Annotated in this window: 71 protein-coding genes, 2 rRNA genes and 2 other annotated features (1 of these 75 cut by a window edge); all 73 genes read left to right on the forward strand. The window is 44.9% G+C overall.

Going from position 1 to position 56,533, the window contains the following annotated elements; translation table 11 throughout:
* Positions 1-122, forward strand: a 23S ribosomal RNA gene (locus DYE48_RS17020); the annotation flags it as partial.
* Positions 123-213: 91 nt separating this feature from the next.
* Positions 214-327, forward strand: a 5S ribosomal RNA gene (rrf, locus tag DYE48_RS17025).
* A gap of 84 nt (positions 328-411) precedes the next feature.
* The gene (locus DYE48_RS17030; RefSeq protein WP_089654462.1) at positions 412-1,104 is read left to right on the forward strand and encodes an MgtC/SapB family protein; all 693 of its coding nucleotides are present in this window, start codon (positions 412-414) and stop codon (positions 1,102-1,104) included.
* A gap of 166 nt (positions 1,105-1,270) precedes the next feature.
* The gene (locus DYE48_RS17035; protein ID WP_089654461.1) at positions 1,271-1,735 is read left to right on the forward strand and encodes a CtsR family transcriptional regulator; all 465 of its coding nucleotides are present in this window, start codon (positions 1,271-1,273) and stop codon (positions 1,733-1,735) included.
* 20 nt (positions 1,736-1,755) lie between these two features.
* The gene (gene mcsA / locus DYE48_RS17040; protein ID WP_115824696.1) at positions 1,756-2,304 is read left to right on the forward strand and encodes a protein-arginine kinase activator protein McsA; all 549 of its coding nucleotides are present in this window, start codon (positions 1,756-1,758) and stop codon (positions 2,302-2,304) included.
* Entirely contained in the window at positions 2,304-3,374 is a 1,071-nt protein-coding gene (mcsB, locus tag DYE48_RS17045) for a protein-arginine kinase McsB (RefSeq protein WP_089654459.1), read from the forward strand. Before mcsA ends, mcsB begins: the two co-directional genes overlap by 1 nt.
* A gap of 18 nt (positions 3,375-3,392) precedes the next feature.
* Positions 3,393-5,852, forward strand: coding sequence for an ATP-dependent protease ATP-binding subunit ClpC (gene clpC / locus DYE48_RS17050; RefSeq protein ID WP_089654458.1), 2,460 nt, complete (start codon positions 3,393-3,395; stop codon positions 5,850-5,852).
* 259 nt (positions 5,853-6,111) lie between these two features.
* A complete protein-coding gene (gene radA, locus DYE48_RS17055; protein ID WP_089654457.1) occupies positions 6,112-7,491 on the forward strand; it encodes a DNA repair protein RadA in 1,380 nt (459 codons plus the stop codon).
* Entirely contained in the window at positions 7,492-8,565 is a 1,074-nt protein-coding gene (gene disA, locus DYE48_RS17060; protein WP_089654456.1) for a DNA integrity scanning diadenylate cyclase DisA, read from the forward strand.
* Between the two features lie 155 nt (positions 8,566-8,720).
* On the forward strand, positions 8,721-9,815 hold the full coding sequence (locus tag DYE48_RS17065; protein WP_089654455.1) for a PIN/TRAM domain-containing protein: 1,095 nt from the start codon (positions 8,721-8,723) through the stop codon (positions 9,813-9,815).
* 98 nt (positions 9,816-9,913) lie between these two features.
* Complete coding sequence (locus DYE48_RS17070; RefSeq protein WP_115824697.1) at positions 9,914-11,104, forward strand: bifunctional 2-C-methyl-D-erythritol 4-phosphate cytidylyltransferase/2-C-methyl-D-erythritol 2,4-cyclodiphosphate synthase; 1,191 nt, start codon at positions 9,914-9,916, stop codon at positions 11,102-11,104.
* Between the two features lie 57 nt (positions 11,105-11,161).
* Complete coding sequence (gene gltX / locus DYE48_RS17075) at positions 11,162-12,631, forward strand: glutamate--tRNA ligase (RefSeq protein ID WP_115824698.1); 1,470 nt, start codon at positions 11,162-11,164, stop codon at positions 12,629-12,631.
* Positions 12,632-12,675: 44 nt separating this feature from the next.
* Positions 12,676-12,894 (forward strand) — a binding site (T-box leader).
* Positions 12,895-12,972: 78 nt separating this feature from the next.
* A complete protein-coding gene (gene cysE / locus DYE48_RS17080) occupies positions 12,973-13,629 on the forward strand; it encodes a serine O-acetyltransferase (RefSeq protein WP_115824719.1) in 657 nt (218 codons plus the stop codon).
* Positions 13,619-15,019, forward strand: coding sequence for a cysteine--tRNA ligase (gene cysS / locus DYE48_RS17085; protein WP_115824699.1), 1,401 nt, complete (start codon positions 13,619-13,621; stop codon positions 15,017-15,019). Before cysE ends, cysS begins: the two co-directional genes overlap by 11 nt.
* Positions 15,020-15,023: 4 nt before the next feature.
* A complete protein-coding gene (locus DYE48_RS17090) occupies positions 15,024-15,428 on the forward strand; it encodes a Mini-ribonuclease 3 (RefSeq protein WP_115824700.1) in 405 nt (134 codons plus the stop codon).
* Positions 15,428-16,171 (forward strand): 23S rRNA (guanosine(2251)-2'-O)-methyltransferase RlmB, encoded by a 744-nt coding sequence (gene rlmB, locus DYE48_RS17095; RefSeq protein ID WP_115824701.1) that lies wholly within the window; start codon positions 15,428-15,430, stop codon positions 16,169-16,171. The genes DYE48_RS17090 and rlmB overlap by 1 nt, the downstream gene beginning before the upstream one ends.
* Positions 16,172-16,174: 3 nt before the next feature.
* Positions 16,175-16,684, forward strand: coding sequence for an NYN domain-containing protein (locus tag DYE48_RS17100; protein WP_115824702.1), 510 nt, complete (start codon positions 16,175-16,177; stop codon positions 16,682-16,684).
* Between the two features lie 81 nt (positions 16,685-16,765).
* Positions 16,766-17,422, forward strand: a complete 657-nt coding sequence (sigH, locus tag DYE48_RS17105; RefSeq protein ID WP_089654448.1) for an RNA polymerase sporulation sigma factor SigH — start codon at positions 16,766-16,768, stop codon at positions 17,420-17,422.
* A 79-nt stretch (positions 17,423-17,501) separates the two neighbouring features.
* Positions 17,502-17,651, forward strand: coding sequence for a 50S ribosomal protein L33 (gene rpmG, locus DYE48_RS17110; RefSeq protein ID WP_074736204.1), 150 nt, complete (start codon positions 17,502-17,504; stop codon positions 17,649-17,651).
* A gap of 40 nt (positions 17,652-17,691) precedes the next feature.
* The gene (gene secE / locus DYE48_RS17115; RefSeq protein ID WP_089654447.1) at positions 17,692-17,868 is read left to right on the forward strand and encodes a preprotein translocase subunit SecE; all 177 of its coding nucleotides are present in this window, start codon (positions 17,692-17,694) and stop codon (positions 17,866-17,868) included.
* A gap of 129 nt (positions 17,869-17,997) precedes the next feature.
* Positions 17,998-18,534 carry a transcription termination/antitermination protein NusG gene (nusG, locus tag DYE48_RS17120; protein ID WP_089654446.1) on the forward strand — a complete coding sequence of 179 codons (537 nt, stop codon included), beginning with the start codon at positions 17,998-18,000 and terminating at the stop codon, positions 18,532-18,534.
* Positions 18,535-18,686: 152 nt separating this feature from the next.
* Positions 18,687-19,112: a 50S ribosomal protein L11 gene (gene rplK, locus DYE48_RS17125; protein WP_035511717.1), complete on the forward strand. Its 426-nt coding sequence runs from the start codon at positions 18,687-18,689 to the stop codon at positions 19,110-19,112.
* A 117-nt stretch (positions 19,113-19,229) separates the two neighbouring features.
* Positions 19,230-19,925: a 50S ribosomal protein L1 gene (rplA, locus tag DYE48_RS17130; protein ID WP_089654445.1), complete on the forward strand. Its 696-nt coding sequence runs from the start codon at positions 19,230-19,232 to the stop codon at positions 19,923-19,925.
* Between the two features lie 51 nt (positions 19,926-19,976).
* Positions 19,977-20,123 (forward strand) — a sequence feature (ribosomal protein L10 leader region).
* A 42-nt stretch (positions 20,124-20,165) separates the two neighbouring features.
* Entirely contained in the window at positions 20,166-20,666 is a 501-nt protein-coding gene (gene rplJ, locus DYE48_RS17135) for a 50S ribosomal protein L10 (protein WP_089654444.1), read from the forward strand.
* A gap of 50 nt (positions 20,667-20,716) precedes the next feature.
* Positions 20,717-21,082 (forward strand): 50S ribosomal protein L7/L12, encoded by a 366-nt coding sequence (gene rplL / locus DYE48_RS17140; protein ID WP_089654443.1) that lies wholly within the window; start codon positions 20,717-20,719, stop codon positions 21,080-21,082.
* A gap of 153 nt (positions 21,083-21,235) precedes the next feature.
* Complete coding sequence (locus DYE48_RS17145) at positions 21,236-21,841, forward strand: class I SAM-dependent methyltransferase (RefSeq protein WP_115824703.1); 606 nt, start codon at positions 21,236-21,238, stop codon at positions 21,839-21,841.
* Positions 21,842-22,152: 311 nt separating this feature from the next.
* Positions 22,153-25,680, forward strand: a complete 3,528-nt coding sequence (gene rpoB, locus DYE48_RS17150; protein ID WP_115824704.1) for a DNA-directed RNA polymerase subunit beta — start codon at positions 22,153-22,155, stop codon at positions 25,678-25,680.
* Between the two features lie 69 nt (positions 25,681-25,749).
* Positions 25,750-29,361: a DNA-directed RNA polymerase subunit beta' gene (gene rpoC, locus DYE48_RS17155; RefSeq protein ID WP_115824705.1), complete on the forward strand. Its 3,612-nt coding sequence runs from the start codon at positions 25,750-25,752 to the stop codon at positions 29,359-29,361.
* A gap of 143 nt (positions 29,362-29,504) precedes the next feature.
* Positions 29,505-29,756: a 50S ribosomal protein L7ae-like protein gene (locus tag DYE48_RS17160; protein WP_089654440.1), complete on the forward strand. Its 252-nt coding sequence runs from the start codon at positions 29,505-29,507 to the stop codon at positions 29,754-29,756.
* 94 nt (positions 29,757-29,850) lie between these two features.
* Positions 29,851-30,270 carry a 30S ribosomal protein S12 gene (gene rpsL / locus DYE48_RS17165; protein ID WP_089654439.1) on the forward strand — a complete coding sequence of 140 codons (420 nt, stop codon included), beginning with the start codon at positions 29,851-29,853 and terminating at the stop codon, positions 30,268-30,270.
* A gap of 52 nt (positions 30,271-30,322) precedes the next feature.
* Positions 30,323-30,793 (forward strand): 30S ribosomal protein S7, encoded by a 471-nt coding sequence (rpsG, locus tag DYE48_RS17170; protein ID WP_089654438.1) that lies wholly within the window; start codon positions 30,323-30,325, stop codon positions 30,791-30,793.
* Between the two features lie 42 nt (positions 30,794-30,835).
* Positions 30,836-32,914, forward strand: a complete 2,079-nt coding sequence (fusA, locus tag DYE48_RS17175) for an elongation factor G (protein WP_115824706.1) — start codon at positions 30,836-30,838, stop codon at positions 32,912-32,914.
* Positions 32,915-33,042: 128 nt separating this feature from the next.
* A complete protein-coding gene (gene tuf / locus DYE48_RS17180) occupies positions 33,043-34,233 on the forward strand; it encodes an elongation factor Tu (RefSeq protein WP_089654436.1) in 1,191 nt (396 codons plus the stop codon).
* A 752-nt stretch (positions 34,234-34,985) separates the two neighbouring features.
* Positions 34,986-35,294 (forward strand): 30S ribosomal protein S10, encoded by a 309-nt coding sequence (rpsJ, locus tag DYE48_RS17190; protein ID WP_089654435.1) that lies wholly within the window; start codon positions 34,986-34,988, stop codon positions 35,292-35,294.
* Between the two features lie 32 nt (positions 35,295-35,326).
* On the forward strand, positions 35,327-35,962 hold the full coding sequence (gene rplC / locus DYE48_RS17195) for a 50S ribosomal protein L3 (RefSeq protein WP_089654434.1): 636 nt from the start codon (positions 35,327-35,329) through the stop codon (positions 35,960-35,962).
* 21 nt (positions 35,963-35,983) lie between these two features.
* Entirely contained in the window at positions 35,984-36,607 is a 624-nt protein-coding gene (gene rplD, locus DYE48_RS17200) for a 50S ribosomal protein L4 (protein ID WP_089654433.1), read from the forward strand.
* The gene (gene rplW / locus DYE48_RS17205; RefSeq protein WP_089654432.1) at positions 36,607-36,894 is read left to right on the forward strand and encodes a 50S ribosomal protein L23; all 288 of its coding nucleotides are present in this window, start codon (positions 36,607-36,609) and stop codon (positions 36,892-36,894) included. The genes rplD and rplW overlap by 1 nt, the downstream gene beginning before the upstream one ends.
* 36 nt (positions 36,895-36,930) lie before the next feature.
* Positions 36,931-37,764: a 50S ribosomal protein L2 gene (gene rplB, locus DYE48_RS17210; RefSeq protein ID WP_089654431.1), complete on the forward strand. Its 834-nt coding sequence runs from the start codon at positions 36,931-36,933 to the stop codon at positions 37,762-37,764.
* A gap of 57 nt (positions 37,765-37,821) precedes the next feature.
* Positions 37,822-38,100 carry a 30S ribosomal protein S19 gene (gene rpsS / locus DYE48_RS17215; protein ID WP_035511685.1) on the forward strand — a complete coding sequence of 93 codons (279 nt, stop codon included), beginning with the start codon at positions 37,822-37,824 and terminating at the stop codon, positions 38,098-38,100.
* Between the two features lie 20 nt (positions 38,101-38,120).
* Positions 38,121-38,462 carry a 50S ribosomal protein L22 gene (rplV, locus tag DYE48_RS17220; RefSeq protein ID WP_035511684.1) on the forward strand — a complete coding sequence of 114 codons (342 nt, stop codon included), beginning with the start codon at positions 38,121-38,123 and terminating at the stop codon, positions 38,460-38,462.
* A gap of 3 nt (positions 38,463-38,465) precedes the next feature.
* The gene (gene rpsC / locus DYE48_RS17225; RefSeq protein ID WP_035511682.1) at positions 38,466-39,107 is read left to right on the forward strand and encodes a 30S ribosomal protein S3; all 642 of its coding nucleotides are present in this window, start codon (positions 38,466-38,468) and stop codon (positions 39,105-39,107) included.
* 18 nt (positions 39,108-39,125) lie between these two features.
* Positions 39,126-39,560, forward strand: a complete 435-nt coding sequence (gene rplP / locus DYE48_RS17230) for a 50S ribosomal protein L16 (protein ID WP_027953416.1) — start codon at positions 39,126-39,128, stop codon at positions 39,558-39,560.
* The gene (rpmC, locus tag DYE48_RS17235) at positions 39,550-39,750 is read left to right on the forward strand and encodes a 50S ribosomal protein L29 (RefSeq protein WP_008636054.1); all 201 of its coding nucleotides are present in this window, start codon (positions 39,550-39,552) and stop codon (positions 39,748-39,750) included. The genes rplP and rpmC overlap by 11 nt, the downstream gene beginning before the upstream one ends.
* 24 nt (positions 39,751-39,774) lie before the next feature.
* Positions 39,775-40,038, forward strand: a complete 264-nt coding sequence (gene rpsQ, locus DYE48_RS17240) for a 30S ribosomal protein S17 (RefSeq protein WP_035511679.1) — start codon at positions 39,775-39,777, stop codon at positions 40,036-40,038.
* A 42-nt stretch (positions 40,039-40,080) separates the two neighbouring features.
* Positions 40,081-40,449 carry a 50S ribosomal protein L14 gene (gene rplN / locus DYE48_RS17245; protein WP_035511677.1) on the forward strand — a complete coding sequence of 123 codons (369 nt, stop codon included), beginning with the start codon at positions 40,081-40,083 and terminating at the stop codon, positions 40,447-40,449.
* Between the two features lie 40 nt (positions 40,450-40,489).
* Positions 40,490-40,801, forward strand: a complete 312-nt coding sequence (gene rplX / locus DYE48_RS17250) for a 50S ribosomal protein L24 (RefSeq protein WP_075038175.1) — start codon at positions 40,490-40,492, stop codon at positions 40,799-40,801.
* Positions 40,802-40,827: 26 nt separating this feature from the next.
* Positions 40,828-41,367, forward strand: a complete 540-nt coding sequence (gene rplE / locus DYE48_RS17255) for a 50S ribosomal protein L5 (RefSeq protein WP_115824707.1) — start codon at positions 40,828-40,830, stop codon at positions 41,365-41,367.
* Positions 41,368-41,393: 26 nt separating this feature from the next.
* On the forward strand, positions 41,394-41,579 hold the full coding sequence (locus DYE48_RS17260; protein ID WP_035511674.1) for a type Z 30S ribosomal protein S14: 186 nt from the start codon (positions 41,394-41,396) through the stop codon (positions 41,577-41,579).
* Positions 41,580-41,609: 30 nt separating this feature from the next.
* Positions 41,610-42,008, forward strand: coding sequence for a 30S ribosomal protein S8 (gene rpsH, locus DYE48_RS17265; protein WP_089654429.1), 399 nt, complete (start codon positions 41,610-41,612; stop codon positions 42,006-42,008).
* 30 nt (positions 42,009-42,038) lie between these two features.
* Complete coding sequence (rplF, locus tag DYE48_RS17270) at positions 42,039-42,575, forward strand: 50S ribosomal protein L6 (protein ID WP_089654428.1); 537 nt, start codon at positions 42,039-42,041, stop codon at positions 42,573-42,575.
* 35 nt (positions 42,576-42,610) lie between these two features.
* On the forward strand, positions 42,611-42,973 hold the full coding sequence (gene rplR, locus DYE48_RS17275; RefSeq protein WP_074736217.1) for a 50S ribosomal protein L18: 363 nt from the start codon (positions 42,611-42,613) through the stop codon (positions 42,971-42,973).
* A gap of 20 nt (positions 42,974-42,993) precedes the next feature.
* Positions 42,994-43,494, forward strand: coding sequence for a 30S ribosomal protein S5 (rpsE, locus tag DYE48_RS17280; RefSeq protein WP_089654427.1), 501 nt, complete (start codon positions 42,994-42,996; stop codon positions 43,492-43,494).
* Positions 43,495-43,512: 18 nt separating this feature from the next.
* A complete protein-coding gene (gene rpmD, locus DYE48_RS17285; RefSeq protein WP_089654426.1) occupies positions 43,513-43,695 on the forward strand; it encodes a 50S ribosomal protein L30 in 183 nt (60 codons plus the stop codon).
* A 30-nt stretch (positions 43,696-43,725) separates the two neighbouring features.
* Positions 43,726-44,166, forward strand: coding sequence for a 50S ribosomal protein L15 (rplO, locus tag DYE48_RS17290; RefSeq protein WP_089654425.1), 441 nt, complete (start codon positions 43,726-43,728; stop codon positions 44,164-44,166).
* Complete coding sequence (secY, locus tag DYE48_RS17295) at positions 44,166-45,458, forward strand: preprotein translocase subunit SecY (protein WP_089654424.1); 1,293 nt, start codon at positions 44,166-44,168, stop codon at positions 45,456-45,458. The genes rplO and secY overlap by 1 nt, the downstream gene beginning before the upstream one ends.
* A gap of 43 nt (positions 45,459-45,501) precedes the next feature.
* On the forward strand, positions 45,502-46,155 hold the full coding sequence (locus DYE48_RS17300; protein ID WP_115824708.1) for an adenylate kinase: 654 nt from the start codon (positions 45,502-45,504) through the stop codon (positions 46,153-46,155).
* Entirely contained in the window at positions 46,152-46,898 is a 747-nt protein-coding gene (gene map, locus DYE48_RS17305) for a type I methionyl aminopeptidase (protein WP_115824709.1), read from the forward strand. Before DYE48_RS17300 ends, map begins: the two co-directional genes overlap by 4 nt.
* Positions 46,899-46,914: 16 nt before the next feature.
* Complete coding sequence (locus tag DYE48_RS17310) at positions 46,915-47,250, forward strand: KOW domain-containing RNA-binding protein (RefSeq protein ID WP_035511657.1); 336 nt, start codon at positions 46,915-46,917, stop codon at positions 47,248-47,250.
* Entirely contained in the window at positions 47,228-47,446 is a 219-nt protein-coding gene (gene infA / locus DYE48_RS17315; RefSeq protein ID WP_008636026.1) for a translation initiation factor IF-1, read from the forward strand. The genes DYE48_RS17310 and infA overlap by 23 nt, the downstream gene beginning before the upstream one ends.
* Positions 47,447-47,474: 28 nt before the next feature.
* A complete protein-coding gene (gene rpmJ, locus DYE48_RS17320) occupies positions 47,475-47,588 on the forward strand; it encodes a 50S ribosomal protein L36 (protein ID WP_002509257.1) in 114 nt (37 codons plus the stop codon).
* A 24-nt stretch (positions 47,589-47,612) separates the two neighbouring features.
* Entirely contained in the window at positions 47,613-47,978 is a 366-nt protein-coding gene (rpsM, locus tag DYE48_RS17325; RefSeq protein WP_089654421.1) for a 30S ribosomal protein S13, read from the forward strand.
* Between the two features lie 30 nt (positions 47,979-48,008).
* Positions 48,009-48,404, forward strand: coding sequence for a 30S ribosomal protein S11 (gene rpsK / locus DYE48_RS17330; protein ID WP_089654420.1), 396 nt, complete (start codon positions 48,009-48,011; stop codon positions 48,402-48,404).
* A gap of 179 nt (positions 48,405-48,583) precedes the next feature.
* Positions 48,584-49,528, forward strand: coding sequence for a DNA-directed RNA polymerase subunit alpha (locus DYE48_RS17335; protein WP_089654419.1), 945 nt, complete (start codon positions 48,584-48,586; stop codon positions 49,526-49,528).
* 45 nt (positions 49,529-49,573) lie between these two features.
* Positions 49,574-49,933: a 50S ribosomal protein L17 gene (rplQ, locus tag DYE48_RS17340; protein WP_115824710.1), complete on the forward strand. Its 360-nt coding sequence runs from the start codon at positions 49,574-49,576 to the stop codon at positions 49,931-49,933.
* A gap of 189 nt (positions 49,934-50,122) precedes the next feature.
* Positions 50,123-50,962 carry an energy-coupling factor ABC transporter ATP-binding protein gene (locus DYE48_RS17345; protein WP_089654417.1) on the forward strand — a complete coding sequence of 280 codons (840 nt, stop codon included), beginning with the start codon at positions 50,123-50,125 and terminating at the stop codon, positions 50,960-50,962.
* Positions 50,938-51,810, forward strand: coding sequence for an energy-coupling factor ABC transporter ATP-binding protein (locus DYE48_RS17350; protein WP_115824711.1), 873 nt, complete (start codon positions 50,938-50,940; stop codon positions 51,808-51,810). Before DYE48_RS17345 ends, DYE48_RS17350 begins: the two co-directional genes overlap by 25 nt.
* Positions 51,803-52,600, forward strand: a complete 798-nt coding sequence (locus DYE48_RS17355) for an energy-coupling factor transporter transmembrane component T family protein (RefSeq protein ID WP_115824712.1) — start codon at positions 51,803-51,805, stop codon at positions 52,598-52,600. The genes DYE48_RS17350 and DYE48_RS17355 overlap by 8 nt, the downstream gene beginning before the upstream one ends.
* 16 nt (positions 52,601-52,616) lie before the next feature.
* On the forward strand, positions 52,617-53,357 hold the full coding sequence (truA, locus tag DYE48_RS17360) for a tRNA pseudouridine(38-40) synthase TruA (protein ID WP_115824713.1): 741 nt from the start codon (positions 52,617-52,619) through the stop codon (positions 53,355-53,357).
* A 214-nt stretch (positions 53,358-53,571) separates the two neighbouring features.
* Positions 53,572-54,009, forward strand: coding sequence for a 50S ribosomal protein L13 (rplM, locus tag DYE48_RS17365; protein ID WP_075038156.1), 438 nt, complete (start codon positions 53,572-53,574; stop codon positions 54,007-54,009).
* 18 nt (positions 54,010-54,027) lie between these two features.
* On the forward strand, positions 54,028-54,420 hold the full coding sequence (gene rpsI / locus DYE48_RS17370) for a 30S ribosomal protein S9 (protein WP_115824714.1): 393 nt from the start codon (positions 54,028-54,030) through the stop codon (positions 54,418-54,420).
* 256 nt (positions 54,421-54,676) lie between these two features.
* Positions 54,677-55,525: a VOC family protein gene (locus DYE48_RS17375; protein WP_115824715.1), complete on the forward strand. Its 849-nt coding sequence runs from the start codon at positions 54,677-54,679 to the stop codon at positions 55,523-55,525.
* A 109-nt stretch (positions 55,526-55,634) separates the two neighbouring features.
* Positions 55,635-56,360: an N-acetylmuramoyl-L-alanine amidase CwlD gene (gene cwlD / locus DYE48_RS17380; protein ID WP_115824716.1), complete on the forward strand. Its 726-nt coding sequence runs from the start codon at positions 55,635-55,637 to the stop codon at positions 56,358-56,360.
* 81 nt (positions 56,361-56,441) lie between these two features.
* Positions 56,442-56,533 carry the start of an Mrp/NBP35 family ATP-binding protein gene (locus tag DYE48_RS17385; RefSeq protein ID WP_089654411.1) on the forward strand. 961 nt of this gene lie beyond the right edge of the window, so the window shows 92 of its 1,053 coding nt (coding positions 1-92); the start codon lies at positions 56,442-56,444; its stop codon lies beyond the right edge, outside the window.

The following is a 56,533-nucleotide window of genomic DNA, read 5'->3' on the forward strand; positions in this document are numbered from 1 at the left end:
TGAGATTTCCCTTTGCTTTAAGCAAATAAGATCCCTCAGAGACGATGAGGTTGATAGGTCCGAGGTGGAAGCGTGGTGACACGTGGAGCTGACGGATACTAATGGATCGATGACTTATCTATCTGATAAAAATCATTCGTGAAAAAAGCGTACCTTTTCAAACAAGATGTTTCCTTATCCAGTTTTGAGGGTTCACCTCAAACTTTATATTGATGTGGTGGTGAAGGCGAAGAGGTCACACCTGTTCCCATGCCGAACACAGCAGTTAAGCTCTTCAGCGCCGATGGTAGTCGGGTTTACCCCCGTGAGAGTAGGACGCCGCCACATCATTTGGAAAACCAGAAGATCCTTCTTCTGGTTTTTTTCTATATCTACTTCCTTAAACATAGATATAAAGAAAGGAGGGATAGCTTGAACTGGTCATATTTCTTTCATGATGACATTCTTTTGTTTGTATTCCGGTTATTTTTTGCACTCATTCTTTCAGGGGTGATTGGATTTGAAAGGGAAGTCAAGAATCATTCGGCTGGCTTCCGTACCCATATTCTTGTGGGGGTCGGGGCTTGTATGATGATGCTTCTTTCTTTATATGGATTTGAAACGTTCATTGATCAATATGAACAAGTCCGTTTCGACCCGGCTCGTATCCCTTCCTATGTAATTAGTGGCATTGGATTTTTAGGGGCGGGGACAATTATCGTCAACGGAATGACCATTAGAGGATTAACTACAGCAGCATCCATTTGGACGGTGGCTGGCATTGGTCTCGTCGTTGGTGCAGGGATGTATGATGTGGCGACGGTCACAACAATCTTCGTGCTTATGAGTTTAGTCTTCCTAAATAAGATAGAGAAAGAAAAGTTTAACGGGAATCGAAAAAACATTTATCAAGTAACCGTTGGTAAGGATGCCCCGGTTAATAAAGTGTTAACTGAATTCGAACAAATGAAGCTGGATGTCAGGAAAATAGATATTGTTGCCTTGGATCAAGACCAAAAAAAGGTTGTTGTTGAACTGAATAAAGGACAAAAGTATGATCGAGCCCTTCTTTTAGAACGTCTGTCTTTGATGGATGGTGTAGAAGAATGTGGACATCGGTATTAAAGGGCTGCACAGTTGAATCTGTGCAGTCTTTTTGTTTTATTTCATGATGAAAAGGGGAAACATAGAAGATGTAATTCTTCTAAACAAACAAGTTGCATGACAAAAGAAAATGAGTATAATAAAATTAAAGTCAAAGATAGTCAAAGTCAAAAGAGGGGGAGGGAGCATGCGGAATATCTCTGATGTTATTGAAGAATATCTCAAGGAGATCTTAGATGAAAATCGGCACCAGGCGATTGAAATCAAGCGTAGTGAACTTGCCGAGAAATTTGATTGTGTACCTTCTCAGATCAATTATGTGATTAAGACACGTTTTACAGTGGAAAAAGGATATATAGTGGAAAGTAAAAGAGGAGGCGGCGGGTATATTCGTATCAGCCGAATCCAACACCGTAAAGGGTCAGAGATGATTGAAGAGGTGATGGAGCTCATCAATCCCCATGTTTCTCAATCGAAAGCCATTGATGTTCTTGAAAGGCTGGTAGACTATGAGATCATCACTGATCGGGAAAGCAAACTGATGGCAAGTGTCATCGATCGCGACGTCCTAGCTTTTTCTTTACCTCTTCGTGATGAAGTTCGCGCGCGAATCATGACAGCCATGCTATTCACCCTTAAATACAAATGTTGAGTGAGAAGGGAGAGATTCAGATGGAGTGTCAGAAATGTCATCAGCGTCCTGCAACCGTCCATTTGACGCAGGTGATTAATGGTCAAAAATCAGAAGTCCATGTATGTGAAAAATGTGCGAAGGAAAATGGGTACATGAATTACGGGGAAGAGAACTTCACCTTGAATGATCTCCTTTCAGGTCTGTTCCATTCCGAGGGACCTTCTCCTTTAAAAGGGCAGAGCGCTCACTCTTATACTCAAAAGCCGAAACTGAAATGTCCCAACTGTGGGCTCAGCTATGAGGAGTTTGCAAGGATAGGGAAGTTTGGTTGTGCGGACTGCTATAAAACGTTCGATGAGCGCCTGAATCCCATCCTGCGCCGTGTTCACAGTGGGAATACCAGACATGATGGCAAGATTCCGAAACGTGAAGGTGGCAACTTGCACCTGAAAAAAGAGATGGAAGAATATAAAACTAATCTTCGACAATTAATTGAGCAGGAAGAATTCGAAGAGGCAGCGAAAGTTAGAGATAAGATAAGATCACTAGAAAGTCAACTGCATCATAGGGAGGATGGTGATGAGTAATGTCTTTACAGCAATTCATGAATGAAGCAATTAGTCCATGGATGAAGCAAGAAGGTCCGGACAGCGATATTGTACTCAGCAGCCGTATACGACTTGCTCGTAATTTCTCACAACATCCTTTTCCTATCATTGCTTCCGAAGAGACTTTGAACAAAGTATTGGAATTCTTCCAACAAGAGTTCCAAAAGAAGTCCTTCAGAGATTATAAAGATTTTGAGCTGGTCCAGATGAAAGATTTACAGCCAATTGAAAAGAGAGTGTTGGTAGAAAAACATTTGATCAGTCCACACTTGGCTGAAAAAGCGGAGAAGTCGGCTTCTCTCATTTCACAAAATGAGCAAGTATCAATCATGATTAATGAAGAGGATCATATTCGCATACAGTTATATTTCCCTGGTTTTCAGTTGGATCAGGCACTAGAACAAGCCAGTCAATTGGATGATTGGCTCGAAGAAAAAGTGGATTATGCTTTTGATGAGAAGCGTGGTTATTTGACCGCCTGTCCGACCAATGTAGGTACGGGGATGAGAGCTTCAGTTATGATGCACTTGCCCGCCCTATCCATGACGAACCAGATCAACCGGATGACACCGGCCATTAACCAGCTGGGTCTTGTGGTGAGAGGCATTTACGGGGAAGGTAGTGAAGCTCTGGGGAACATTTTTCAGATATCCAACCAGATTACCCTTGGTAAATCGGAAGAGGATATTGTGGAGGACCTTCACAGTGTCGTTAAGCAACTGATAGAACAGGAGAGAAAAGCAAGAGAAGCATTGATGACTCGTTCAAGCGTTCAGTTGGAAGACCGTATCTTTCGTTCCTATGGTGTTTTGACCAATAGTCGAATCATAGAATCTAAGGAGGCGGCGAAATGCCTTTCTGACCTGAGACTTGGCATTGATCTAGGATTCATCGATCATATCCCACGCACGATTTTAAATGAATTGATGGTTCTTACACAGCCCGGATTCTTGCAACAATACGCTAAGACTCCTTTATCCCCTGATGAAAGGGATGTAAGAAGAGCATCTTTAATTCGCGAACGACTTCAATTAGAAAATGAAGAATAATGTTAGGAGGGAATGTCCATGATGTTTGGGCGATTTACAGAAAGAGCACAAAAAGTATTGGCGCTGGCTCAGGAAGAAGCTGTTCGTTTAGGTCATAATAACATTGGCACGGAGCATATCCTTTTAGGCTTAGTTAGTGAAGGGGAAGGCATAGCTGCCAAAGCTCTGACCGCATTAGGCCTTGAGTCTTCAAAAATCCAACAAGAAGTAGAGAAATTAATCGGTAAGGGAGAGAAAGTTTCCCAAACGATTCATTATACGCCTCGTGCGAAAAAAGTCATCGAGCTTTCTATGGATGAAGCTCGTAAACTGGGACACTCTTACGTAGGAACAGAACATATTCTTCTTGGATTGATCCGTGAAGGAGAAGGAGTGGCTGCCCGTGTACTGAATAACCTGGGTGTGAGCTTGAATAAGGCTCGTCAGCAAGTTTTACAATTGCTTGGGAACAATGAGTCCACAGGAGGTCAAAACCGTCGTGGTGGCGGATCAGGTGCTCAGGCGGCGAATGCGAATACACCGACTCTTGATTCACTAGCACGTGACCTTACGGCGATTGCGAAAGAGGGCAACATTGACCCTGTCATCGGTCGAAGTAAAGAAATCGAGCGTGTCATCCAAGTATTGAGCCGTCGTACGAAAAATAACCCGGTTCTTGTCGGTGAGCCTGGTGTTGGTAAAACAGCCATCGCAGAAGGTCTGGCTCAGCAGATTATGAACAATGAAGTACCAGAGATTCTTCGCGATAAGCGAGTGATGACACTTGATATGGGTACCGTCGTTGCCGGCACCAAATATCGTGGTGAATTTGAAGATCGTTTGAAAAAAGTGATGGAAGAAATTCGTCAGGCGGGGAACATCATCCTGTTTATTGACGAGCTTCACACGTTGATCGGTGCTGGTGGCGCAGAAGGTGCCATTGATGCATCCAACATTCTTAAGCCGTCCCTTGCCCGAGGTGAGTTGCAATGTATCGGTGCCACGACACTCGATGAGTACCGTAAATATATTGAAAAGGATGCCGCTCTTGAGCGTAGGTTCCAGCCTATTCAGGTGGATGAACCGAACCTTGATGAATCCATCCAAATCTTGCAAGGTCTTCGTGACCGTTATGAGGCCCACCACCGTGTGACGATTACGGATGATTCCATTGAATCTGCGGTCCGTTTCTCTGATCGTTACATCACAGACCGCTTCCTACCGGATAAAGCGATTGACTTAATTGATGAAGCTGCATCCAAAGTCCGCCTGCGCTCCTACACAGCTCCACCGAACTTGAAAGAGTTAGAGCAAAAGCTTGAGGAAGTGCGAAAAGAGAAGGATGCTGCTGTACAGAGTCAGGAATTTGAAAAAGCTGCCTCCTTAAGAGACAGTGAACAGCGCTTGAGAGATGAGTTGGAACAAACGAAAGATGAGTGGAAAGAAAAGCAAGGGCAGGAGGATTCCGAAGTTACAGTGGAAGACATTGCTTCTGTCGTATCCACTTGGACGGGAGTGCCTGTATCCAAGATGACCAAAGATGAGAGTGAACGTCTCCTTCATCTCGAAGATACGCTTCACAACCGGGTCATCGGACAGGAAGAAGCAGTCAAAGCGATTTCCAAAGCAATCCGCCGTGCTCGTGCCGGACTTAAAGATCCGAAACGTCCAATCGGTTCGTTCATCTTCCTGGGACCAACAGGTGTCGGTAAAACAGAACTGGCCCGTGCCTTAGCAGAGAGCATGTTCGGAGAAGAAGATGCGATGATTCGAATCGACATGTCCGAGTATATGGAAAAACACAGTACGTCTCGACTTGTCGGGTCACCTCCAGGTTACGTCGGCTATGATGAAGGCGGGCAATTAACAGAGAAAGTACGCAATAAGCCTTACTCTGTTGTCCTCCTTGATGAAATTGAAAAGGCGCACCCGGAAGTATTCAACATTCTACTCCAAGTGCTTGAAGATGGTCGTCTGACTGATTCCAAAGGACGTGTGGTGGATTTCCGTAACACCGTGTTGATTATGACATCAAACGTTGGAGCTCAAGAATTGAAGCAAAACAAATATGTCGGTTTCTCCATGGGCGATGCGGATCAGGATTACAAAGACATGAAGTCTAAAGTTACGGATGCCTTGAAGAAAGCGTTCCGTCCAGAATTCCTGAACCGTATCGATGAAACGATCGTGTTCCATTCCCTAGAGAGAAAGCACATGAAAGATATCGTAACATTGATGGTCGAAGAGCTGCGTAAACGTCTGAAAGAACAAGAGATCGACTTTGTCTTGTCCGATGACGCTATTCAGCATATTGCAGAATCAGGGTTCGATCCTGAATACGGGGCCCGTCCATTGCGCCGCTCCATTCAGAAGAACGTTGAGGATCTGCTTTCAGAAGAACTCTTGAAAGAGAACATTGCAAAAGGGCAAAGTGTGAAAATTGATCTCGATGACGATAAGAACTTTGTCGTCTCCACGCAGCAAGAGTCTACAAATTAAATAGATGTATAGAAGTTATGAAGGCTTGACTACAGATGATTGAAGGAACGCGAAGAAAGGGCTGCTCCCTTTCTTCTATTTCATAGAAATCCATCATAAAGTGAACAGGGCCTAAGAAAAATCGGAAGGGTTTGCCTTCCGATTTTTTTCTTCTTCCGCTATGATTTTACTAAGAATGATTTAATACAATTGATAAGATTGTGAAACTCATTCACAATCTTTTACGTATAGAATAATAAGAATAAGGAGCGCGATGATCTTGGCAAAAAGGAAAACGAAGTTTGTTTGCCAGGAATGTGGGTATGAGACACCTAAATGGATGGGAAAATGTCCGGGGTGTAATCAATGGAACACGCTGGTCGAAGAAATGACGGCTGCTCCGGCGAATTCCAGACATGTGTTTCAGACAAGCTCCACTTCCGCAACAACGAAACCAGAAAAAATAACACAAATCAAATCACAAAAAGAACCGCGTATGCCGACGGATATGCCTGAATTCAACCGGGTTTTAGGTGGAGGAATCGTGGCGGGGTCTTTAGTTTTGATCGGCGGAGATCCGGGAATCGGTAAATCCACTCTTTTACTCCAAGTCTCTGCGCAGATCGCCAAAAAAGATTTTCCTGTCCTCTACATATCCGGAGAGGAGTCATCGAGACAAACGAAGCTTCGGGCCGAACGTTTGGATATTACATCCGATGAACTCTATGTTCTATCGGAAACGAACTTACAGGATGTCATCAACCAAATTGAAAACATTGAACCAAGGTTTGTGGTCATAGACTCGATCCAGACGATTTTCAAAGAAGACGTCACCTCTGCTCCAGGGAGTGTTTCTCAAGTTCGTGAGTGTACGAGTCATTTGATGAGAATTGCTAAAAGCAAAGGTATTCCTATTTTCATCGTTGGGCATGTTACTAAAGAAGGTTCGATTGCCGGCCCACGTCTGCTTGAACATATGGTGGATGCAGTTCTTTATTTTGAAGGGGAGAGGCATCACACATTTAGAATTCTAAGAAGTGTGAAGAACCGTTTCGGAAGCACTCATGAAATGGGAATCTTCGAAATGAAGGAGAAAGGTCTGGAAGAGGTTCTGAACCCTTCAGAGATTTTCCTCGAAGAACGCTCGCAAGGGGCTGCAGGTTCGATCGTAGTGGCTTCCATGGAAGGGACAAGGCCGGTACTTGTAGAAATACAAGCCCTGATTTCACCTACGGCTTACGGCAACCCGAGACGGATGGCTACAGGCCTTGATAACAGCCGGGTACCGCTTTTAATGGCGGTCTTGGAAAAGAGAGCAGGGCTCCTGCTTCAGAACCAGGATGCTTACGTAAAAGTCGCTGGTGGAGTGAAATTGGATGAGCCGGCGATTGACTTAGCGGTTGCGATCAGCATTGCCTCAAGTTTCAGGGATCAGTCTTCGAATGGAGATGATGTCGTCGTTGGGGAAGTTGGCTTAACGGGTGAGATACGAAGAGTGGCCAGAATTGAGCAAAGAGTCCAGGAAGCGGCGAAGTTAGGCTTTAAAAGGGTTATCATTCCGAAGAAGAACATGGATGGCTGGACGCCTCCTTCTCAAATCGAAGTGATCGGTGTCAGTACCGTTCAGGAGGCGATGAAGGTTACACTGGGGGATTCATAAATGGAATGGCATGAAATCAAAGAAAATGGCATCGGAGAAATTCTTCAGCTAGTGGCACCTGGGACCCCTTTAAGAGACGGGATTGATAATGTCCTACGTGCAAAGACAGGCGGGTTGATTGTGCTCGGATATGGCGACCACATGCGGGAACTTGTCGATGGTGGTTTCCATATCCAGTCTGATTTCACCCCCGCCCACCTTTACGAACTGGCGAAAATGGATGGGGCATTAATTTTGAATGATGAAGGGACGCGGATTCTTTATGCTAATGCGCAGTTGATGCCGGACCCGGACATCCTATCCACGGAAACGGGGATGAGGCACCGGACGGCAGAGCGTGTGGCTAAACAAACGGGCGCGCTCGTCATTGCTATATCTCAACGCCGAAACGTGATCACGTTGTATAAAGGCTCTCTCCGTTACTCACTGAAAGATATTGGTGTCATTTTGACGAAGGCCAATCAGGCGATTCAAACGTTGGAAAAGTATAAAAATGTCCTCGACCAAAGCGTAACGAATCTTGGCGCGATGGAGTTTGAAAACATGGTTTCCTTTTCCGAAGTCGTTCAGGTCGTCCACCGGATTGAAATGGTGCTACGGACGAAAACAGAGATTTTGAACTATGTGAATGAGCTTGGAACAGAGGGACGTTTGATTCAGCTGCAATTGACAGAATTAGTTTCGAATATCGAAGATGAAGCAACCTTGCTTTTGCGCGATTACAGTAAGCGTCCTGATTATGAACCATATTATATTTTGAGAAAAATGCAGGAAATCACCAATACGGAACTTCTCTCAGATGAGCAAGTATTGAAACTCTTGGGGTATTCACCGAATACGAAGTTGGCAGACCCTATCGTACCAAGAGGGTACCGGATTTTAAGCCGGATCCCTAGACTTCCCGTGCTCATTATTGAACACTTGGTCGAAAGATTCGGTACGTTGGAAGAATTGATCCAGGCTTCTCCGAAAGAGCTTGTTAAAGTCGATGGTGTCGGTGAGATTCGTGCGATGAAAATTAGAGATGGTCTTGACCGCATACAGGAACAATTGTTCGTAGACCGACATATATAAGAACATTGACTTATTTGTGAACAATGTGATATGATAATTTGTTTAACTCATTGACTTAATTTGGAAGTTGTGCTAAGTTAAAAACCATCATTCCTTTTTTATATGGTTAATGGTTGTTAGGTTTGGTCATACTGTGTTTGAGGAGGTGAATACAAGTGCTTAAACGTATCGTACAGTTGTTTATTGTCATAACCGGCGGAACTATCGGTTACCTCTATTTCCCAGAGCTGTTTACAACCATGGGTCTGACTTGGCAGAATTGGATTCAATCTGTCTTAGGGGCCGTACTAGGAGCACTTATATTATTTTTATTTACTTTTTGGATTGTGGATTATATTGTCGATTTTTTAAGGTGGGTCGAGGATACCCTCGTCCGGGCGCCGGTAGCGGATCTGCTGTTCGGTAGTCTCGGTTTGATTGTCGGGCTGATCATCGCCTACTTGATCAACATCCCTGTACAAGATATCCAGATTCAAGTGGTTAACCAGGTCGTCCCGATCTTTTTAACATTCTTATTAGGCTACTTCGGTTTTCAGGTCGGTTTTAAGCGTAAGGATGAATTCTTGAACTTGGTTTCAAAGAAAGACAGGAAGCCAGAGGAAGAGCGTCAGGGAGATTCAACTGCGGATCCTGCTCTGATTCCGAAACGAAAAATTTTGGATACAAGTGTCATCATTGATGGCCGCATCGCGGATATTTGTGATACACATTTCCTTGAAGGAACGATTGTGATTCCGCAATTCGTATTGGAAGAATTGCAGCACATCGCTGATTCATCCGATGGTCTGAAAAGAAATCGTGGTCGTCGTGGGTTGGATGTCTTGAACCGTCTTCAAAAAGACCTCCCGGTGAATGTTGAAATTTACGAAGGGGATTTCGAAGACATTCAGGAAGTGGACAGTAAGCTTGTGAAGCTTGCGAAGGTAATGAACGGAATTGTTGTAACGAACGATTTCAACTTGAATAAAGTTTGTGAGTTTCAGAATGTCCAAGTCTTGAACATTAATGATCTTGCGAATGCTGTTAAACCGGTCGTGCTTCCAGGAGAAGAGATGACGATTCAAGTCATCAAAGACGGGAAAGAGCAGAATCAAGGGGTCGCCTACTTGGATGACGGCACAATGATCGTAGTCGAAGAAGGAAAAGACTTTATCGGAAAGACGATTGAAGTCGTAGTCACAAGCGTGTTGCAGACATCAGCCGGCCGTATGATCTTTGCAAAGCCGAAATCACTTGAAAAAGCCTTGTAAAAACGGTATAAACAAATAGAGAATGACAAAAGTGATAACATGCGTGTTATCGCTTTTGTTGTTTTATGAACGTCTAAACAAACGTAGGATGGATACGCATGAAAAAATATACAGCCATTATACTTGCGGCAGGACAGGGTAAACGGATGCTCGCCGGTCGTAATAAGCAGTTTTTGAAAATCGGTGACCAGCCACTGATCTGTCACACCCTTTCCGTTTTTGATCAAGATGAGTGGTGTGAAGAGTTGATCATAGTAACCAATGAACGCGAACGGTCTCAGATGGAAGAACTTCTAAAAAAATATCCGCTCCGACAATCGGTTCATCTTGTTGATGGGGGAGCAGAACGGCAGGATAGTGTATTTGCAGGGCTGGAAGCTGTTCGAAACAGAGAGCTTCCTGTTTTTATTCATGACGGCGCGCGCCCGTTTGTACCCCAAGAGCTCTTACACGAACTGTCTGTGACGGCATACGAAAAAAAGGCCGCACTTCTTGCCGTACCTGTGACGGATACAATCAAGCAGAAGTCAGACCATGGTTTGGATACACTGGATAGAAGTACGTTATGGGCGGCTCAGACACCTCAAGCCTTCTCTTATGATTTAATTTATGAAGCGCATGAACGAGCGAGGAAAAGCAGATACTACGGCACAGATGACGCTTCCCTCGTGGAGCGGTTGGACAAAGATGTGGCAATCGTGAAGGGAAGCTATGACAATATCAAGCTTACGACTCCGGAAGACTTACATAAAGCCCAAGCTTACTTGAGTAATCAAAGAAATGGAAAGGTGGAGGATGGCCCTATGTTTCGTGTCGGCCAAGGATTTGATGTACACCAATTGACGGAAGGACGTCCATGTATCATTGGAGGTATTGAAATCCCACATGAGAAAGGGCTGCTCGGCCACTCAGATGCAGATGTTCTTCTTCACACCATTGCAGATGCATGTCTTGGAGCGATTGGCGAAGGGGATATCGGTAAACATTTTCCAGACACGGATCCTGCTTTTAAAGACGCCGACTCCGGCAAATTGCTTCAGCATGTGTGGGATATCGTGACAGAGCATGGATATGAACTTGGGAATATGGATTGTACGGTCATTGCCCAGGCACCAAAAATGGCCCCCTACATTGAAGAAATCCGTGAAAACATCGCTTCCCTCCTCAGGGTTGAACCTGGACGGATCAACGTGAAAGCAACGACGACGGAAAAACTCGGCTTTACGGGCCGGAATGAAGGAATTGCTGCTCAAGCGGTTGTCCTTTTGCAAAATAATCAGCATTCCTAGACAAAAAATGATAAAATAAGTCAAGGATATAGACCGGAATAGGAAAGGAGAACAATTATGTCTAACGAAGTACGGGTGCGCTATGCACCAAGTCCGACAGGGCACCTTCACATTGGTAATGCAAGGACTGCTCTATTCAACTACCTTTATGCGAAAAATGCAGGTGGAAAGGTAGTGATTCGTATTGAGGATACGGATGAAAAACGAAACGTCGAGGGCGGAGAAAAGAGCCAGCTCGACTACTTGAAGTGGTTGGGAATTGAATGGGACGAGAGTTCAGAAAAAGGCGGCGAATATGGTCCTTACCGTCAGATGGAACGTCTCGATATTTATAAGAAATATGTGGACGAATTGATGGAACGCGGTCTTGCTTATAAATGTTATATGACTTCAGAAGAGCTTGAAGCAGAACGTGAAGCGCAAATGGCACGAGGCGAAGCGCCGAAATACTCTGGGGCGCACCGCGACCTTACAGAGGAACAAATCGCAGCATTTGAAGCGGAGGGCCGTAAGCCTAGTATTCGTATCCGTGTCCCTGAAAACCATACGTACACGTTCAATGATATCGTCCGTGGCGACATTACTTTTGAATCCAGTGATTTTGGTGATTGGGTCATCGTTAAGCAGAACGGAACACCAACGTATAATTTCGCTGTTGCGATTGATGATTACTTAATGAAAATTACACACGTCCTTCGTGGGGAAGAGCATATTTCCAATACACCGAAACAAATGATGGTGTATGAAGCATTCGATTGGGAACCTCCGAAGTTCGGTCATATGACGTTGATCCTCAACGAAGAGCGCAAGAAACTGAGTAAGCGTGATCAGCACATTCTTCAGTTTATTGAACAATATAAGAACCTTGGATACCTTCCAGAAGCTCTCTTCAACTTCATCACTTTACTAGGCTGGTCGCCAGTTGGGGAAGAAGAAATTTTTACACAGGATCAGCTTGTTGAAATCTTTGATGCGGACAGACTTTCCACTTCACCTGCGGTCTTCGATCCCGCGAAGCTGAAGTGGATGAACAACCAGTATATCAAAGCCTCTGATTTGGACCGCGTAGTCGAACTTGCCCTTCCTCATTTAGTTGAGGCTGGACGCTTGTCTGAAGATATGAGCGAGGAAGATCGCAAGTGGGCTCGGGAACTGATCAGCCTTTATCAGGAACAACTGAGCTACGGAGCAGAAATCGTCGAGCTTACCGAATTGTTCTTCAAACAGGAAATTCAGTATGATGAAGCTGCGATGGAAGTTCTTGAAGGTGAACAAGTACCGGAAGTGTTGGAAACGTTCAAGAAGAACCTTCGTGAGCTTGAAGAATTCACACCTGAAAACATTAAAAAGCAAATCAAAGCTGTTCAAAAAGAAACCGGCCATAAAGGGAAAAAGCTGTTCATGCCTGTCCGTGTCGCCACAACAGGTCAAACCCATGGCCCTGAACTTCCGAACGCGATTCACTTGCTTGGGCTGGAAACGGTAACGGTCCGTCTGAATGATGTATTAAGCAAGTTACAAGCTTAATTCGTTCACAAGTGGGAAAGAATATCATATAGTAGAGATACCTATACGAAACGTTGATGAGGAGAAGTAAAGGGCCCCTCTCTTCTACAGAGAGAATCACCACGGCTGGGAGTGATTCGTAGAGAAGCCTTTGAAATGCACCTCGGAGTCTTCGGCTGAACGAAGTATGCCGAAGCGGGTACCTTCCGTTATCAAGGGTGAAGCGGGGAAGGCAAAAAAGCCGATCCCAAACAGAGTGGAACCACGTTCGACGCGTCTCTGTGCCATTGGCACAAAGGCGCGTTTTTTATTTTTATGGGGAACGCTTCTGTTTCAGTACAAGGAGGGGAGCAAGTATGGGGCTGTTCAAAATGTTTAAAGAAGATGTCGATGTGGTGTTCGATCAAGATCCTGCTGCTCGTTCTTATATTGAAGTGATTCTGACCTATTCAGGACTGCATGCGATATGGGCACACCGGGTGGCCCATGCTTGTCACAAACGGAAGTTTTTCTTCCTGGCCCGGCTCATATCCCAATGGAGCCGCTTCCTGACAGGCATTGAAATCCATCCCGGAGCGAAAATCGGGCGGCGGTTTTTCATCGATCATGGCATGGGGGTCGTCATTGGGGAAACGTGTGAGGTTGGAGATAATGTGACGATCTTTCAAGGGGTGACGCTTGGAGGGACAGGGAAAGAAAAAGGGAAAAGACACCCGACTCTCCTTGATAATTCATTAGTCGCCACAGGAGCGAAAGTGCTGGGGTCGATCACGATTGGGGAAAACTCTAAAGTAGGGGCCGGTTCTGTTGTGCTCCACGATGTTCCGAACAATTCGACGGTCGTCGGCATCCCTGGTCATGTCGTCATCCAAGATGGCAAGAAAGTCCAAAAGAAGGACCTGGACCATCACAAACTCCCAGATCCTGTGTACGACCGTTTGAATGAGATCGAGAAGGAAATGGCGGAACTGCGCAAACAATTGGAGGAAACCAAAGGAGTGAACCAACATGGCGATTAACATATACAACACACTGACAAGAAAAAAAGAGCCGTTTCAGCCGCTGGAAGAAGGAAAAGTGAAAATGTACGTTTGCGGTCCAACGGTTTATAACTACATTCACATTGGGAACGCAAGGCCGGCGATCGTATTCGATACAGTGAGAAGATACTTTGAATACAGAGGCTACGATGTGCACTATGTGCTCAACTTTACGGATGTCGATGACAAATTGATTAAAGCAGCGAATGAAATGGGCGAAGGAGTCACAGATATCGCCAATCGCTTCATTACGGCTTACAAAGAAGATGTAGGTGCCCTCGGCGTAAAAGAAGCAGTGGATCATCCACGCGTGACCGAAAACATGGATGAGATTATCAGCTTTATCCAGGGATTGATCGACAAAGGCTTCGCTTATGAAGCGGGAGGGGACGTGTATTTCCGTACGCGATCCTTCGACCAATACGGAAAGCTTTCTCACCAGTCCATTGATGAGTTAAGGTCCGGGTCGAGAATTGAAGTCGGGGATAAAAAAGAAGATCCGCTTGATTTCACCCTTTGGAAAGATGCGAAAGAAGGTGAAATCACATGGGATAGTCCGTGGGGGAGTGGCCGCCCGGGTTGGCATATCGAGTGCTCCGCGATGGCGAAGAAATACCTTGGCGAAACGATCGATATCCATGCAGGTGGGCAGGATTTGACCTTCCCACACCATGAGAATGAGATCGCGCAATCAGAAGCCCATAATGGGGAATCTTTTGCGCGCTATTGGATGCATAACGGGTACATTAATATTGACAACGAAAAAATGTCGAAGTCCCTCGGTAACTTCATCCTTGCCCATGATCTAGTGAAAAAGCATGACCCTCAAGTGATCCGCTTTTTCATGCTGAGTGTACAATACCGTCATCCAATCAACTTCAGTGATGAGTTATTGAAAGGGGCGAAAAGCAGCTTTGACCGCATCAAGAATGCGTATGAGAACATCCAACATCGGAAAGAATCCACGATGAGCTTAGAGGATGATCAAGGCGAGTGGCTTGATAAAGTGGCTGGGTTCAAGGAGCAATTCATTAAAGAAATGGATGATGACTTTAACACGGCGAATGCGATTTCTGTCCTGTTTGATTTAACTAAAGCGGCGAACTTATATTTACAGGAAGACCAGACTCATGAAAAGGTATTAACGGCCTTTCAAGAGTTGTTCGAAGAATTGACAGGTGTCCTCGGCATTCAGCTGCAGGCACAGGAAGAATTGCTTGATGAGGAAGTGGATGCTCTGATCGAGGAGCGTAAGCAAGCTAGAAAGAACCGAGACTTCGCACGTGCCGACCAAATTCGTGATGAGTTGAAAGATCGCAATATTATCCTTGAAGATACATCCCAGGGCACGAGATGGAAGCGAGGGTAAGACAATGGCGATCGCAAATGCGAAACAAATGAAGAGTCTTGCTCTCGCCTATATGGGTGACTCTGTTTATGAGCTTTATGTCAGACAGCATCTGCTGGAAAAAGGAGAGGTAAAGCCTCAACACCTTCACCAGGCAGCGATCCAGTTCGTATCGGCTGTGTCGCAGGCGAATGTTGTTAATGTATGGCAGGAAGAAGGAACGCTCACGGAAGAAGAGGAAGGTGTGCTTAGGAGAGGGCGGAACGCTAAATCGGGATCCGTCCCTAAAAACACCAATGTACAAACCTATCGTTATTCGACCGCATTCGAAGCAGTGTTAGGGTTTTTGTATTTATCCGGACAAACGGAGCGGCTGGAAATATTGATAAAGCATGCAATTCAAATCGTTGAAGAAAGGAGTGAAGCGTAATGAGTGGAGAATGGATCATCGGAAAGAACCCGGTACAGGAAGCCATCCGGTCCGGCAGACCGATCAATAAAGTGATGGTATCGGATCACCTGCAGCACCAGGCGTATAAAAAGCTTGAGCAGTTGGCCAAAGAACAAGGACTCATTGTCCAAAAAGTGCCAAAGAAGAAAATAGATCAGCTCGTGGATGGAAATCACCAGGGGGTCATTGCTTCGGTGGCTGCGTATGAATACAGTGATTTGGAAGATTTATTTGCGAAAGCAGAAGAAAAGGACGAGCCTCCATTTTTCATTATTTGTGATGAAATTGAAGATCCTCACAACCTCGGCTCCATTCTGCGTACGGCAGATGCGGCAGGAGCTCATGGTGTCATCATACCGAAAAGGCGTTCTGTGTCTTTAACGGCAACCGTTGCGAAAACGTCGACAGGTGCGATTGAGTATATACCAGTTGCTCGTGTAACGAACCTTGCCCGGACGATTGATGAGTTGAAAGAAAGGTTTGTATGGGTGGTCGGAACAGACGCTGTGGGTACGGAGGATTACCGTCAGCTTGACGGGAAAATGCCAATTGCCCTCGTCATTGGAAGTGAAGGTCGCGGCATGAGCCGATTAACGAAAGATAAGTGTGATTGGACGGTCAGCCTGCCGATGGCTGGAGAAGTGACTTCTTTGAACGCGTCTGTAGCTGCTTCCCTTTTGATGTACGAAGTCTATAGGAAGCGCCATCCGTTAGGGGAATAAGGCATGAACGTCTTAATTGTTGATGGATATAATATGATTGGCGCTTGGCCGGAATTGAAAAATCTAAAGGAGAAAGATCTCGGGCAGGCCCGGGATCTCCTTATAGAGATGATGGCGGAGTATCAATCCTATACCGGGGACCGGATCATGATTGTTTTTGATGCTTATCATGTCCGGGGAGTTGAAAAAAAACAAAAAAATTACAAAGTGGAAGTCATCTTTACAAAAGAGAATGAAACCGCTGATGAACGGATCGAAAAACTTGCTGGAGAATTGAATGATGTTCGTACTCAAGTCTATGTAGCTACTTCCGATTATGCTGAACAACGCACCATCTTCGGGCAGGGAGCTTTCAGGAAATCAGCAAGAGAGCTGTATATCGAAGTAAAGAATATTGAAAACCAAATAGAGAAAGATGTCGAAAGCCAGAATCAATATCCCTATCAATCTAAAATACCAATCAATAAAGAGGTGAGGGAACTCTTTGAGAAATGGCGGCGAGGAGATAAATAATTCTGACAACTTGTTGACGCTTTTCAGAATCGTACTGTATAATATTGCTATATTGAGGTAGCACGGTCGGAGGGATCCTGTGTGAGCATCTTACAAACGGAGAAAAGCACCAATGATTTGGATCTTAGCAAGCTTGATGACGAAGAAGTCGTTGAACGGATTAATCAAGGACAAGTCCAGGCGCTAGATTACTTGATCAATAAGTACAAGAATTTTGTGCGCGCGAAAGCTCGGACTTACTTTCTTATTGGCGCAGACCGGGAGGATATCGTCCAGGAGGGGATGATCGGTCTTTACAAAGCCATCCGCGATTACAGAGAGGGTAAGCTGTCATCCTTCAAAGCCTTTGCAGAATTATGTGTCACCCGTCAAATTATCACCGCAATTAAAACCGCCACAAGACAGAAGCATATCCCGTTGAATTCCTACGTTTCTTTGGACAAGCCCATTTATGATGAGGAATCAGATCGGACATTACTGGATGTCATCGCTGGTTCAAAAGCTATCGACCCACAAGAATTGATTGTTAATAAAGAGAAGTTTTCAGACATGGAAGAAAAAATGTCGGAGTTATTAAGTGATTTAGAGAAAAAAGTGCTGACCCTCTACTTGGACGGACGTTCCTACCAGGAGATTTCGGTCGAGCTCGATCGACACGTGAAATCTATTGATAACGCTTTACAACGTGTGAAGAGAAAGCTCGAAAAATACTTGGAAATCAATGAAATCACTCTATGAAAGCTGCATTGACAGTAATCGGTAAGAGTGCTACATTTAGTGAGTATGTGTAAACCTCTCTAGATTGAGGTGACGGATAATGAGAAAAAAAGTCATTTTAGCTTGTACAGAATGTTTAAGTCGGAATTATAGTTCATATATAAATCGATCCAACCAATCCGAACGTCTTGAAGTCCGCAAGTTTTGTAAAAAGTGCGGAACGCATACTTTACACCGCGAGACGAAATAGAGAAGGAAGCCAGTTGGCGCAAGTTTGGGGGTATTACAGCATGTTTAAGTTCTTCAAGAATGTAGCACGAGAGATGAAGAAGGTTAGTTGGCCCAAAGGTCAGGAACTGTGGAAGTACACGATTACGGTAATTTTGACTGTCACTTTCGTAGCTGTATTCTTCGCTATTGTAGATCTTGGGATTTCCCAGGTGCTTGAACTCATCGCTCAAGAATAGTAGAGTGGATTTTATGCTATAATAGGAGATAGACTTACAAAAAACCCGTTCCGCGGGTTTTTTCATGTTGGAGTAATATTCATCAACTCTAGTATAAGGGAGGGAAGGGCAAGCACTTGTCCTGCGAATATGGAAAAAAGATGGTATGTAGTGCACACCTATTCAGGTTATGAGAACAAGGTAAAAACAAACCTGGAGAAGCGTGTGGAATCAATGGGAATGGAAGACAAGATCTTCCGCGTACTTGTTCCCGAGGACGAAGAAACAGAAATCAAAAATGGCAAGAGGAAAGTGGCGAAGAAAAAAGTATTCCCTGGTTATGTATTGGCTGAAATGGTCATGACGGATGATTCCTGGTACGTTGTAAGGAACACGCCGGGTGTGACTGGTTTCGTAGGATCCACCGGTTCCGGATCCAAGCCGATCCCTCTCCTGCCGGAAGAAGTAGAGACGGTCCTTAAGCGTATGGGCATGAACGAACAGCCGAAAGCAGAGGTTGACTTCGAGGTGAAGGAAAGTGTTAAAGTAACAGACGGACCTTTCGCAAACTTCACAGGATCCATTGAATATATTGATACGGACAAACAAAAAGTGAAAGTCCACGTCAATATGTTCGGGCGTGAAACTCCGGTAGAGTTAGACTTTACCCAAATCGAAAAATTATAAAATTCATCTCTCCCCTTGCATATTGGAAATAAAGATGCTAGAATTTTTATGTTCTATATGCGCCCCAAAAGAGGGCGATTGCGTAGATATCGCAATGAGTGGGAGGGGTTGAACCCTATTACCACATCACGGACTTTAAGGAGGTGTGTCTCGTGGCTAAAAAAGTTATTAATGTTGTAAAGCTTCAGATTCCTGCAGGTAAAGCGAACCCAGCACCGCCAGTTGGACCAGCACTAGGTCAAGCAGGTATTAACATCATGGGATTCTGTAAGGAATTTAACGCTCGTACACAGGAACAAGCAGGTACGATCATTCCAGTAGAAATTACGGTTTATGAGGACCGTTCCTTTACATTCGTTACGAAAACTCCACCAGCTGCTGTTCTTCTTAAGAAAGCGGCAGGAGTTGAATCAGGTTCCGGTGAACCGAACCGTAACAAAGTAGCTTCTGTTAAACGCGACCAAGTGCGCGAAATCGCAGAAACGAAAATGCCTGATTTGAACGCTGCTGACGTTGAAGCTGCAATGCGCATGGTTGAAGGTACAGCGCGCAGCATGGGAATTACGATCGAAGATTAATCCCACAGCGTCACATGGAGATAGGAAAAGGTTGCGGAAATGGAGCTTGTGACTCTTTCGCAACCTTTATTCGTGGGAGGAAAATCCGTTAAAACCACAACGAGGAGGAAATTAATAATGGCTAAGAAAACGAAAAAGCAACAAGAGCTAGCGAAGCTTGTTGACCGTACAAAAGCTTATGATGTGCAAGAAGCAATCAAGCTTGTAAAAGAAACTTCAAAAGCGAACTTTGACGAAACTGTCGAAGCAGCATTCCGTCTAGGTGTAGATCCTAAGAAAGCGGACCAACAGATCCGTGGCGCGATGGTGCTTCCGCACGGTACAGGTAAATCTCAGCGTGTGCTTGTTTTCGCTAAAGGTGATAAAGCGAAAGAAGCAGAAGCAGCAGGTGCTGACTACGTAGGAGAACAAGACCTAATCAACAAGATCAACCAAGGTTGGTTCGAGTTTGATGTCGTAGTAGCAACTCCTGACATGATGGCTGAAGTTGGTAAGCTAGGTCGTGTACTAGGACCAAAAGGTCTTATGCCGAACCCTAAAACAGGTACAGTGACATTCGAAGTAGAAAAAGCTGTTAACGAAATCAAAGCAGGTAAAGTAGAATACCGCGTTGATAAAGCAGCAAACATCCATGTTCCAATCGGAAAAGCTTCTTTCGATGAGAACAAGTTGGCTGAAAACTTCGCAGCAATCACTGAAACACTTGTTAAAGCGAAGCCACAAGCATCTAAGGGAACTTATATGCGTAACGCTGCTGTTTCATCTACGATGGGACCTGGAATCAAAGTAGACGTTTCTGGTTACACGAAGTAATAAAAAAGTGTTGACTTTCCGTTATCTACGATATATACTAGGTAGCGTTGTATAAATAAATACGTTATACCGTAGACAGCAGGTGTGGGTTTCCGCTTAATGTCCTGCCGAGGTGTGTGATATAAATAGAGCAGCGCGATCTGCCCTGCTCTATAAAACACCTCCATGTCTATGTGGAGGTGTTTTTTTACGAGTAAAACCTTCGAACGGTATGATGAAAAGTCAATAGGAGGTGGAACAATGAGCAGTGTTATCGAACAGAAGAAACAGATTGTATCTGACTTGGCTGACAAGTTCCGCAACAGTAAATCTGCAGTCGTTGTAGACTACCGCGGACTTGATGTAGCAGAAGTTACTGAACTTCGTACCCAGCTTCGTGAAGCAGGCGTAGATTTCAAAGTGTATAAAAACACAATGGTCCGTCGTGCTGCTGACGAAGTAGAGCTATCTGAACTTAACGAAGTCCTTCAAGGACCGACAGCTGTCGCTTTCCATGAAGACGATGCTGTAGCTGCGGCTAAAGTATTGAACAACTTCGCTAAAGATCACGATAGCCTTGAAATCAAAGGTGGGGTAGTTGAAGGACAAGTTGCAACTCTTGAGCAAATCAAAGAACTTGCAAACCTTCCAAACTACGAAGGTCTTGTATCTATGTTCCTAAGCGTACTACAAGCACCTATCCGCAACTTCGCTTACGCTACGAAAGCGATCGCGGATCAAAAAGAAGAAGAAAGCGCGTAAGTTAGCGTTCGTTTAAACTATAACAACAAACACTAAGGAGGAAATTTCTCATGTCTAACGAACAAATTATCGAAGCGATTAAGGAAATGTCTGTTCTTGAGCTTAACGATCTAGTTAAAGCAATTGAAGAAGAATTTGGTGTATCTGCTGCAGCTCCAGTTGCTGCTGGCGCGCCTGCTGCAGGTGGCGAAGCTGCTGAAGAGCAAACTGAATTTGATGTAGTACTAGAATCTGCTGGATCTTCTAAGATCAAAGTAGTTAAAGCAGTACGTGAAATCACTGGTGCTGGTCTTAAAGACGCGAAAGAAATGGTTGATGGTGCTCCGGCAACAATCAAAGAAGCTATTTCTAAAGAAGAAGCTGAAGAGATCAAGTCTAAGCTTGAAGAAGCAGGCGCATCTGTCGAAGTTAAGTAAGAGAATGTTTAAAGTAAAGCTCGCTGATTTATCGGCGGGCTTTCTTTTTCTTAACAGGGATATTTAGCAAGAGTGCACATGTTTTGCTAGACTTGCTAGAAACAGGGAAAAAACCTTGCCATTTCAATAGATGAAAAAGAAGGTGTTCGGATTATGTCGGAGCATTATTATTCAAAGAAAACAACGACGAGCAGTGAAGAAAAAACGTGGAACTTTGAGTTGCTCGGTCATGTGTTCGCATTCACGACGGATCATGCCGTCTTTTCTAAAAAGGAAGTGGATTTTGGATCGCGTTTATTGATTGAAACCTTTCAAGAACCAGGTGTTCAAGGGGACATTCTTGACCTTGGTTGTGGCTATGGCCCGATCGGTTTGTCTCTAGCTAAAGCTCATGAAGGTCGTCACGTATTCATGGTCGACGTTAATGAGAGAGCTTTGGGACTTGCGGAGAAGAACGCAGCGGATAATGAAGTTGCGAACATTACGATTCGAGAAAGTGACCGTTTACAGGGAATAGAAGATCAGAAGTTTGCTGCTATTCTTACAAACCCGCCTATCCGAGCCGGTAAACAAGTCGTCCACACGATGTTTGAAGAAGCGAAGGAAGCTCTACTTGTTGAAGGGGAGTTGTGGGTCGTGATTCAAAAGAAGCAGGGGGCGCCGTCTGCAAAGAAGAAACTCGAAGAATTGTTCGGGAACGCAGAGGTCATGGAAAAGCAGAAAGGGTATTACATCCTTAAAGCTAAAAAGTTTGACTAGCCCTATTAGTTGTGCTAGTATTGAAAAATGCCAATATATCTGAAGTCTGTCAAGTATTTTTTTAGAAATGTGTATAAAAAGTTGATAGATGGTCAGAATGGTAAAATCGAACACTGAAAGTAAATGAGGTTTTTATGTATGAAAAGCCTTTTTCTTTTTTGTCTAACGTTAGAGAGAAATGAAGAATCACCATTCGTTGCGAAACGGATGTTTAAATAGTGCTTGTGGCAAGATCAACCGCAAGCCTGTTCGGCATGTCTTGCCGGACCCTTTTTTCGTTATTAAAATGCTTGATTTGAGGGGTGAATCAGTTGACAGGTCAACTAGTTCAGTATGGACGACACCGCCAGCGCAGAAGTTATGCACGCATCAGTGAGGTATTAGAATTACCGAACTTGATTGAAATTCAAACCGCTTCTTACGATTGGTTCTTAGAAGAAGGTTTGAAGGAAATGTTTCAGGATATTTCCCCAATCGAAGATTTCACAGGTAATTTGTCATTGGAGTTTGTGGACTACAGCCTTGGCGAACCAAAGTATCCAGTCGATGAGTCAAAGGATCGCGATGTAACATATAACGCACCACTTCGTGTGAAAGTACGTCTCTTAAATAATGAGACGGGAGAAGTGAAGGAACAAGAAGTATTTATGGGTGACTTCCCGCTTATGACAGACACAGGTACCTTTGTAATCAATGGTGCTGAGCGTGTTATTGTTTCTCAGCTTGTTCGTTCTCCTAGCGTGTACTTTAACAAGAAGATTGACAAGAATGGTAAGAGAGGTTACACAGCTACCGTCATCCCAAACCGCGGAGCGTGGCTTGAGTTTGAGACCGATGCAAAAGACGTGGTACACGTCCGTATCGATCGTACTCGTAAGTTGCCGATCACCGTGCTTTTACGTGCTTTAGGATTCGGCACTGACCAGGAGATCATCGATCTTATTGGTGACAACGAATACTTGAAGAACACGTTGGAAAAAGACAATACGGAAAACACAGAGAAAGCGTTGCTTGAAATCTACGAGCGTCTACGCCCTGGCGAGCCGCCGACGGTAGAAAATGCGAAAAGCTTGCTTGTTTCCCGTTTCTTCGACCCGAAACGCTATGACCTAGCCCGTGTGGGTCGTTATAAAATGAATAAAAAGCTTCACATCAAAGATCGATTGTTCAATCAAACGCTGGCAGAAACGCTGGTGGATGAAGAAACAGGCGAAGTGATCGCTGAAAAAGGGGACAAGATCGATCGTCGCCTATTGAATAAGCTGATCCCTCACTTTGATGACGAAGAAGGCACATTGAGTGAAGAATCGCTGGACCCGGTAGACGGAGTCCTTGAAGATCCTATCCAGGTTCAGTCTGTCAAAATTGTTGACCCGACGGACCCAGAAGGTGAACGTTCCATCAATGTCATCGGTAATGCAAACATTGACCGTGACGTGAAGAACATTACCCCTGCGGATATCCTTTCTTCCATCAGCTATTTCTTCAACTTGTTGCACGATGTTGGTGGAACAGATGACATCGACCACCTTGGAAACCGCCGTCTGCGTTCTGTTGGTGAATTGCTGCAGAACCAATTCCGAATCGGTCTTTCCCGTATGGAGCGTGTGGTTCGTGAGCGTATGTCTATTCAAGATACGTCCTCCATTACACCACAACAATTGATTAATATTCGTCCTGTGATTGCTTCAATCAAAGAGTTCTTCGGAAGCTCTCAACTATCTCAGTTCATGGACCAAACGAACCCGCTTGCAGAACTGACGCACAAACGTCGTCTTTCAGCATTGGGGCCTGGTGGTCTGACTCGTGAACGTGCAGGATTTGAAGTTCGTGACGTACACTACTCCCACTATGGTCGTATGTGTCCAATTGAAACGCCGGAAGGACCAAACATCGGTTTGATCAACTCCCTTTCCTCCTATGCGAAAGTGAATGAGTTTGGTTTCATCGAGACACCTTACCGCCGCGTTGATCCAGATACGAATAAAGTAACAGCTCAAATTGATTATCTGACAGCTGATGAGGAAGACAATTACGTTGTCGCTCAGGCGAACGCTAAGCTTGAAGATGATGGAGCTTTTACAGATGAAGAAGTTATTGCTCGTTTCCGTGGTGAAAACACTGTTGTCAGTCGTGACCGTATCGACTACATGGACGTATCACCGAAGCAGGTTGTCTCTGCAGCGACCGCATGTATTCCTTTCCTTGAGAACGATGACTCCAACCGTTCCTTGATGGGTGCGAACATGCAGCGTCAAGCTGTACCATTGCTCAAGCCTGATGCGCCGCTTGTCGGTACAGGTATGGAGTATGTGTCAGGTAAAGACTCAGGGGCTGCGGTCATTTGCAGACACGAAGGAATTGTTGAGCGCGTAGAAGCGAAAGAAGTTCGTGTCCGCCGTATTTCTGAAGTAGATGGCAAAGAGGTCGAAGGAGACCTTGATCGTTATCGTCTGCAGAAATTCATTCGATCCAACCAGGGAAGCTGTTACAACCAGCGTCCGATTGTTTCTAAAGGGGATCGCGTTAAGCAAGGTGAAATCCTGGCTGACGGACCTTCCATGGATATGGGTGAACTGGCACTGGGTCAAAACCCGCTTGTTGCCTTCATGACATGGGACGGTTACAACTATGAGGACGCGATCATCATGAGTGAACGTCTCGTTAAAGACGATGTGTACACGTCCATTCATATTGAAGAATATGAGTCGGAAGCTCGTGACACGAAGCTTGGACCAGAAGAAATCACTCGTGACATTCCAAACGTTGGTGAAGATGCTCTTCGTGACTTGGACGACCGTGGAATTATTCGTGTCGGTGCTGAAGTAAGCGATGGAGATCTGCTTGTTGGTAAAGTTACGCCAAAAGGTGTGACAGAACTATCTGCAGAAGAACGTCTCCTTCATGCGATCTTCGGTGAAAAAGCCCGCGAAGTCCGTGACACGTCCTTGCGTGTGCCACACGGTGCAGGCGGAATTGTCCTTGATGTGAAGATTTTCAACCGTGAAGACGGTGACGAACTTCCACCAGGTGTAAACCAATTGATCCGTGTCTATATCGTTCAGAAGCGTAAGATTTCTGAAGGGGATAAGATGGCCGGTCGTCACGGGAACAAAGGTGTTATTTCTAAGATTCTTCCAGAAGAAGATATGCCTTTCCTTCCGGATGGTACACCGGTAGACATCATGTTGAACCCACTGGGTGTTCCGTCGCGTATGAACATCGGTCAGGTACTAGAGCTGCACATGGGTATGGCTGCTCGTTTGATGGGTGAAAGAATTGCTACCCCGGTATTTGATGGTGCACGTGAGGAAGACGTTTGGGAAACATTGCAAGAAGCCGGCATGGCTCGTGATGCGAAAACAATCCTATACGATGGACGTACAGGTGACGCATTTGATAACCGAGTATCCGTCGGCGTCATGTATATGATTAAACTGGCGCACATGGTTGACGATAAACTGCACGCCCGTTCAACTGGACCATATTCATTGGTTACGCAACAACCGCTTGGTGGTAAAGCGCAATTCGGTGGACAGCGTTTCGGTGAGATGGAGGTATGGGCACTTGAAGCATATGGTGCTGCTTATACTCTTCAAGAGATCTTGACTGTTAAATCAGATGATGTCGTCGGACGTGTGAAAACGTACGAAGCCATCGTTAAAGGTGACAACGTTCCTGAACCTGGTGTCCCTGAATCATTCAAGGTTCTGATTAAAGAGCTTCAGAGTCTAGGTATGGATGTGAAAATCCTTTCTGGTGATGAGCAAGAGATTGAAATGCGCGATATCGAAGAAGAGCAAACCAAAGAATCCGAGAATTTGAACTTAGACGACTAAGATAGAAACACTGCTGCTCGTGTTCTAAGTTTAGGGTAAAACCTGGATACTGAAAGGGAGGTAGGCCCCTTGCTAGATGTAAATAACTTTGAGTATATGAAAATAGGGCTGGCTTCACCGGATAAGATTCGTTCTTGGTCCTACGGTGAGGTTAAGAAGCCAGAAACCATCAACTATCGTACGTTGAAACCAGAAAAAGACGGTCTTTTCTGCGAGCGAATTTTCGGCCCGCAGAAAGACTGGGAATGTCACTGCGGAAAATATAAGCGCGTCCGTTATAAAGGTGTCGTTTGTGACCGTTGTGGCGTTGAAGTAACAAAGGCGAAAGTTCGCCGTGAGCGTATGGGGCACCTTGAGCTAGCTGCCCCTGTCTCTCACATTTGGTACTTCAAGGGAATCCCAAGCCGTATGGGTCTTGTGTTGGATATGTCTCCAAGAGCGTTGGAGGAAGTCATCTATTTCGCAGCTTATATTGTAACGGACCCAGGAGAGACGGCTCTTGAGAAAAAGCAATTGCTTTCTGAAAAAGAGTACCGCTCTTACCGCGAGAAGTTCGGACAAGGATTCCAGGCAGCTATGGGTGCGGAAGCGATCCGCAAGCTTCTATTCGATATCGACCTTGATGGTGAAGTAGATACGTTGAAAGAAGAGCTGAAGACAGCTCAAGGACAACGTCGTACACGTGCAATCAAGCGTCTTGAAGTATTAGAATCCTTCCGTAACTCAGGAAACGATCCATCATGGATGATTCTTGACGTTCTTCCGGTTATCCCGCCGGAGCTTCGTCCAATGGTCCAGCTTGACGGCGGACGTTTTGCAACTTCTGACTTGAATGACTTGTATCGTCGTGTGATCAACCGTAACAACCGTTTGAAGCGTTTGTTGGATCTTGGCGCACCGACAATCATCGTTCAAAACGAGAAGCGTATGCTGCAAGAAGCTGTCGATGCCTTGATTGACAATGGTCGTCGCGGCCGTCCTGTAACAGGACCAGGGAACCGACCGCTTAAATCCCTTTCTCACATGTTGAAAGGTAAGCAAGGACGTTTCCGTCAGAACTTGCTAGGTAAGCGTGTCGATTATTCCGGCCGTTCCGTTATTGTCGTCGGACCATCCTTGAAGATGTACCAGTGTGGTCTTCCTAAAGAAATGGCCCTTGAGTTGTTCAAACCATTCGTTATGAAAGAACTCGTATCCCGAGGTCTTGCTCATAACATTAAATCAGCGAAGCGTAAGATTGAGCGAGTGCACCACGAAGTATGGGATGTCCTTGAAGATGTCATCAAAGAACACCCGGTTCTACTCAACCGTGCACCAACATTGCACCGTCTGGGTATCCAGGCCTTTGAACCGACCCTTGTTGAAGGTCGTGCCATTCGTCTGCACCCGCTTGTATGTACCGCATACAACGCCGACTTCGACGGAGACCAAATGGCCGTACACGTGCCACTATCCTCAGAAGCTCAGGCGGAAGCGCGTATCTTGATGCTTGCTGCTCAAAACATCCTTAACCCTAAGGATGGTAAGCCGGTCGTTACACCTTCCCAGGACATGGTATTAGGTAACTACTACCTGACTCTTGAGAGAAAAGGTGCTATCGGAGAAGGCATGTTCTTCAAAGACTTGAACGAAGCTTTAATGGCTTACCAAAACGGCTATGCCCACCTGCACACACGTGTAGCTGTTCAGGCTAGCTCCTTAAATAACGAAACATTTACTGAAAAACAGAATCAGCAGCTTCTACTGACTTCAGTAGGGAAGTTGATTTTCAACGAAATGCTGCCGAATTCATTCCCATATATCAATGAACCGACGAAAGAGAACTTGGAAATCAAGACTCCTGATCATTACTTCATTGAGAAGGGTACAGATATCCGTGAAGAGATCTCTAAACGCGAAGAAGTGTCTCCATTCAAGAAAGGAATCCTCGGTGATATCATCGCAGAAGTGTTTAAGCGTTTCTCCATCAGTGAAACGTCTAAGATGCTTGACCGCATGAAGGACCTTGGATTTGCTTACTCCACGAAGGCCGGTATTACTGTCGGTGTATCCGACGTTGTCGTACTTCCAGAGAAGCAGGAAATTCTTGATGAAGCACAGGAGAAAGTGGATAAAGTCTTGAAACAGTTCCGTCGTGGTCTGATCACAGAAGAAGAGCGTTACGACCGCGTCATCGAAATATGGTCTGCGGCTAAGGATGATATTCAGAACCGTCTGATGAAGTCCTTGAACCCGCGTAACCCAATCTTCATGATGAGTGATTCCGGAGCCCGTGGTAACGCCTCTAACTTTACGCAGCTTGCTGGTATGCGTGGTCTGATGGCCAACCCGGCTGGACGAATCATCGAACTTCCGATCAAGTCAAGCTTCCGTGAAGGTCTGACAGTACTCGAGTACTTCATCTCTACACACGGTGCCCGTAAAGGACTTGCCGATACGGCCCTTAAGACAGCCGACTCCGGTTACTTGACTCGTCGTCTTGTAGACGTAGCGCAAGATGTTATTGTTCGTGAGGATGACTGTGGAACGGACCGTGGTCTCCCTGTAGCTGCATTGACAGAGGGAACAGAAGTGGTCGAACCATTGATCGACCGTCTTATCGGACGTACAGCATTCCAGACAGTGAAACATCCTGAAACCGGCGTTATTTTTGTAGATAGAAATGAAGTCATTTCTGAAGATGTCGCACGTCAAATCGTTGAGGCTGGCATTGAAGAGATCGTGATCCGTACGGCATTTACTTGTAATACGAAACACGGAGTTTGTAAGAAGTGTTATGGCCGTAACCTTGCTACAGGTGATGAAGTTGAAGTCGGTGAAGCAGTTGGAATCATCGCTGCTCAATCCATCGGTGAGCCGGGTACCCAGCTTACAATGCGTACCTTCCACACAGGTGGTGTAGCCGGAGACGATATCACGCAGGGTCTTCCGCGTATCCAGGAGATCGTGGAAGCACGTAATCCGAAAGGTCAAGCCGTCATCACAGAAATTGATGGTACGGTCCATGAAATCAACGAAGTCAAAGAGAAACAGGAAATCGTCGTCCAAGGTGCTGTAGAATCACGTTCTTACACGGCTCCATATGGTGCACGTATGAAAGTGTCGGTTGGAGATGAGGTCAAAGCAGGTGAACCTCTAACTGAAGGTTCCATCGATCCTAAAGAATTACTGACCGTTCAAGGCCTTGATGGCGTTCAAGAATACCTTCTCAAAGAAGTTCAGAAAGTTTACCGAATGCAAGGGGTGGAAATCTCTGATAAGCACGTCGAAGTTATGGTACGCCAGATGCTTCGTAAAGTACGTGTCCTTGATTCTGGTGACACCGATGTACTCCCAGGTTCTCTACTTGAAATTCACCAATTCAAAGAAGCGAACCAAAAAGCGCTTATGGAAGGTGGCCAGCCGGCAGTCGGCCGACCAGTCATCCTTGGTATTACCAAAGCGTCTCTTGAAACAGACAGCTTCCTGTCTGCTGCATCCTTCCAGGAAACAACACGTGTCCTTACAGACGCAGCTATTAAAGGTAAGCGCGATGAGTTGCTAGGATTGAAAGAGAATGTTATTATCGGTAAGCTTGTTCCTGCAGGTACGGGTATGACTCGTTACCGCAAGATCCAAGCGCAATCCGAGCAACAACGACAAGAGGTTCCAGAAGTGACGGAAGAAGTCACACATTCTTAAAATAAAGAAGTAGATGTTAACAAGGTGTAAAATTAAAGGAAGCACTAAAAAAACTCACCCAGATGCAGTTGACATGCATTTGGGTGAGTGATAATATAATCAAGGTGCTTCCATTTATCCTTGTTACTTTGGAGGATATGAAGATGTCTTATGAAAAAGTAGCACAGGCTAAATCCGATATAATTATTGGAACCAAACAAACACTGAAAGCCATGAAAAATGGCGAAGTGGTTGAAGTCATAACGGCTGACGATGCTGATCAGTCGATGACACTTAAAGTAGCTAAATTAGCCCAACAACTGAACATTCCTCACACACGGGTGCCTTCGATGGAGGAGCTCGGGAATGCATGTGGTATTGATGTTGGTGCGGCTACAGTGGCGATAAAGCAATAAAGTTTTGGCGTTCTACGCGAAAGCTTTGTTTTTTGCCTTTTTATGAACCACCTGGATGTGTGGTATTAAAAAAGTACGAAGGGAGGATACAAACATGCCAACAATTAACCAATTGGTACGCAAAGGACGCGTAAGCAAAACAAAGCAGTCTAACTCTCCAGCTTTGAACAAAGGTTACAACAGCTATAAAAAGCGTATGACTGATCTTTCTTCTCCACAAAAACGTGGGGTTTGCACACGTGTTGGTACAATGACACCTAAAAAGCCGAACTCTGCCCTACGTAAGTATGCACGTGTTCGTCTAACTAACCAGCTTGAGGTTAACGCTTATATCCCTGGTGAAGGCCACAACCTTCAAGAGCACAGTGTTGTTCTTATCCGTGGCGGTAAAGTTAAAGACTTGCCAGGTGTACGTTACACCGTTGTACGTGGCGCTCTTGACACAGCAAGTGTTGATGGTCGTATGCAAGGTCGTTCCAAATACGGTACGAAAAAGCCAAAAGCTAAAAAATAATCGATATGCAAATATCGTTTAAATAAAAACACTGAAGAAGGGAGGGGAACATATGCCACGTAAAGGTCCAGTAGCTAAACGTGATGTGTTACCAGATCCAATGTATAACTCTAAGCTTGTTACTCGCTTGATCAACCAAATCATGGTTAACGGTCAGCGAGGTAAAGCACAGAAAATCCTTTATAAAGCATTTGAACTTGTTCAAGAACGTAGCGGCAATGACGCTATGGAAGCATTTGATCAAGCAATGAAGAACGTAATGCCTGTATTGGAGGTGCGCGCTCGTCGTGTAGGTGGTTCCAACTATCAGGTACCTGTTGAGGTTCGTCCAGAACGTCGCCAGGCACTAGGCTTGCGTTTCATCGTAAACTATGCGCGTCTTCGCGGAGAGAAAACGATGGAAGAGCGCCTAGCTAACGAAATTCTTGATGCTTCAAACAACACAGGTGCATCCGTGAAACGTCGCGAAGAAATGCACAAGATGGCGGAAGCGAACAAAGCATTCGCTCACTATCGCTGGTAATCACCAAAAAAATAAAGGTTCAAACAGGAAGGAGAAAGATGCATGGCTAGAGAGTTCTCCTTGGAAAAGACTCGGAATATCGGGGTAATGGCTCACATCGACGCTGGTAAAACAACGGCGACAGAGCGTATTCTTTTCTACACAGGACGTATCCACAAAATTGGTGAAACTCACGAAGGAGCTTCCCAAATGGACTGGATGGAGCAGGAACAAGAGCGCGGAATCACAATCACTTCTGCCGCTACAACTGCTCAGTGGAAAGGTCACCGTATCAACATCATTGATACTCCAGGACACGTAGACTTCACTGTAGAAGTTGAGCGTTCCCTGCGTGTACTTGATGGTTCCGTAGCTGTCCTTGACGCACAATCTGGTGTTGAGCCTCAAACAGAAACTGTTTGGCGCCAAGCTACGACATACGGTGTTCCACGTATTGTCTTCATTAACAAAATGGACAAAATCGGAGCTGACTTCATCTACTCCCTAGGCACTTTGCAAGACCGCCTAGGAGCGAATGCAGCAGCTGTTCAACTTCCTGTCGGTGCGGAAGATGAGTTCGAAGGAATCATCGACCTAGTAACGATGGAAGCATACTACTACATGGACGACTTGGGAACACGTGCTGAAGCACGCCCAATTCCTGACGACTACAAAGATCAAGCTGAAGAGTACCGTGGCAAGCTAGTAGAAGCTGTTGCAGAACTTGATGAAGACTTGATGATGCAGTATCTAGAGGGAGAAGAAATCACAAACGACCAGCTTAAGGATGCGATCCGTAAAGCGACTCTAAGTGTTGAATTCTACCCAGTATTCTGTGGTTCTGCCTTCAAGAACAAAGGAGTTCAACTTCTAATTGATGGTGTTATCGATTATCTACCATCTCCACTAGATGTACCTCCAATTGAAGGTCACGTACCACAAACAGAAGAAGAAGTTGTACGTAAGCCTGACGACAACGAGCCATTCTCTGCTTTGGCATTTAAAGTCGCTACAGACCCTTATGTAGGTAAACTTACTTTCTTCCGCGTTTACTCCGGTACATTGAATGCTGGTTCATACGTGAAAAACTCCACGAAAGATAAGCGTGAACGTGTAGGTCGTATCCTACAAATGCACGCAAACTCTCGTGAAGAGATCTCCACTGTGTATGCAGGGGATATCGCTGGTGCGGTAGGCCTTAAAGATACAGGTACGGGTGATACGCTATGTGACGAAAAGAGTCTTGTTATTCTTGAGTCCATGGAATTCCCTGATCCGGTAATCTCTGTTGCCATCGAGCCTAAATCTAAAGCTGACCAAGATAAGATGTCCATCGCTCTTGGTAAACTAGCTGAAGAAGATCCAACGTTCCAAACGGAAACAAACGTTGAAACGGGTCAAACGATCATCGCAGGTATGGGTGAGCTTCACCTAGACATCATCGTTGACCGTCTGAAGCGTGAGTTCAAAGTTGAAGCGAACATTGGTGCTCCACAAGTTGCCTACCGCGAAACATTCCGCGGAAGTGCGCAAGTGGAAGGTAAGTTCGTACGTCAATCCGGTGGTCGTGGACAATTCGGTCACGTATGGGTTGAGTTCGAGCCTAACGAAGAAGGCGCTGGTTTCGAATTCGTCAACAAGATCGTCGGTGGTGTTGTACCACGTGAATACATTCCATCCGTAGAACAAGGAATCAAAGAATCTATGGAAAACGGTGTATTGGCTGGTTACCCTATGGTAGACATCAAAGCGACTCTTTACGATGGTTCTTACCACGATGTCGACTCCAACGAAATGGCCTTTAAAGTTGCCGCTTCCATGGCACTTAAAGAGGCGAAAAACAAGTGTAAGCCCGTTCTACTTGAACCAATGATGAAAGTAGAAGTCGTTATTCCTGAGGAATACATGGGCGATATCATGGGTGATGTAACTTCCCGTCGTGGACGTGTAGAAGGTATGGAAACTCGTGGTAATGCACAAGTGGTTAAAGCATTTGTTCCACTTTCTGAGATGTTCGGTTATGCAACAGCGTTGCGTTCCAACACTCAAGGTCGTGGTACGTACACAATGCACTTCGACCACTATGAAGAAGTTCCGAAGAGCATCTCTGAGGAAATCATCAAGAAAAATGCTGGTGAATAATTGATTTTTTAGACGAGTTAAAGTATAACTTGTATTGTAAGCTTAGGAGTGACTCTAGTATTACTCCTAAGCTGCATCATAAATGTTTGAAACCAAACTTGTTACTTATCTAAAGGAGGAAATATACAATGGGTAAAGAAAAATTTGACCGGTCCAAGTCCCACGTTAACATTGGTACTATTGGACACGTTGACCACGGTAAAACAACTCTAACTGCAGCAATCACGACTGTACTTCACAAGCGTTCTGGTTCTGGTGAAGCAATGGCATATGACATGATCGACGGTGCTCCTGAAGAGCGTGAGCGTGGAATCACAATCTCCACTGCACACGTTGAGTACGAAACAGAAACTCGTCACTATGCACACGTTGACTGCCCAGGTCACGCGGACTACGTTAAGAACATGATCACTGGTGCTGCTCAAATGGACGGCGCGATCCTAGTTGTATCTGCAGCTGACGGTCCAATGCCACAAACTCGTGAGCACATCCTACTTTCTAAAAACGTAGGTGTACCAGCTATCGTTGTATTCTTGAACAAAGTTGACATGGTAGACGACGAAGAGCTTCTTGAACTAGTAGAAATGGAAGTTCGCGATCTACTTTCTGAGTACGACTTCGATGGTGATGACGTACCAGTAATCAGCGGTTCTGCTCTTAAAGCTCTTGAAGGTGAAGAGAAGTATGAGCAAGCAATCTACGATCTTATGGACGCAGTTGACGAGTATGTACCAACTCCAGACCGCGACACTGACAAGCCATTCATGATGCCGGTTGAGGACGTATTCTCTATCACTGGTCGTGGTACAGTTGCAACTGGTCGTGTTGAGCGTGGAACAGTTAAAGTCGGTGACGAAGTTGAAATCATCGGTATGGCTGAAGAGTCCAGCAAAACTGCTGTAACTGGTGTTGAAATGTTCCGTAAGCTTCTAGATTACGCTGAAGCTGGAGACAACATCGGTGCACTTCTTCGTGGTGTTAAGCGTGAAGACATCAACCGTGGTCAAGTACTAGCTAAGCCTGGTTCTATCACACCACACACAAACTTCAAAGCTGAAGTTTATGTACTAGCTAAAGACGAAGGTGGACGTCACACTCCATTCTTCTCTAACTACCGCCCACAGTTCTACTTCCGTACTACGGACGTAACTGGTGTTATTCAACTTCCTGAAGGCGTAGAAATGGTTATGCCTGGGGACAACGTTGAAATGACTGTAGAACTTATCTCCCCAATCGCGATCGAGGACGGAACTCGTTTCTCCATCCGTGAAGGTGGACGTACTGTAGGTTCTGGCGTAGTTTCTGAAATCACTAAGTAATTTCAGTTCTATCCTATATATAAGAGCAACAGCTTCGGGCTGTTGCTCTTTTTTATTGAAAAAATAAGGCTCTACGCCTACTTCCTCAGCTAAACTAAAAGGTATGCTCCTATACGATATTGGCTTTAGAACATATGGAATCTTATTCGTGATGGGGATACGCTGTATTTTTAATTCCCTTACTATTACACGGAAAAAGAAGCTGAATTTATCTATTGATTGAATGATGATTATTCACACGTACGTTTTTTTATCCAAGGGAAAGTGTTACTTGCTTACACTGGAGATGTGAGCATTGAAGAGGGGATCGCCAGTTTGAAGGTTAAGGAAGATGTATTTTAAAAATACCAACTATGGATTACGTGGTGTCTATATTTTACTAAGGCATTCGAATGTTCAGACAACTATTCTTTACACAGAAGTGGTTGATATTCTAATGTATATTTGTTTTAATGGACAATGGATTTCAAAGAGGCAGTCAAAGAAATTCGGCGGAAACCCCATGAATGATTGGTTTCCCCTTGAAAAACGCCCTGGACGCTAGTATAATATTTTAAGTGTCCGTAATGAAAAGAATTATGGATTTATCCTTGCATTGACCGCATTTCTTCTATATAATGAATAATGTTGGTCATAAAAGGCGATGAAGCGAAAGGTTGTTGACACACCCGGCCCCTTTGCCATGGCTGGTGGTCAAGTTTTTTTCGCGGAGAATGTCTATTTCAAAAATGGGCGAAGAAGGAGGGAAAATAATGGCAAAAGAGAAAATTCGTATTCGTTTAAAGGCGTATGATCACAGAGTACTTGATCAGTCCGCAGAAAAGATCGTAGACACTGCGAAGCGTTCCGGAGCTAATGTATCTGGTCCGATCCCGCTTCCAACAGAGCGTTCTGTTTATACTGTACTTCGTGCGACTCACAAGTATAAAGACTCTCGTGAGCAGTTCGAAATGCGCACACACAAACGTCTAATCGACATTGTTAATCCAACACCACAGACAGTTGATTCACTTATGCGTTTGGATCTACCATCTGGTGTGGATATCGAAATTAAACTATAAATAAATCGTAAAGATAATAGGAGGTGTAACGGATGACGAAAGGAATCTTAGGACGAAAAGTCGGCATGACTCAAATTTTCTCCGAAAATGGCGAGTTGATCCCAGTAACAGTTGTTCAGGCTGAGCCAAACGTTGTTCTTCAAAAGAAAACAACAGAAAATGACGGTTATGAAGCGATCCAACTAGGTTTTGCTGATGAAAAGTCAAACCGCTTGAAGAAAGCTGCTCAAGGGCACGCTGATAAAGCAAGCACAACACCTAAGCGCTACGTTCGTGAATTCCGTAATACAAACCTTGATGACTTTGAACTAGGTCAAGAGGTTAAAGTTGATATTTTCGAAGCTGGTGACGCTATTGACGTTACAGGAACATCTAAAGGTAAAGGTTTCCAGGGTGCAATCAAGCGCCATAACCAATCTACTGGACCTAAAACTCACGGTTCCCGTTTCCACCGTCGTTCCGGTTCTATGGGGCAAGGTGCTGACCCATCCAAAGTCTTCAAAGGCAAAGGTCTTGCAGGACAAATGGGTGGCGAAACAGTAACTCTACAAAACCTTGAAGTAGTAAAAGTGGACGCTGAGCGTAATCTACTACTTATCAAAGGTAATGTACCAGGCGCGAAAAAATCTTACGTTAAGATTACAAGTGCAATTAAGGCTAGCAAATAATAAACGAAGGGAGGATATGTCATGCCTAAAGTAGCACTATTAAACCAAAGCGGTTCTAATGTTGGTGAAATCGAACTGAATGAATCCGTTTTTGGAATCGAACCTAATACTCACGTATTACACGAAACTGTGTTGATGCAACGCGCGAATCTTCGCCAAGGCACACACAAAGTAAAAGGACGTTCTGAAGTTAGTGGCGGCGGACGCAAACCATGGCGCCAAAAAGGTACAGGCCGTGCGCGTCAAGGATCTATCCGTTCACCACAATGGGTAGGTGGCGGAACTGTATTCGGCCCTACACCACGCAGCTACAGCTACACGATGCCAAGAAAAGTACGTCGTTTGGCACTTCAATCTGCTTTCTCTTCTAAAGTGAAAGAAGAAAACATCATTGTTCTTGAGAGCCTATCTCTAGATGCTCCAAAAACAAAAGAAGTTGCAAACATTCTAAAGGCACTAGATGTTAACGAGAAAGCATTGATCGTTACTGCTGAAGCAGACGAAAACGTAACTCTATCATCTAACAATATCCCTACAGTGAAGAGTCTTCCTGTAGAGCAAGTAAGTGTGTTAGACTTGCTAACGCATGACAAGCTGATCCTTACTAAGGAAGCAGCTGAAAAAGCAGGGGAGGTGCTCTCATAATGAAAGAACCACGCGATATTATCAAGCGCCCTGTCATTACTGAACATTCTGCTGATCTTATGGGAGAAAAGAAATATACGTTTGAAGTTAGCCCGAAAGCTAACAAAACTGAAATTAAAAAAGCAGTTGAAGAAGTCTTTGGTGTTCAAGTTGCATCTGTCAACACAATGAACCTAAAAGGTAAATTCAAGCGTATGGGTCGTTACGGCGGCTACCGCTCTGATCGTAAGAAAGCAGTCATCACTTTGACTCAGGACAGCGAAGAACTAGAAATCTTCGAAGCATAAAATACACGAATTGAAATATGAAGGAGGGAAATAAAGATGGCGATTAAAAAGTTCAGACCAATTACTAACGGTCGTCGACACATGTCAGTATCTGATTTCGCTGAAATCACAACTGACAAACCTGAACGCTCCCTTGTCACTCCACTTCATAAAAAAGGTGGACGTAACAACCAGGGTAAGCTGACAGTTCGTCATCAGGGCGGAGGCCACAAGCGTCAGTATCGTATTATCGACTTTAAGCGTGACAAAGATGGAATACCTGGACGCGTTGCTACAGTCGAATATGATCCAAACCGCTCCGCTAACATTGCACTAATCAATTATGTTGATGGTGAAAAACGTTACATCCTAGCTCCAAAAGGTGTGAAGGTTGGAACGGAAATTCTTTCTGGTGAAGGTGCAGATATCAAACCAGGTAATGCTCTTCAGTTGAAAGATATTCCAGTTGGTACAATCGTACACAACGTAGAACTTAAGCCAGGACGCGGAGGACAGCTTGTCCGTTCTGCAGGTGCTTCTGCACAAATCCTTGGTCGTGAAGAAAAATACACGCTTGTACGCCTGACTTCTGGTGAAGTTCGCTTGGTACTAAGCACTTGCCGTGCAACAATCGGTCAAGTTGGTAACCTTGAGCACGAACTAATCAGCGTAGGTAAAGCCGGACGTTCTCGTTGGAAAGGTAAGCGCCCTACAGTACGTGGTTCTGTAATGAACCCTAGTGATCACCCACACGGTGGTGGTGAAGGACGCGCGCCAATCGGTATGCCATCTCCAGTATCTCCATGGGGTAAACCAACTCTTGGATACAAAACGAGAAAACGCAACAAGCCGTCTGATAAATATATCGTACGTAGACGCGGTAAAAAATAACGGGATTGTCGGGCGGGCAATAACACCCGTCTCTCAATCGCGAAGGGAGGTTTATTCATGGGCCGCAGCCTGAAAAAAGGACCTTTTGTAGATGATCACTTAATGAAAAAAGTCGAGAAGTTGAACGAAGATAATAAACAGCAGGTCGTAAAGACTTGGTCTCGCCGTTCTACGATCTTCCCTAACTTCGTCGGACACACAATCGCCGTTTATGACGGTCGTAAGCACGTACCAGTTTATGTGACTGAAGATATGGTAGGTCACAAACTAGGTGAATTCGCGCCATCCCGTACGTTCAAGGGACACTCTGGCGACGATAAGAAAACAAAACGTTAATATAGAGAGGAGGCACTCTAATGCAAGCTAAAGCAGTTGCTAAAACCGTTCGTATCGCTCCTCGTAAAGCTCGTTTGGTAATTGATTTAATTCGAGGAAAAAATGTTGGTGAAGCTCTAGCTACACTACGTCTAACACAACGTGGCGCATCTCCAGTAGTTGAGAAACTTCTTAACTCCGCGATCGCTAACGCAGAACACAACTATGAAATGGACCCGGAAAACCTATACGTTTCCGAAGCGTTTGTAAACGAAGGCGTAACTCTTAAACGTTTCCGCCCTCGCGCTATGGGCCGCGCAAGCCAAATCAACAAACGCACAAGCCACATCACAGTGGTCGTATCAGAAAAAAAGGAGGGATAATCAGTGGGTCAAAAAATTAATCCGGTAGGTCTTCGTATCGGCGTAATCCGCGACTGGGAATCCAAGTGGTACGCTGGCAAAGACTATGCAGACTTGTTACATGAAGACATTAAGATTCGTGAATATGTTGAAAATCGTCTTAAAGATGCTGCTCTTTCTACGGTAGAAATCGAACGCGCAGCAAACCGTGTAAACATTACTGTGCACACAGCTAAGCCAGGAATGGTTATCGGTAAAGGCGGTTCTGAAGTAGAAGCACTTCGTAAAGCTCTAAACCAACTAACTGGTAAACGCGTTCACATCAACATCGTTGAAGTGAAAAAGCCAGATCTTGACGCTACTCTTGTAGCTGACAATATCGCACGTCAATTGGAAAACCGTGTATCTTTCCGTCGTGCTCAAAAACAAACGATCCAACGCGCTATGCGTGCAGGAGCTAAAGGTATTCGTACCCAAGTATCTGGCCGTCTAGGTGGCGCGGATATCGCTCGTGCTGAATATTACAGTGAAGGAACAGTACCACTACACACACTTCGTGCAGATATCGATTACGGAACTGCAGAAGCTGACACCACTTACGGTAAGCTTGGTGTTAAAGTGTGGATCTATCGTGGAGAAGTCCTTCCAACTAAAACTGACAAGTAAGGAAGGGGGAAAAGCATTATGTTAATGCCTAAACGTGTTAAATATCGTCGTCAACACCGTACTAGCTTAAAAGGCCGTGCAAAAGGCGGTACTGAAGTAGCATTCGGTGAATATGGTTTGCAAGCAATCGATCCAGCATGGATCACAGCCCGCCAAATCGAGGCAGCGCGTATCGCGATGACTCGTTACATGAAGCGTGGCGGTAAAGTTTGGATTAAAATCTTCCCTGATAAGCCTTATACTGCTAAACCCCTAGAAGTACGTATGGGTTCCGGTAAAGGTGCTCCAGAAGGTTTCGTAGCTGTCGTGAAGCCAGGGAAAATCATGTTCGAGATCGCAGGTGTATCTGAAGAGGTTGCACGCGAAGCGTTGCGTCTTGCTTCACACAAACTGCCGATCCGTACGAAATTCGTAAAACGTGAAGAAATTGGTGGTGAAATCAATGAAGGCTAATGAGATCCGTGAATTAACCACTGCCGAAATTGAACAAAAAGTTAAGTCTCTTAAAGAAGAACTTTTCAACCTACGCTTCCAATTGGCAACAGGTCAACTTGAGAACACTGCACGTATCCGTGAAGTTCGCAAGTCCATCGCACGTATGAAGACCGTTGCTCGTGAACGTGAGCTAGGCGTAAATAACTAATAGATGAGAGGAGGTCACCCTCACATGACTGAACGTAATAATCGTAAAGTTTATACTGGCCGTGTCGTTTCTGACAAAATGGATAAAACCATCACTGTACTAGTAGAAACTTATAAGTTCCACAAACTTTACGGCAAGCGCGTAAAGTATTCCAAAAAGTTCAAAGCACATGACGAAAACAACCAAGCGAAAAACGGCGACATCGTAAGCATCATGGAAACTCGTCCATTGTCTGCTTCTAAGCGTTTCCGTCTTCTAGAAGTTGTTGAAGAGTCTGTCATTATCTAAATAAAGTTCGCTCGGAGTTAATCCGAAGGGAGGTTACATGGTATGATTCAACAGGAATCTCGTCTGAAAGTCGCAGATAACTCTGGTGCTCGTGAAATCCAAACGATTAAAGTATTGGGTGGATCCGGCCGCAAAACAGCTAACATTGGTGATATCATCACTGCTACTGTGAAGCAGGCAACACCAGGAGGCGTTGTTAAAAAAGGTGAAGTAGTAAAAGCTGTTATCGTACGTTCTAAGAGTGGAGTTCGCCGTAAAGATGGTTCTTACATCCGTTTTGATGAAAACGCAGCAGTAATCGTGCGTGATGACAAAGGGCCACGCGGTACTCGTATCTTTGGACCGGTAGCTCGTGAACTTCGTGATGCTAAATTCATGAAGATTGTATCTCTAGCTCCAGAAGTATTATAAAAGCCTGAATGAAATGCCTTGTTAAGGAGGTGCGCGAAGAATGCACGTAAAAAAAGGTGACAAAGTAATGGTGATTACTGGTAAGGATAAAGGCAAACAAGGAACAGTCCTTGAAGCTTATCCGAAGAAAGATCGTGTTCTTGTTGAAGGTGTGAACGAAGTGAAAAAGCACGCGAAGCCTTCTCAGGAGAATCCACAAGGTGGAATCCTAACACAAGAAGCTGCGATCCACGTATCCAACGTAATGCCAATCGACCCTAAGACTGGTGAGCCGACACGTGTTGGTTACAAAGTCGAGGACGGCAAGAAAGTTCGTATCGCGAAAAAATCTGGTGAAGCACTAGATAAATAAGCCATAGAAGAAAGGAGGGCCACACGATGAACGAACTAAAGAAACAATATCAAGAAGAAGTTGTCTCATCTTTGATGAACAAATTTGAATATGATTCCATCATGCAAACACCAAAAGTTGAGAAAATCGTTGTCAACATGGGTGTAGGTGACGCTGTTCAAAACGCGAAAGCACTTGACACAGCTGTAGAAGAACTAACATTGATCACTGGACAGAAACCAGTTATCACAAAAGCGAAGAAATCAATTGCAGGATTCCGCCTACGTGAAGGTATGCCAATCGGTGCGAAGGTTACACTTCGTGGAGAGCGCATGTACCAGTTCCTCCAAAAACTGATCGCCGTATCTCTACCACGTGTGCGTGACTTCCGTGGTATTTCTAAGAAAGCTTTCGACGGTCGTGGAAACTACACGCTTGGTGTTAAAGAGCAATTGATTTTCCCAGAGATCGATTACGATAAAGTAAACAAAGTGCGTGGTATGGATATCGTTATTGTCACTACAGCTGACTCTGACGAAGAAGCACGTGAACTTCTAGCTCAATTCGGCATGCCGTTCCAAAAATAATGAGCTAACTATAAGGAGGGAAAATAGTGGCTAAAAAATCAATGGTCGCGAAGCAACAGCGTAAACAGAAGTACCAAGTGCGCGAATACACGCGTTGTGAACGCTGCGGACGTCCGCACTCCGTACTTCGTAAGTTTAAGCTTTGCCGTATTTGTTTCCGTGAACTTGCATATAAAGGTCAAATCCCTGGTGTCAAAAAAGCCAGCTGGTAAACCCGAAACAGGGAAGGAGGTTAATGAGTTATGACAATGACAGATCCAATTGCAGATATGCTTACACGTATTCGTAACGCTAACATGGTGCGTCACGAGAAGCTTGAGCTTCCAGCTTCCAACGTTAAAAAAGAAATCGCTGATATCCTTAAGCGTGAAGGTTTTGTACGTGACTATGAATTTGTTGAAGACAACAAGCAAGGAGTTCTTCGCATCTTCCTTAAGTACGGTCAAAACAATGAGCGTGTCATTACTGGTGTGAAGCGTATCAGTAAGCCAGGTCTACGTGTTTACGCTAACGCTGAAGAACTTCCGAAAGTTCTTAACGGTCTAGGTGTAGCCGTTGTATCTACTTCAAAAGGTGTATTGACAGATAAAGAAGCTCGTGAACAAGCCATCGGTGGCGAAGTTCTAGCTTACATCTGGTAAAAAAACAGATCAGACAGGAGGTGCAAACATATGTCTCGCGTAGGTTTAAAATCACTTGAAATTCCTGAAGGTGTAGAAATCATCCAGGATAACAACACGATTACAGTTAAAGGTCCTAAAGGGGAATTGACTCGTACATTCCACAAGGACATCACAGTTAAAGTTGAGGACAACGTTCTTACTGTAGCTCGTCCGAGCGACCACAAAGAACACCGTGCTCTTCACGGTACTACACGCAGCCTGATCGGTAACATGGTTGAAGGTGTTTCTAAAGGCTATGAGAAAAGTCTTGAAATCATCGGTGTAGGTTACCGTGCGCAGAAACAGGGTCAAAATGTTGTAATCAACGCTGGTTACTCTCACCCTGTTGAAGTCGATAACCATGAAGGTATCGAAATCGAAGTTCCATCCAACACGAAAGTAACAGTTAAAGGGATCGACAAAGAACTTGTTGGTGCTGTAGCTGCGAAGATCCGTGCGATCCGTCCTCCAGAGCCTTATAAAGGTAAAGGAATTCGCTACGAAGGCGAATATGTACGCAGAAAAGAAGGTAAAACAGCTAAGTAAGACTCATAGCTAACGTATAGAAAGGAGTGACCCTGATGATCACGAAGGCAGATAAAAATGTCGTACGTAAAAAGCGTCATGCACGCGTTCGTAAGAATGTCTTTGGCACCGCTGAACGCCCACGCTTGAACGTATATCGCTCTAACAAACACATTTATGCTCAGCTAATCAACGATGAAAGCCAAGTAACAGTAGCAAGTGCGTCTACTGTCGACAATGACTTCAACCTTGATGCTACAGGCAATGTCGAGGCTGCTCAAAAAGTCGGTGAATTAGTGGCTAAGCGTGCGATCGACAACGGTTATAAAGTTGTTGTATTCGACCGTGGAGGTTACTTGTATCATGGACGTGTGAAAGCACTAGCTGAAGCCGCTCGCGAAGCCGGCCTAGAATTTTAATAGTTAAAGGAGGGACATAAATGATTACAACAAACATCGACCCTAACAAACTTGATCTTGAAGAACGCGTAGTTACCATCAACCGTGTAGCTAAGGTAGTTAAAGGTGGACGTCGTTTCCGTTTTGCTGCATTGGTTGTAGTAGGAGATAAAAATGGTCATGTCGGATTCGGTACAGGAAAAGCCCAAGAGGTACCTGAAGCGATCAAAAAAGCCATTGATGATGCTAAGAAAAATCTAATCACAGTACCAGTGAAGAACACGACAATTCCACACGAAATCAACGGACGTTTTGGTGCAGGTAACATTCTTATGAAACCAGCAGCAGAAGGTACCGGAGTTATCGCTGGTGGACCTGTCCGTGCGGTACTTGAGCTTGCAGGTGTTCAAGACATCCTATCTAAGTCACTTGGTTCTAACACGCCAATCAACATGGTACGTGCTACAATCACTGGACTTAGCGAGCTTAAGCGTGCAGAAGACGTCGCTAAACTTCGTGGTAAATCAGTAGAAGAACTGTAGGATAAGGAGGGAAATAAAATGGCTAAACAGTTAGAAATTACCCTCACGCGCAGTGTTATTGGTAGACCGCAAGATCAGCGCTCTACTGTCAAGGCGCTAGGTCTGAACAAGATCCGTCAAACTGTCGTACTTGAAGATAACCCAGCGATCCGAGGTATGGCTAATAAGGTGTCTCACCTAGTTTCGGTTAAAGAAGTTTAATTCTACAAAAGATATAAGGAGGTGCAACGCATGAAACTGCATGAACTAAAACCTGCTAAAGGTACTCGTAAAGAACGTAACCGCGTAGGTCGCGGTATGGCATCTGGTAACGGTAAAACTTCCGGTCGTGGTCATAAAGGTCAAGGCCAGCGTTCAGGAAGCAAAACCCGCCCAGGTTTCGAGGGTGGTCAAATGCCACTTTTCCAACGCCTGCCTAAGCGTGGTTTCACTAACGTTCACCGTAAGGAATTTGCGATTATCAACCTTGATGCACTGAATCGCTTCGAAGAAGGCACAGAGGTTACTCCTGAGCTATTGCTGGAGTCTGGTGTGGTAAGCAACCAAAAAGCCGGAATCAAAGTACTAGCTAAAGGTTCAATCGAAAAGAAACTTACAGTGAAAGCTCACAAGTTCTCTGCTTCCGCGAAAGAAGCAATTGAAGCAGCGGGCGGTCAAACTGAGGTGATTTAATGTTCCGGACAATCTCCAATTTTATGCGCGTGGGTGATATTCGACGGAAGATTATTTTCACTTTGTTGATGCTCATTGTTTTTCGCCTGGGAACATTCATCCCGGTTCCTTTTACAAATAGAGAAGCCATCAATTTCATGGATGAACAGAATGCGTTTGGGTTCCTGAACACATTCGGAGGCGGGGCATTACAAAACTTCTCCATCTTTGCTATGGGGATCATGCCCTACATTACAGCCTCCATCATCATGCAATTGCTGCAGATGGACGTCGTTCCCAAGTTTGCGGAATGGAAGAAGCAAGGTGAAGTCGGCCGTCGAAAATTAGCTCAGTTTACCCGCTATGGAACGATCGTGCTCGCTTTCATTCAAGCCATCGGCATGTCTATAGGTTTTAATGCACTGGCTGGTGGTCAATTGATCGCTGATCCAGGTGTTACGAAATTCTTAATCATTGCTCTTGTCTTGACAGGCGGTACAGCGTTTCTAATGTGGCTTGGTGAGCAAATCACTGAACACGGCGTTGGAAATGGTATTTCCATCCTGATTTTTGCAGGAATTGTTGCTGCAATCCCGACCGGTGTCAACCAATTGTATGATCAATACATTTCCGGTGCCGGAGATGAATTGTTCATTAATTTGGTCATCATCGCTCTGATTGTACTTGTTATTGTTGCGGTTGTTGTGGGAGTCATCTTCATCCAACAAGCCCTTCGTAAGATTCCTATTCAATATGCAAAACGGTTGGTTAACCGTTCGCCAGTAGGTGGGCATTCTACTCACTTACCACTAAAAGTGAATGCTGCAGGAGTCATCCCGGTCATCTTTGCGATATCTTTCATTATCGCACCAAGAACCGTCGCTGGACTTTTTGAGAACAGCGAAGTCGCCTCCGTCATTCAATATATATTTGATTATCAAAACTGGCCTGGAATGATTATCTATGTTGCGTTGATTATTGCCTTCACTTATTTCTATACTTTTGTTCAGGTCAATCCGGAACAAATGGCTGAAAACTTGAAGAAGCAAGGCGGATATATCCCAGGAATTCGTCCTGGAGCCAATACGGAAACGTACTTGACTCGTGTGATGTACCGATTGACGTTTGTAGGATCCATCTTCCTAGCAGCTGTCTCTATCCTACCGATCATCTTGGGCTCGGCCGCTCAGTTGCCGCCAAGCATTCAAATCGGAGGTACCGGCCTGCTGATCGTTGTAGGGGTTGCCCTGCAGATCATGAAGCAGCTGGAAAGTCAGCTTGTGAAGCGCCATTATCAAGGATTCATTAAATAATTAGTGTCAAAGCTAATGAATAAATGAGAGCGAGGGGAACACGTTGAATTTAATTCTGATGGGTCTCCCTGGTGCCGGTAAAGGTACTCAGGCTGAGAAGATAGTCGAAAAATATGACATCCCTCATATCTCAACTGGAGATATGTTCCGATTAGCTATCAAAGAAGGAACAGCACTGGGCAAAGAAGCCAAATCCTATATGGACAAAGGTGAATTGGTTCCCGATGAAGTGACCATCGGAATCGTTCGCGAGCGTCTTAGTAAACCGGATTGTCAAAAAGGATTCCTATTAGATGGTTTCCCGAGGACAATCGCCCAAGCAGAAGCCCTTGAGAACCTCTTGACTGATATGGAGGAGTCTTTGGACTATGTACTTCATATCGATGTTCCTAAGGAGCAACTCATCGAGCGTCTTACTGGACGACGCATCTGCCCGACATGCGGTGCTACCTATCACGTGGTCTTCAACCCGCCGAAAGAAAACGGAAAGTGTGATCACGATGGCTCTGAGTTGATTCAGCGCGAAGACGATCAGCCTGAAACCGTAAGAAAGCGCCTGGAGGTCAATGTTGAGCAATCACAACCTCTGCTTGATTTCTATCAAGAGAAAGGGTACTTGGTATCATTCGAAGGTGACAAAGATATCAACGAAGTATTCCAAGACATCGATCAAAAGCTGGGAGAACTAGCTGAATGATTATTTGTAAGACTTCTCGGGAATTAGATATTATGCGTGAAGCAGGGCGGATCGTCGCCTTGACGCACCAAAAGTTGGAACAAAACATCCAACCAGGTATAACAACCGGGGAATTGGATAAGATTGCAGATGAATTCATACGCAGTATGGATGCAATCCCATCTTTTAAAGGTTATAATGGATTCCGTGGAAGTATCTGTGCATCTGTCAACGAAGAACTCGTTCATGGCATCCCTGGAGACAGGGTGTTGAACGAAGGTGATATCATCAGCATCGATATTGGTGCCAAATATAAAGGTTATCACGGAGATTCGGCCTGGACGTATCCGGTCGGAGCCGTCGATGATGAAACCATGGAACTGCTGAGAGTTACTGAGCAATCATTGTTTAAAGGACTTGATGAAGCAAAACCAGGTGTACGCCTTTCAAATATATCCCATGCGATCCAGAGCTTCGTTGAGCCTGAAGGCTTTTCAATCGTAAGAGAGTATGTGGGCCACGGAGTAGGGCAGGAGCTTCATGAGGATCCTCAAATTCCTCATTACGGCCCGCCAAACAAAGGACCACGCCTCAAGCCTGGTATGGTATTGGCTGTAGAACCGATGGTGAACGCAGGGTCTCGCTATGTGAAGACGCTTGGTGACCATTGGACGGTAGTCACTCAAGATGGTAAAAGGTGCGCTCACTTTGAGCACACCATTGCAATTACGGATGAAGGATATGAAATCCTTACAAAATCCTAAATGAAGGTGATCGTTTTTGAACGAATCTGAGTCGAGTCCGCGAATAGGTCAAATTGTTCGTATTGTGCAGGGGCGTGAGGCAGGACAGTACGCGGTAGTGATCGATGTACTGGATGGCCGCTTTGTGCTGCTTGCCGACGGAGAGAAACGTAAGTATGATCGACCAAAGAAAAAGAATTTGCAACATGTTGAGCTTATGGATTTCATCTCTCCGGAAGTCCAGGACAGCCTTCTGGAAACTGGTCGTGTCACAAATGGCAAGCTTCGATTTGCCGTATCAAAATATGTCAATGAAGCAGTGACTGATTTGAAGAAGGGAGATCAACTCGATGGCGAAAGACGATGTAATTGAAGTAGAAGGGACCGTCGTTGAAACCTTACCGAACGCACAGTTCAAGGTTGAACTCGAGAACGGTCACTCCGTTTTAGCTCACGTTTCCGGTAAAATTCGCATGCACTTTATTCGAATCTTACCAGGAGACAAGGTAACGGTAGAACTTTCCCCTTATGACTTAACAAAAGGACGTATTACGTACCGTTATAAATAAAACTCCGATCTTAAAGGAGGTATGGATGATGAAGGTAAGGCCTTCTGTAAAACCAATTTGCGAAAAATGCAAAGTCATCAAACGTAAAGGTAAAGTCATGGTTATCTGTGAAAACCCTAAGCATAAACAAAAACAAGGCTAAAACTGAAGGAGGTGCACGTAACTTATGGCACGTATTGCAGGTGTAGATATTCCTCGTGACAAGCGAGTAGTCGTATCCCTAACTTACGTTTACGGTATCGGTAAATCCCTTGCCAAAGACGTACTAGCTGAAGCTGGCGTTTCTGAAAATACTCGCGTTCGCGATCTTACAGAAGACGAACTAGGTAAAATCCGTAAAGCAGTGGAACAACACAACACGGAAGGTGACCTTCGTCGTGAGAACTCTCTTAACATCAAGCGTTTGATTGAGATCGGTTCTTATCGCGGAATCCGTCACCGTCGTGGACTTCCACTTCGCGGACAGAAGACGAAAAACAACTCTCGTACACGTAAAGGCCCACGTCGTACCGTGGCTAACAAACGTAAATAATAAGCAACACAAAGGAGGTAAGCTAACTATATGGCACGTAAAGGAAACACTCGTAGTCGTAAGCGTCGCGTGAAAAAGAATATAGAGACCGGTGTGGCACACATCCGCTCTACTTTCAACAACACAATCGTAACGATCACTGATGTTCAAGGTAACGTTATCGCGTGGAGCAGTGCTGGATCCCTTGGTTTCAAAGGTTCCCGTAAATCTACTCCATTCGCTGCTCAAATGGCTTCTGAAAATGCGGCGAAAGACGCTATGGACAACGGTATGAAAACTCTTGAAGTAACAGTTAAAGGCCCTGGTGCTGGTCGTGAAGCAGCAATCCGCTCTCTACAAGCAGCAGGTCTTGAAATCACGGCAATCCGTGACGTAACTCCAGTACCACACAACGGTTGCCGCCCACCAAAACGTCGTCGCGTATAATAGTTCTGAATAGAATTTGTCACCCTGTCTATAATGGGTTATGATAGCTTTTAATCATCACCGCCGTAGACAGAGAAAATATGCAGTTGTCTTTTTATCGGGACTGCCTACCTGAGGAATTTCGGTTAGACCTATTGTCTAACCGGGGTTTCGACGTTTTGAAGGAGGGTTTAGTGTAAATGATCGAAATTGAAAAGCCAAAGATTGAAACGGTCGAGATCAGCGATGAGTCTACTTTTGGTAAGTTCGTCGTAGAACCGCTTGAGCGTGGGTATGGTACAACTCTAGGGAACTCCTTGCGTCGTATCCTATTATCCTCACTTCCCGGCTCTGCTGTCACATCAGTTCAAATTGACGGGGTCCTTCATGAGTTCTCAACTATTGAAGGTGTCGTCGAAGACGTAACCACAGTCATTCTTAATCTAAAGAAACTAGCTTTGAAGGTTTATTCCGACGAAGAGAAGACTTTGGAGATTGATGTACAGGGTGAAGGAAAAGTTACAGCGGCTGACATTACGCACGACAGTGATGTAGAAGTTCTTAATCCAGATCTTCACATCGCAACATTAGATAGCAACTCCAGCTTCCGTGCACGTATTACAGCAGAACGCGGCCGAGGATATCGTCCGGCTGAAGGAAACAACCATGAGGATCAACCAATTGGCGTCATTCCAGTTGACTCTATTTTTACGCCGGTATCCCGTGTAACGTATCAAGTAGAGAACACTAGAATCGGTCAAACATCTAACTTTGATAAGTTGACGTTGGATGTATGGACGGATGGCAGCATTCGTCCGGAAGAAGCGATCTCTCTTGGGGCTAAAATCTATATGGAACACCTCAATATCTTTGTAGGCCTTACAGATGAAGCTCAAAAAGCTGAAATCATGGTTGAAAAAGAAGAGGACCAAAAAGAAAAAGTTCTAGAAATGACGATCGAAGAACTTGACCTTTCTGTCCGTTCTTACAACTGCTTGAAACGCGCTGGTATCAACACAGTGCAGGAACTTGCGAATAAGTCTGAAGAAGACATGATGAAGGTACGCAACCTTGGTCGCAAGTCACTTGAAGAAGTGAAGCACAAGTTGGACGAACTGGGCTTAGGTTTAAGAAAAGACGATTAATAGATAGAACACATCTAAGAGATTCAGATAAGGGAGGGATTATCAATGGCTAGAAAACTAGGACGTACAACTGATCAGCGTATGGCGCTACTTCGTAACTTAGCGACAGACTTGATCATTCACGAACGTTTGGAAACAACAGAAGCTAAAGCGAAAGAGCTTCGTTCTGTTGTAGAAAAAATGATTACACTAGGGAAACGCGGCGATCTACATGCCCGTCGTCAAGCTGAATCATTCCTTTACAATGCGCAAGCCGACGAAGATGGGGAGCAAACAGCTTTGCAAAAGCTATTCTCTGACATCGGCCCACGCTATGAAGACCGTCAAGGTGGTTACACTCGCGTGCTTAAGCTAGGCGAGCGTAAAGGTGATGGAGCGAAAATGGCGATCATTGAACTAGTTTAATGAATACCATGAGGGTTAAAGGGCAGGACTGAATCTCATCGCGAGGTTACATCCAGCCCTTTTTTTATATCCAAATAGAAGAAAATACCGTCTGGATGGGGTCGGTTTTTAGGTGACCCATCCTTCGGTTGATAGGAAATGATGTCATATTTCCTGGGAAATAGTCAGTTGAGCAGAGGAGGAACACAGATGGGAGAGAGACAAGTCGAGTTTCGTCATGTGTCTTTTAAATACCAGGAAGACATGCCCTGGGTGTTGAAGGATGTGAGCTTCACCATAGGTCCGGATGAGTGGGTGGCCATCATCGGTCATAATGGTTCAGGCAAATCGACGATTGCTAAATTAATGAATGGACTTTTGTTTCCTCAGGAAGGGGAAATTATCGTCGATGGAATGAAAGTGACACCTGAGACGGTGTGGGAAGTCAGAAAACAGGTAGGGATGGTCTTTCAGAATCCGGATAACCAGTTTGTAGGGACCACCGTCAGGGATGACGTTGCGTTCGGAATGGAAAACCACGGCATGCCTCGCGAACTTATGGTTGAGCGCATCAAAGAAAGCCTGGAAGCCGTCCGTATGGAAGCATATGAGAGGCATGAACCCCACCGGTTATCAGGCGGTCAAAAACAGCGGATTGCCATCGCCAGCGTCCTTGCTGTATCACCTGAATTCATCATTCTTGATGAAGCAACCGCCATGCTTGATCCAAAAGGCAGAAAAGAAATCATGAAGACCGTCAGCGACGTCCAGCAGGAAAGAGACTTGTCATTAGTGACGATCACCCACGACCTTCAAGAAGTGACATTGGCTTCAAGAGTGATTGTCATGAATGGTGGGGAAGTTTGGATGGAAGGGACACCGCGAGACGTATTCTCTAGAAAAGAACAGTTGACTGAAATTGGCTTGGATACTCCGTTTGTAAGTAAAATGGCTGATCACCTCAAAGAAGAAGGTTTGAGCCTATCTCGTGAGCCACTCAATCACCAGGAGTTGTTGGAGGACTTATGCACATCTCGTTTGAACATGTAAGCTATACCTATCAACCGAACAGTCCATTCGAACACAAAGCACTGAATGATATGACCTTCTCGATCGAATCTGGTTCTTTTGTAGCTGTCATCGGCCACACAGGTTCAGGGAAGTCGACACTGATTCAGCATTTGAACGGACTGTTGCAACCAACCGAAGGGAAAATTCATCTGGGTGATTATACAATTGAAGCCGGTGTAAAAAACAAACACTTGAGAGAGCTGCGTGAAAACGTCGGCGTTGTTTTCCAATATCCTGAGCATCAATTGTTCGAGGAAACAGTCGCGAAAGATATTGCCTTCGGTCCTCAGAATTTCGGAGTCCCTCAAGAAGAAATCGAACGAAGCACGAAAGCTGCGGTTAAGGCGACCAAGCTCCCTGAAGATTTGCTCGATCGTTCACCATTCGACTTGAGTGGTGGTCAGATGCGCCGTGTGGCTATATCGGGCGTGCTTGCGATGGATCCTAAGGTGCTTGTTTTGGATGAACCGACCGCAGGCCTTGACCCTAGTGGCCAAAAAGAAGTGATGGACATGTTCTATGACCTTCATCATGAAAAGGGATTAACGACCATTCTTGTCACACATAGTATGGAAGATGCCCTTGCCTATGCCGACTATATTCTGATTATGAACCAGGGGGAACTTTACAAAGAAGGGGCACCATTGGATATTTTCCGGCAGAAGGAAGACCTTGAGCAAGTCCAGTTGGATGTTCCGGAAGTCATCGCTTTCTTAAGTAAAGCGGAGAAAGAGTATGGGATTGAACTTGAATATAAAGGTCAGACCATAGCTGAGTTAGCAAAAGAATTAGCCCGCAAAGTGAGAGGGGGCAGCGATCATGAGTAGTTCTTTAATTATCGGTCAGTATATCCCGACAGATTCCGTGATCCACCGCCTTGACCCTCGTTCGAAAATCGCTATCATCTTCTTTTATGTTGTGATCGTATTTTTTGCTAACTCTGTTATGAGCTACGGGGTGCTTGCTCTCTTTGCTGTCGGAAGCGCCTTGCTTTCCCGTGTGCCATTCCGTTACATTATGAAAGGTTTGAAACCGGTCTGGTTCCTCATTGTGTTTACGTTCCTCCTACATTTGTTTGTCACGAGGGAAGGGGACGTCGCTTTTTCTATATTTGGCTGGGATGTTTACAGGGAAGGTCTCGTCCAGGGAGGAGCCATTTCGTTAAGGTTCTTCCTCCTGATCCTTGTGACTTCGCTGCTTACTCTGACAACGACGCCGATTGAAATTACAGATGCCATTGAGGAGCTGTTGGGTCCTTTGAAAAAAGTGAAGTTCCCTGTTCATGAACTGGCGCTGATGATGTCGATCTCCCTTCGCTTCATTCCAACATTGATGCAGGAGACAGAGAAAATTTCCAAAGCCCAGGCATCCCGTGGTGTAGATTTCCGCACAGGGACGTTAAAGGACCGTGTGAAGGCGATTGTACCTCTTCTAGTCCCTTTGTTCGTCAGTGCATTCAAACGCGCAGAGGAGCTCGCTATGGCAATGGAAGCGCGTGGATATCAAGGAGGGGAAGGGCGTACAAAGCTCAGGGAACTGAGGATATCGAAACTTGATATTTCATTGTATGTCCTGTTCGCTCTGTTAATCATCGCCCTATTCATGACAAGAAGCTGATGGGGAGGAACTTTTTATGATAAGAATTCGTATGGTCATCCGTTATGATGGAACGAATTACGCCGGCTATCAAGTTCAGCCCAATGGGAATACGATCCAGGCAGAGCTTGAGAAAGCATTAAGGAAAATGCATAAAGGGGAACAGGTGAAAGTGGTCGCTTCCGGCCGGACGGATGCACGTGTTCATGCGGTCGGTCAGGTGATTCATTTTGAGACTCCCCTTCACATTCCTATGGCGAATTGGAAAAGAGCACTGGGGTCGCTTCTTCCGGATGATATTCAAGTCGTTTCTGCGGATCAGGTTTCTGAAGAATTTCATGCAAGATATGATGCGAAGGGAAAAGAGTACCGCTATTATGTGCATCATGCTCATGAGCCTGACCTCTTCCGCCGTCATTATACTCACCACGTCCGGGCAGAACTCGATATCGTCCGTATGAAAGAAGCGTGCAGCCATCTTGAGGGCGAGCATGATTTCACCTCATTTTGTTCACCAAAGACAGACATTAAAGGGACCAAGGTCCGGACGATCTATAAAGCGGAAGTAACCAAAGAAGGAAATGACATTGTGTTTATCTTCCGGGGTTCAGGCTTCCTCTATAATATGGTCCGGATTCTTGTCGGAACTTTGCTGGAAATCGGCAGAAACGAACGTAACCCCGAAGATATAAAGCGGATCATCGAAGCGGAAGACCGTAACGAAGCAGGGAAAACGGCACCACCACAAGGGTTATTTTTATGGGAAGTGTTTTATTAGAAGGATTTCACCAAAAAAATGTGGTACTCTTTTAAAAAAACAACGAATCCAGGTGTGCATGCCCTTGACATATAGTTACAAGGTGTTATATTATATTCTATGGCATTTTATTTCTGTACCACGGTTAGCCCCGGAAAACTAATCGTATTTGAGATAAATGATAAAGTAGTAACGAAGTCTATGAGAAATCAAACATTTCAGGAGGGAAACCGATATGCGCACAACTTTCATGGCAAATGAAAACAACGTTGAACGTAAATGGTATGTTGTGGATGCTGCAGGGCAAACACTCGGCCGTTTAGCGAGCGAAGTTGCTGCGATCCTTCGCGGTAAAAATAAACCAACATACACACCACACGTTGACACAGGTGACCACGTCATCATCATCAATGCTGGTGAGATCCAACTTACAGGAAACAAAATCAACGATAAGATCTATTATCGTCACTCTAACCACGTAGGTGGTTTGAAATCTCGTACGGCTAACGAAATGCGTACGAAATACCCTGAGCAAATGCTAGAGCTTGCTGTTAAAGGGATGCTTCCAAAAGGAAGTCTTGGACGTAAGATGGGCAAGAAACTTCATGTTTACGCTGGCGCTGAACACAAACATGAAGCACAAAAACCAGAAGTTTACGAACTTCGCGGATAATCAAAGGAGGTAATCTTAGTGGCACAAGTACAATACTCAGGTACTGGTCGTCGTAAGAGCTCAACAGCTCGTGTACGTCTTGTTCCAGGAACTGGTCGTGTAGTAGTAAACAAACGTGATGCTGAAGACTTTTTCCCATATGAAACTCTTCGTATGATTCTGAAACAGCCTCTAGCTGTTACAGAAAATGAAGGTAACTATGATGTATATGTAAACGTAGATGGCGGTGGATTCACAGGACAAGCTGGTGCAATCCGTCACGGAATCGCTCGTGCTTTGTTACAAGCGGATCCTGAATACCGTACACCATTGAAGCGCGCTGGTCTATTGACTCGTGACGCACGTATGAAAGAGCGTAAGAAATACGGTCTTAAAGGTGCTCGTCGCGCTCCACAATTCTCCAAGCGTTAATCGATGCTTATACAAAAGACTCTCAACCGACTCGGTTGGGAGTCTTTTTTTATGTTTTACGGGGACGGTGAGGTCTTATATGACGTGCCTGACACCGATGGCTGATAAATGGTGCCAGGCACTGGATCTAACGAAACGGGTGCCTGGCACCGATGAAAGTAAAACCGGTGCCAGACATACTTGAAAGCATATGAATATCTGTAAAATCCTTATTCCGATATACTAAGGGAAAAGATATACGTATGGAGGGGTTCACATGCTTTTTCATGAAAAAGAAAACATCCATGTTACTCAAGTCACTTTAAGAGTCATGGATCTGAACCGGTCGTTGGAATTTTATACAAACATCTTCGGTTTTCAAATATGGGAGCGGTCCAGTAATGCCGTTTACTTAAGTGCAGGAGAAGAAAAGCCGCTTCTTGTTCTTGAAGAGGATAAGGATGTTATACCACCCAATAGAAAAGCAACAGGGCTGTATCATTTTGCACTCCTTTTACCAGAAAAGGCGGACCTTGCCGATTTGGTCAAACATTTGCTTAAGAACAATATCCAGGTGGCTTCGGCGGATCATCTCGTTAGTGAAGCCATTTACTTCTCGGATCCTGATGGGAATGGTATAGAAGTGTATATCGACCGGCCCTCCTCATTATGGGAATGGTCAGGAAATGAGGTAAAAATGACCGTCGACCCGTTGGATTTCGAAGAGTTGTTCCGATTTGAAACCAACGCCGGATGGATGGGGCTGCCGGATCGCACGGTCATGGGCCATATTCATCTTCATGTATCAGATCTTGCACAAGCGAAGCAATTTTATTGTGACGGTCTCGGATTCGATATAGTGAGCAGTTTCGGTGATCAGGCCTTATTTATTTCATCAGCCAATTACCATCATCATATTGGGCTTAATACATGGAAGGGTGCCGATGCTCCGGCTCCAGAAGATCAGGAAGCAGGATTGAAATGGTTTGATATTCATTTTCCTCAGGAACACTCAAGGAAAGAAGCGATCAATAGGATCCGGCAAATGGGAGCGTCTGTCGATGAAAAAGAAGGAGTCATCTACACGATGGACCCATCAAGTAATGGTATTCGGTTGCTTGTGTGAATTTGATCCCCAGGGTTCCTAACTATTAAAAAGCTTTCTCATGCCTTCACATATTTGTCCACCCTGTCCCATATAGTGAAAAAGGGAGGAGTATAAGGGAGTGTGAGGCATGCGAAAACCTAGGTTGAAAACATTTTTATGGTTAGCAGGGGTCATTGTACTGGTGTGCGCTGTGTCCTATCCGATTCAGGAGGCAAAGGATGCCTGGACGGTATGGTCGTCCCCTCTATCTGGGAAAGTGATTGTATTGGATCCTGGACATGGAGGACCTGATGCTGGTGCTTCTGGCAAAGATGGTACGGAAGAGAAAGTCATTACTTTGCAAATGGCTGAATACCTTCGTGATTATTTGCAGCAAGCGGGTGCACTCGTGTACCTCACCCGTGATGATGACAATGACCTTGCATCAGATGAAGCGGAAAAAGCGCGGCGCAGGCAAGCGGAAGATGTCCGAAACAGGGTTCAGTACATTGAAGAAAAAGAAGCGGATTTATACATCAGTTTACATTTGAATGCCATTCCATCTGAAAAATGGAGCGGCGCCCAGACCTTTTACTATCCAAAAAATGAGGAAAGCAAAACCTTGGCGAAGTTCATTCAATCTGAAATCAAGGAGAACATAGGGAATACGGATCGGGGAGCTTTTGGTTTGTCTAATATTTATATCCTTAAACACGCGAAAGCCCCAGGTGTTTTAGTGGAAGCCGGGTTTTTGTCGAACCCAGGGGAGCGAGAATTGTTAAAGGATAATGATTACCAAAGGAAAATGTCAGCATCCATCTATCAGGGTGTGCTCCGGTATGTCACAGAAAGAGAGCTTCCTTCTGACGACTGATTGAAGCAAATCACTTAGAAAGCGTTTCATATATGTTATACTAGCCATAGTGAAACATATTTCTAAGGATGGTGAACCGGCTTGTTGACAGAAGGAAAAGTACTAGAAATCCTCCATTCAATCGAAGACCCGTTTTTACATAAAACGTTGGAAGAAACCGGTGGAGTTGAAGA

The sequence above is a fragment of the Halobacillus trueperi genome (assembly GCF_003386945.1).
GTDB classification, from domain to species: domain Bacteria; phylum Bacillota; class Bacilli; order Bacillales; family Halobacillaceae; genus Halobacillus; species Halobacillus aidingensis.

Coding starts and splice junctions, on each gene's coding strand:
- DYE48_RS17035 (WP_089654461.1), top strand. CDS start 1,271: ATGCGGAATATCTCTGATGTTATTGAAGAATATCTCAAGGAGATCTTA.
- mcsA (WP_115824696.1), top strand. CDS start 1,756: ATGGAGTGTCAGAAATGTCATCAGCGTCCTGCAACCGTCCATTTGACG.
- mcsB (WP_089654459.1), top strand. CDS start 2,304: ATGTCTTTACAGCAATTCATGAATGAAGCAATTAGTCCATGGATGAAG.
- clpC (WP_089654458.1), top strand. CDS start 3,393: ATGATGTTTGGGCGATTTACAGAAAGAGCACAAAAAGTATTGGCGCTG.
- disA (WP_089654456.1), top strand. CDS start 7,492: ATGGAATGGCATGAAATCAAAGAAAATGGCATCGGAGAAATTCTTCAG.
- DYE48_RS17070 (WP_115824697.1), top strand. CDS start 9,914: ATGAAAAAATATACAGCCATTATACTTGCGGCAGGACAGGGTAAACGG.
- gltX (WP_115824698.1), top strand. CDS start 11,162: ATGTCTAACGAAGTACGGGTGCGCTATGCACCAAGTCCGACAGGGCAC.
- cysS (WP_115824699.1), top strand. CDS start 13,619: ATGGCGATTAACATATACAACACACTGACAAGAAAAAAAGAGCCGTTT.
- DYE48_RS17090 (WP_115824700.1), top strand. CDS start 15,024: ATGGCGATCGCAAATGCGAAACAAATGAAGAGTCTTGCTCTCGCCTAT.
- rlmB (WP_115824701.1), top strand. CDS start 15,428: ATGAGTGGAGAATGGATCATCGGAAAGAACCCGGTACAGGAAGCCATC.
- DYE48_RS17100 (WP_115824702.1), top strand. CDS start 16,175: ATGAACGTCTTAATTGTTGATGGATATAATATGATTGGCGCTTGGCCG.
- rpmG (WP_074736204.1), top strand. CDS start 17,502: ATGAGAAAAAAAGTCATTTTAGCTTGTACAGAATGTTTAAGTCGGAAT.
- secE (WP_089654447.1), top strand. CDS start 17,692: ATGTTTAAGTTCTTCAAGAATGTAGCACGAGAGATGAAGAAGGTTAGT.
- nusG (WP_089654446.1), top strand. CDS start 17,998: ATGGAAAAAAGATGGTATGTAGTGCACACCTATTCAGGTTATGAGAAC.
- rplA (WP_089654445.1), top strand. CDS start 19,230: ATGGCTAAGAAAACGAAAAAGCAACAAGAGCTAGCGAAGCTTGTTGAC.
- rplJ (WP_089654444.1), top strand. CDS start 20,166: ATGAGCAGTGTTATCGAACAGAAGAAACAGATTGTATCTGACTTGGCT.
- rplL (WP_089654443.1), top strand. CDS start 20,717: ATGTCTAACGAACAAATTATCGAAGCGATTAAGGAAATGTCTGTTCTT.
- DYE48_RS17145 (WP_115824703.1), top strand. CDS start 21,236: ATGTCGGAGCATTATTATTCAAAGAAAACAACGACGAGCAGTGAAGAA.
- DYE48_RS17160 (WP_089654440.1), top strand. CDS start 29,505: ATGTCTTATGAAAAAGTAGCACAGGCTAAATCCGATATAATTATTGGA.
- rpsL (WP_089654439.1), top strand. CDS start 29,851: ATGCCAACAATTAACCAATTGGTACGCAAAGGACGCGTAAGCAAAACA.
- rpsG (WP_089654438.1), top strand. CDS start 30,323: ATGCCACGTAAAGGTCCAGTAGCTAAACGTGATGTGTTACCAGATCCA.
- fusA (WP_115824706.1), top strand. CDS start 30,836: ATGGCTAGAGAGTTCTCCTTGGAAAAGACTCGGAATATCGGGGTAATG.
- tuf (WP_089654436.1), top strand. CDS start 33,043: ATGGGTAAAGAAAAATTTGACCGGTCCAAGTCCCACGTTAACATTGGT.
- rpsJ (WP_089654435.1), top strand. CDS start 34,986: ATGGCAAAAGAGAAAATTCGTATTCGTTTAAAGGCGTATGATCACAGA.
- rplC (WP_089654434.1), top strand. CDS start 35,327: ATGACGAAAGGAATCTTAGGACGAAAAGTCGGCATGACTCAAATTTTC.
- rplD (WP_089654433.1), top strand. CDS start 35,984: ATGCCTAAAGTAGCACTATTAAACCAAAGCGGTTCTAATGTTGGTGAA.
- rplW (WP_089654432.1), top strand. CDS start 36,607: ATGAAAGAACCACGCGATATTATCAAGCGCCCTGTCATTACTGAACAT.
- rplB (WP_089654431.1), top strand. CDS start 36,931: ATGGCGATTAAAAAGTTCAGACCAATTACTAACGGTCGTCGACACATG.
- rpsS (WP_035511685.1), top strand. CDS start 37,822: ATGGGCCGCAGCCTGAAAAAAGGACCTTTTGTAGATGATCACTTAATG.
- rplV (WP_035511684.1), top strand. CDS start 38,121: ATGCAAGCTAAAGCAGTTGCTAAAACCGTTCGTATCGCTCCTCGTAAA.
- rplP (WP_027953416.1), top strand. CDS start 39,126: ATGTTAATGCCTAAACGTGTTAAATATCGTCGTCAACACCGTACTAGC.
- rpmC (WP_008636054.1), top strand. CDS start 39,550: ATGAAGGCTAATGAGATCCGTGAATTAACCACTGCCGAAATTGAACAA.
- rpsQ (WP_035511679.1), top strand. CDS start 39,775: ATGACTGAACGTAATAATCGTAAAGTTTATACTGGCCGTGTCGTTTCT.
- rplN (WP_035511677.1), top strand. CDS start 40,081: ATGATTCAACAGGAATCTCGTCTGAAAGTCGCAGATAACTCTGGTGCT.
- rplX (WP_075038175.1), top strand. CDS start 40,490: ATGCACGTAAAAAAAGGTGACAAAGTAATGGTGATTACTGGTAAGGAT.
- rplE (WP_115824707.1), top strand. CDS start 40,828: ATGAACGAACTAAAGAAACAATATCAAGAAGAAGTTGTCTCATCTTTG.
- rpsH (WP_089654429.1), top strand. CDS start 41,610: ATGACAATGACAGATCCAATTGCAGATATGCTTACACGTATTCGTAAC.
- rplF (WP_089654428.1), top strand. CDS start 42,039: ATGTCTCGCGTAGGTTTAAAATCACTTGAAATTCCTGAAGGTGTAGAA.
- rplR (WP_074736217.1), top strand. CDS start 42,611: ATGATCACGAAGGCAGATAAAAATGTCGTACGTAAAAAGCGTCATGCA.
- rpsE (WP_089654427.1), top strand. CDS start 42,994: ATGATTACAACAAACATCGACCCTAACAAACTTGATCTTGAAGAACGC.
- rpmD (WP_089654426.1), top strand. CDS start 43,513: ATGGCTAAACAGTTAGAAATTACCCTCACGCGCAGTGTTATTGGTAGA.
- rplO (WP_089654425.1), top strand. CDS start 43,726: ATGAAACTGCATGAACTAAAACCTGCTAAAGGTACTCGTAAAGAACGT.
- secY (WP_089654424.1), top strand. CDS start 44,166: ATGTTCCGGACAATCTCCAATTTTATGCGCGTGGGTGATATTCGACGG.
- map (WP_115824709.1), top strand. CDS start 46,152: ATGATTATTTGTAAGACTTCTCGGGAATTAGATATTATGCGTGAAGCA.
- infA (WP_008636026.1), top strand. CDS start 47,228: ATGGCGAAAGACGATGTAATTGAAGTAGAAGGGACCGTCGTTGAAACC.
- rpmJ (WP_002509257.1), top strand. CDS start 47,475: ATGAAGGTAAGGCCTTCTGTAAAACCAATTTGCGAAAAATGCAAAGTC.
- rpsM (WP_089654421.1), top strand. CDS start 47,613: ATGGCACGTATTGCAGGTGTAGATATTCCTCGTGACAAGCGAGTAGTC.
- rpsK (WP_089654420.1), top strand. CDS start 48,009: ATGGCACGTAAAGGAAACACTCGTAGTCGTAAGCGTCGCGTGAAAAAG.
- DYE48_RS17335 (WP_089654419.1), top strand. CDS start 48,584: ATGATCGAAATTGAAAAGCCAAAGATTGAAACGGTCGAGATCAGCGAT.
- rplQ (WP_115824710.1), top strand. CDS start 49,574: ATGGCTAGAAAACTAGGACGTACAACTGATCAGCGTATGGCGCTACTT.
- DYE48_RS17345 (WP_089654417.1), top strand. CDS start 50,123: ATGGGAGAGAGACAAGTCGAGTTTCGTCATGTGTCTTTTAAATACCAG.
- DYE48_RS17350 (WP_115824711.1), top strand. CDS start 50,938: ATGCACATCTCGTTTGAACATGTAAGCTATACCTATCAACCGAACAGT.
- DYE48_RS17355 (WP_115824712.1), top strand. CDS start 51,803: ATGAGTAGTTCTTTAATTATCGGTCAGTATATCCCGACAGATTCCGTG.
- truA (WP_115824713.1), top strand. CDS start 52,617: ATGATAAGAATTCGTATGGTCATCCGTTATGATGGAACGAATTACGCC.
- rplM (WP_075038156.1), top strand. CDS start 53,572: ATGCGCACAACTTTCATGGCAAATGAAAACAACGTTGAACGTAAATGG.
- DYE48_RS17375 (WP_115824715.1), top strand. CDS start 54,677: ATGCTTTTTCATGAAAAAGAAAACATCCATGTTACTCAAGTCACTTTA.
- cwlD (WP_115824716.1), top strand. CDS start 55,635: ATGCGAAAACCTAGGTTGAAAACATTTTTATGGTTAGCAGGGGTCATT.